The following is a 56,671-nucleotide window of genomic DNA, read 5'->3' as shown; positions in this document are numbered from 1 at the left end:
GGTGATGGCGTTCGTCGTCGGGCGGGCCACCAGCGAAGCCGCATGGCTGACCACGCTCGAACGCGGCGGGCAGAGCGAGGCGGAGTGGAAGGAGCGCCTGTGGCCGGCGGCCGAGCTAGCGGTGCGTGATCACCCGCGGCTCAGGAAGCTGTACGCGGCCCAACGAAGGCGGGCGCCGGGCGAGACGAACGAGGCCGACTTCGAGCGCGGCCTCGACTGCGTCCTCGACGGTTTGGAGACCAGGCTTTCCTGATGCGCGTGAAGGCCCCCTTCCCTCGGTTCAGCCGAGGGAAGGGGGCCTTCACGCGCTTTGGGGGTTTGTTCAGCCGAGCCAGGTGCGGTGTTCGGCGATCCGCGCGACCAGACGGTCCCGCTGTTCGGCGACGCGCTCCGGAGCGGTACCGCCCCGGGCGTTGCGCGAGCTCACGGAGCCTTCGACGGTCAGTACCTCGCGCACGGCCGGCGTCAGCGCCGGGTTGATCTTCTCGAACTCTTCGTCGGTCAGTTCGTCGAGCCCGACGCCGCGGGCCTCGGCGACGCGGACGCTCTCCCCCGCCGCTTCGTGCGCGACGCGGAACGGCACGCCCTGCCGGACCAGCCATTCGGCGATGTCCGTGGCGAGGGTGAAGCCGGCGGGCGCCAGTTCGGCGAGCCGGTCGGTGTGGAAGGTCAGCGTCTCGAGCATGCCCGCGATCGCCGGGAACAGCAGTTCCAGCTGCTCGACGGAGTCGAAGACCGGCTCCTTGTCCTCCTGCAGGTCGCGGTTGTACGCGAGCGGCTGCGCCTTGAGCGTCGCGAGCAGCCCGGTCAGGTTGCCGATGAGCCGTCCGGCCTTGCCGCGGGTCAGCTCGGCGACGTCGGGGTTCTTCTTCTGCGGCATGATCGAGCTGCCGGTCGCCCAGGCGTCGTCGAGGGTGACGTAGCCGAACTCGGCGGTGTTCCAGATGATCACCTCTTCGGCGATCCTGGACAGGTTGACCGCGAGCATCGCTACGTCGAAGGCGAACTCGGCGACGAAGTCCCGCGAGGCGGTGCCGTCGATCGAGTTCTCGACGCTGGTGTCGAAGCCCAGCTCCTCGGCGACGGCCTCCGGGTCGAGGCCGAGCGAGGATCCCGCCAGCGCGCCGGAGCCATAGGGCGACTCGGCGGTGCGAGCGTCCCAGTCACGCAGCCGGGTGACGTCGCGCAGCAGCGACTGGCCGTGCGCGAGCAGATGGTGCGCCAGCAGGACGGGCTGGGCGTGCTGCAGGTGGGTGCGGCCCGGGAGGATCGCGTCCGGGTGCCGCTTCGCCTGCGAGACGAGAGCGTCGACGACGCCGAGGGTGCCCGCGACCACGCGGCGGGCGGCGTCGCGCAGCCACATCCGGAACAGCGTCGCGACCTGGTCGTTGCGCGAACGGCCCGCCCGGAGCTTGCCGCCGAGTTCGGTGCCCGCCCGCTCCAGGAGACCGCGTTCGAGCGCGGTGTGGACGTCCTCGTCGGCGACGGTCGGAGTGAACGCGCCCGACGCGACGTCCTGCGCGAGGGTGTCCAGCGCGGCGAGCATGCCGGTCAGCTCGTCTTCGGTGAGCAGCCCCGCCTTCCGCAGCACCCGCGCGTGGGCCCGCGACCCGGCGATGTCGTACGGCGCCAGCCGCCAGTCGAAATGGGTCGACGCGCTCAGCGCCGCCATCGCCTCGGCCGGTCCGCTGGCGAACCGGCCGCCCCACAGCTGCACCGGCTGCTCATTCCCGCTCACAACACTCCTCGAATTCCTTGGTTCTCTTCAGGCGACTGACCGGTCGAAGGTAGCGCCTGTGGTGAAGTCGTACAGCGCGCGCTCGTCGCGCGCGGAGTTCACGACCGCGTTGCCGCGGTGCAGGACCAGCCGGACCTCACCGGACACCCGCCCGATGCTGACCTTTCGCAGTTCCTCGTGCGCGGTGACCAGCGCGAGCGCGCCGGGCCCCTCGTAGATCTCGCGTCCTGTGAGCCCGAAGGCGCCGACACGGCGGTTCAGCTGCTGGAAGGCCTCCAGCAGTGTCACGGTCTCCCCGTCGATGGCCACCGGTACACCTTCGTCGAAGGTGATGACCAGCTTCTCCTCGTCGTCCGGGAACGTGAACCCGTCAGGCGTCACCCTCGGTCTCCTCACCGCCGTCCACTGTGGACGACCGTCGGGCCAGCGCCATGAAACGCTCGGCCAGATCCTTGCCGGACAACGGTTCCCTCGCGATCACCGCGACCGTGTCGTCGCCGGCGATCGAGCCGACGACCTCCTCCAGCGCCGCCCTGTCGATGGCGCTGGCCAGGAACTGCGCCGCCCCCGGCGGGGTGCGCAGCACCGTCAGGTTTCCCGACGAGTCCGCCGAGACGAGCAGTTCGGCGAGCAGCCGCGAAAGCCGGGAGGTACCACCCTGCACTCCGCGTACCGGGCTGCCGTCCTCCGGAATGACATACACCGGTGCGCCGGAATCGGCACCTCGGAGCTTCACCGCGCCCAGTTCGTCGAGGTCGCGGGACAGCGTCGCCTGCGTGACGTCGATGCCTTCCGCGGCCAGGAGCTTCGCGAGCTCCGTCTGGCTGCGGATGGCCATCGAGGACACGAGTTCGGTGATCCGGGCCTGCCGGGTGACCCTGCTGCCGGTCATCGTCGCTTCTCGTCCATGAGCCACACCAGCAGCGCCTTCTGCGCGTGCAGCCGGTTCTCGGCCTCGTCCCAGACCGCACTGGCCGGCCCGTCGATGACCTCGTCGGTGATCTCCCAGCCGCGGTGCGCGGGCAGGCAGTGCAGGACGATCGCCTCGTCCGCGGCGCGGCGCATCAACGCGGAGTTGACCTGCAGCTCACGGAACGGGCCGACGCGGTCGAGACCGTCGTTCTCCTGGCCCATGGAGGTCCAGGTGTCGGTGACGACGACGTCCGCGCCTTCGACCGCGGCGTACGGATCGGTGAAGACCGTGGTGCTTCCGCCGGTCTCCGTCGAACGGTGCTTGGCGTCGAGCATGACCTGCTGATCCGGCTGGAAACCCTCCGGCGAGACGACGCGCACGTGCATCCCGGCCGTGGTCCCGCCCAGCAGCAGCGAATGCGCCATGTTGTTGGCGCCGTCGCCGAGGTACACCAGGGTGAGCCCGGCGAGCTTGCCCTTGCGCTCGCGGATGGTCATCAGGTCGGTGAGCACCTGGCACGGGTGGAACTCGTCGGTGAGCGCGTTGACCACCGGGATGCTCGCCGCCGAGGCCATCGCGTCGATGCGCTTCTGGGCGAAGGTCCGCCAGACGATCGCGTCGAGGTACCGCGAAAGCACGCGCGAGGTGTCTTCGATGGTCTCTTCGCGGCCGAGCTGCATCGAGCGGCCGTCGACGATGACCGGATTACCGCCGAGCTGGGCGATGCCCACCTCGAAGGAGAACCGGGTCCGGGTGGAGTTCTTCTCGAAGATCGCCGCGACGGACTTGCCCTCCAGCGCGCGGGAGCTCAGGGGCTCGGCCTTCAGCTGGTCGGCGAGGTCCAGGATCTCGGCCTGTTCGGCCGGGCTGAGATCGTCGTCACGGAGGAAGTTGCGGAGCATGCGTTTCGTCTCTGTCCTAGGTGGTGGTGGAATCGAGCGCCCCGGGAAGGGCTTCGAGGAATCCCGCGGCCTCGTCGGCGCTCAGGATCAGCGGCGGTGCCAGCCGGATGGTGTCCGGGGCGATGGGGTTGACCAGGTACCCCGCGTCCTGCGCGGCCTTGGCGACCTTCGCCGAGACCGGTTCGCGCAAGGCGATGCCGAGCAGCAGACCGGCACCGCGGACCCCGGACACCAGCGGGTGGCCGAGCTCCTCCACGCGGGAGGCGATGTCCTTGCCCAGTGCGGAAACGTGGTCGTTCAGGTTGTCCTTGGCGATGGTCTTGAGCACGGCGAGCCCGGCGGCGCAGCAGACCGGGTTACCGCCGAAGGTGGTGCCGTGCTGGCCCGGCTTCACCAGCTCCCCCGCCTCGCCGACGCCGATGACCGCGCCGATCGGCAGGCCGCCGCCGAGCCCCTTGGCCAGGGTGATGACGTCCGGGACGATGCCGGCGTGCTGGAAGGCGAACCACGCGCCGGTGCGGCCGATGCCGGTCTGCACCTCGTCGAGGACCAGCAGGGTCCCGGTCGCCTTGGTGATCTCCCGCGCGGCCTGGAGGTACCCGTCCGGCGCCGGGACGACGCCCGCCTCCCCGAGGATCGGCTCGAGGAACACCGCCGCCGTTTCGGTGTCCACCGCGGCGCGAAGCGCGTCGATGTCACCGTAGGGAACGTGCGTGACGCCGGGAACCAGCGGCTCGAACGCGTCCCGCTTCGACGGCTGCCCGGTCAGCGTCAGCGCGCCCATGGTGCGGCCGTGGAAGGCACCCTCGCACGCGACGACCTTGGTCCGCCCGGTGAGCCTGCTGATCTTCAGCGCGGCTTCGTTGGCCTCCGCGCCGGAGTTGACGAACAGCACCTTCGCGTTGCCGGACAGACCGGCGACGTCCAGGAGGGTTTCGGCCAGTTCGACGGCGACCGGGTTCACGTAGAGGTTCGAGGTGTGGCCGAGTTTCGCGATCTGCTCGGTGACGGCGGCGACCACGGCGGGGTGGGCATGGCCGAGCGCGTTGACCGCGATGCCGCCCAGCAGGTCGACGTACGGCTTGCCGTCGGCGTCCCAGACCTTCGCCCCCTCACCGCGGACCAGGGTCAGCGCCGGGGTGCCGTAGTTGTCCATGAGGGACGACTTCCAGTGCTCCTGTCCGTCTACATTGGACTTGTACGTGGTCACGGGAGCTCCGTTTCGGGGAAGACCATGGTACCGATGCCGCGGGAGGTGAAGACCTCCAGCAACACCGAATGGGCGATGCGGCCGTCGATCACGTGCGCGCGGCGGACGCCGCCGCGGATGGCGCGCACACAGGCCTCCATCTTCGGGATCATGCCGCTGGCGAGGCCGGGAAGCAGGGTTTCGAGGCGGTCCACCCGGATCCTGTCGACCAGCGAACCGCGGTCCGGCCAGTTGGCGTAAAGGCCTTCGACATCGGTGAGCACGACGAGCTTTTCCGCGCCGAGCGCCGCGGCCAGCGCGCCGGCGGCGGTGTCGGCGTTGATGTTGTGCACGACACCGTCGACGTCCGGGGCCACGGTGGACACCACCGGGATCCGGCCCGCGTTGACGATGTCGAGCACGGCGTCCGGGTTGACCTCGGAGACCTCACCGACGAGTCCTATGTCGACCGATACACCGTCCACAGTGGCCTGTTTGCGCTCGGCGGTGAACAGCCGGGCGTCCTCGCCGGAGATTCCGACCGCGTACGGGCCGTGCGCGTTGATCAGGCCGACCAGTTCGCGGCTGACCTGGCCGGTCAGCACCATGCGGACGATGTCCATGGTCTCGGGCGTGGTGACCCGCAAGCCGCCCTTGAACTCGCCTTCGACGCCGAGCCGGGTGAGCATCGCGGTGATCTGCGGGCCGCCGCCGTGCACCACGACCGGACGCAGCCCCACCGTGCGCAGGAAGACCATGTCCTCGGCGAAGGCCTGCTTGAGGCTCTCGTCGATCATGGCGTTGCCGCCGTACTTCACCACGACGGTGGCGCCGTGGAAGCGCTGCAGCCAGGGCAAGGCCTCGATGAGGATCGCGGCCTTCTCGGCGGCCGTCGCGAGCCGTTCGTCCGCGGGGACGGTGGATTCGGAAGGGCTCATGAGGAGTACGCGCTGTTCTCTTCGACGTACGCGTGCGAGAGGTCGGTCGTGTAGATCGTCGCCTCGCCTTCGCCGAGACCGAGGTCGACGACGATCCGGATGTCACGGCCCGAAAGATCCGCCTCGGAGCGATCCGCCGCGGTGGTGCCCTTGGCGAAGAGGGTGACGCCGTTGATCGCGATGGAGACCTTTTCCGGGTCGATCTCCGCCGGCACGCGGCCCAGCGCCATGGCGATGCGGCCCCAGTTCGGGTCGGAACCGAACAGGGCGGTCTTGACCAGGTTGTCCTCGGCGATCGTCCGGCCGACGGCGATGGCGTCGGCCTCGCTCGCCGCGCCGGCGACCGTGACGTCGACGTACTTGGTCGCGCCCTCGGAGTCCGCGCGCAGTTGCAGCACGAGGTCGAGGCTGACGGCGGTGAGGAGTTCGGTCAGTTCGGCCTCGGTCGGTTCGACACCGCTGGCGCCGGACGCGAGGACGAGGACCGTGTCGTTGGTGGAGGTCCCGCCGTCGACGTCGAGCCGGTCGAAGGTCACGCCGGTGGCGGCACGCAGAGCCTTGTCCAAGGCTTCCGGCGTGACGACCGCGTCGGTGGTGAGGACGGAGAGCATCGTCGCGAGGTTCGGCGCGAGCATGCCCGCACCCTTGGCGAACCCGCCGACGCTCCAGCCGCTTTCGTGCTTCGCGGCCGCCTGCTTCGGCTTGGTGTCGGTGGTCATGACCGCGGTGGCGGCGGCGAGGTCGGCTTCGTCACCGGCGCCGAGCCGCCCGAAGGCGGTGTCCACCCCGGAGAGCAGCGCGTCCATCGGCAGCCGCTCGCCGATCAGGCCGGTCGAACAGACCGCGACCTCGATCGCGCCGGCTTCGAAGAGTCCCGCGACCTTCTCGGCGGTCTGGTGGGTGTCCTGGAAACCGCCGGGGCCGGTGGCGGCGTTCGCGCCGCCGGAGTTGAGGACGACGGCCTTGAGCCGCTGCTGCTTGAGCACCTCCTGCGACCACAGGACGGGCGCGGCCTTGATCACGTTGCGCGTGAAGACGCCGGCCGCGACCTGCAGCGGCCCGTCGTTGACGACGAGCGCGAGGTCGAGCTTGCCCTCGGCCTTGATCCCGGCGGCGACGCCCGCGGCACGGAATCCCTTCGGCTGGGTGACGGTCACGGAGCGACTCCTACGGTCGGTAGTCCGGTGGTTTCGGGGAGGCCGAGGGCGATGTTCATCGACTGGACGGCGCCGCCCGCGGTGCCCTTGGTCAGGTTGTCGATGGCCGCGACCACGATCAGGCGCCGGGTGTCGGCGTCGACGGTGACCTGCAGCTGGACGTTGTTCGAGCCGACCACCGAAGCCGAAGACGGCCACCGGCCCTCGGGCAGCAGCTGGACGAACGGCTCGGTGGCGTACGCCTTTTCGTAGACCTCGCGGGCGCCTTCGGCATCCAGGTCGGTCTTGAGGGCGGCGCTCGCGGTGGTGAGGATCCCGCGCGGCATCGGGGCCAGCACCGGGGTGAACGAAACCTTGACCCGCTCGCCCGCGACCGCGGAGAGGTTCTGCGCGAACTCGGGAGTGTGCCGATGGGCACCACCGACGCCGTACGCGGTGGCCGAGCCCATCACCTCCGAACCGAGGAGGTTCGGCTTCAGGCTCTTGCCCGCGCCCGAGGTCCCGGTGACCGCGACGACGTTGATCTCCGGCTCGACCAGGCCGGCGGCGAGCGCCGGGGCGAGGGCGATCGAACCGCCGGTCGGGAAGCACCCGGGGACCGCGATGCGCTTGGTCCCGGCGAGACGTTCGCGTGCTCCGGGGAGCTCGGGGAGCCCGTACGGCCACTGCCCGGCGTGGTCACCGCCGTACCAGCGCTGCCAGTCGGCCGCGTCCGAAAGGCGGTGGTCCGCACCCAGGTCGACCACCAGGACGTCCGGACCCAGCTGCGCGGCGATGGCGCCGGAGTGACCGTGCGGCAGGGCGAGGAAGACGACGTCGTGTCCGGCCAGGGTCTCCGGGGTCGTCTCCAGCAGGACCCTGTCCGCCAGTGGGGCGAGGTGCGGTTGATGCTGGACGAGCGGCGTCCCCGCGGAGCTGGCCGCGGTGAGCGCGCCGATCTGGATTTCGGGATGGGTCAGCAGCAGGCGCAGGAGTTCGCCGCCCGCGTACCCGCTGGCTCCGGCCACCGCGATCTTCACCGTCATACGCATGATTATGCACTCCCATGCAAGTTCAATCAAACAAAGTCGTGTGGCTCACCCGATACGGGACTCCGTACGAGGCATCCTTGATCGCATGACGGACACGCCCGCCCGGCTGCTCAGCCTGCTGTCGCTCCTGCAGACCCCGCGCGAGTGGCCTGGCAGCGAGCTCGCCGAACGGCTGGAGGTCAGTCCGCGGACCATCCGGCGCGACATCGACCGGTTGCGTGAGCTCGGTTACCCCGTCGAGGCGTCGCGAGGCTCCGAGGGCGGCTACCGGCTGGGCGCCGGCACGGCGATGCCACCGCTGCTGCTCGACGACGAGGAGGCCGTCGCGATCGCGGTCGGCCTCCGCGGCGCCGCCGGGCAGGCGATCTCGGGTATCGAGGAGTCTTCGGTGCGGGCGCTGGCCAAACTCGAACAGGTGCTGCCTTCGCGGCTGCGTTATCGCGTCGGCGCGCTGGGCGCCGCGACCGTCCCTCTCCCCGGCACAGGCCCCGCGGTGGATCCGGAACACCTCACCGTCTTCGCGGGCGCGATCGCCAACACCGAGCGGACCCGGTTCACCTACCGCACCGGCGACGGCACCGAATCCCGGCGGCACGTCGAACCACACCGGCTCGTCTCCGCCGGACGCCGCTGGTACCTGCTCGGCTACGACCTCGACCGCGACGACTGGCGGATCTTCCGCGCGGACCGGATCTCGGAGCCGCGGGCGACCGGCGGCCGGGCCACTCCGAGACAGCCACCCGCGGAGGACGTGGCGGCCTATGTCACCGACAAGATGTACAGCCTCCTTCCCACCTACAGCGCACGCGTGACCCTGCACGCGCCGATCGGCCAGGTCGCCCCCGCGATCGGCGAGGGGTTCGGCGAACTGGAATCGCTGGACGACGAGACCTGCGTTTTCCACGCGGGCACGGACACCTTGGACTGGCTCGCGTTCCGGATCCTCGGACTCGGCTGCGAATTCACCGTGCACGAGCCGCCGGAACTGATCGAGCACCTCCGGAAGATGGCCGCGCGGGCGGAACGTGGAGCTGGGTCCACAGTGGACTGACGGCGGTCGCGAAGGACCGAAGGCCCCCGCGACCGCCGGTGTTCAGCCGAGTTCAGCCACCTCTCGTTGGCTCGGCGGGATGGGGAGGTACGCGCCCCGGCGCTCCGGGTCGCAGCCGACCCTGGGCAACCGGGCACGGATCCCGCCCGGTGTCCGCTCGAACCGCCGCGCGATCTCCTCGACGCTTTCCCCGGCGAGCCAACGGCTTTCCAGTTCCGCGTCCAGCTCGTCGGACCACGGCAGGCCCTGGTGCGCGGGACGGTCCGCCGATCTTCGGCGGCCGTTCCGGCCGGTGCCCCGTCCGGCGAACGCCAGCAGGGTGTCGGAAAGGACGGTCGCCAAGGCCGGTACGGCTTCGGCGTCGATATCGAGCCTGCCTTCGGCGACAGGCTCCTCCAGCGGTCCGGCTCCGCCGACCATGACGGTCACCCAGCGGTCTTCCCCGGCCGCGCCGCCACCCTCACGGGCGGCGACCTCGATGCGATAAACGGTGTCCTGCACCCGGATCTCGGTCCGGTGCTCTTCGACGATGGTCATGCCGGGGACGGTAACGGGCGGGCCCGACAATTCGCCGGTGCGGCGAGAGGATTCGGTGCGTGACCGGAACTTTCCTCGCTTTCGCGAGCGCGAGGGGGCCGGTCATGGCCCTATCGGCCACCCCCGTTGCCGCACCTAAGTGATCCTGACCGCGATCACCCGCGGGTTAGCTTTGCTCATCGGTTCGTCCACGATGGGGAGGAAAGATGACGACCAAAGCACGTCGGATGGCGCTTTTCGTGACAATGCTCGTGCTCGCGATCGGGACCGTCTTCGCCACGCCCGCCTCGGCGGGCACGACGGCGTCCACCACCGCGCTGGCCACCTGCACCGGAGCGGATTCCTGTTGGTTCACCTGGGGTCGCATCCAGGCCGGGGACTGCACGATGGACAACGCGAAATGGACCCTCAGACGCAACGGCAGCGCTTCGTTCGAAGCGACGATCGTCAGCAGCGACAGCAACGACGCTTGGCTGATGTGGGTGAACACCTTGGACAGCAACGGCATCGTCCTCGGGCCCATCCATCACGGCGGTGACACCAAGTTCGTCAAGGGCACCGTCAAGAACGTGTGGCACTGGTGGTTCGCCGAGGGATCGTTCGACGCCGGGTTCTTCGACCGCATCCACAGCATGCGGATGACGAGCCACTGCTGAGAAGCATCAGAGCGAAGAAATGCCCCGGTCCGGAAACCCGGACCGGGGCATCGCGACATCCCGAACAACTCAGAAAGGCAGCGCCTGAGCCAGCGCCTCCTTCTTCACTTCGGCGACCGAAGACGGCACGTCCGACTTCGCGGCCGCGGAAGCACCGGCCGGAACCGGCTGCGGGACCGCGGCGCACTGCACGTCCGAACCGTTGCCCGGCTTGCGCACGGGCAGCTTTCCGGTCAGCAGGTAGTCCGCGATCTTGTCGTCCACACAGGACACACCGGACAGCGAGCCCGAGTGCGTCGTGCCGCCCGGAGCGCTGATCAGGCTGGAGTTCGGGTAGCGCTTGCGGACCTCGAGGCTGCCGGGGTACGGCGTCGCGGCGTCGTTCTCCTCGTTGACCAGCAGGATGCCGGGGACCTTGCTCCCGTCGATCTCCACCGGCTTGCCCGGCTTCGCGGGCCAGTCGAGGCACGGGGCGTTGAACCAGGCGTTGCCCCAGGTCTCGAACGGCGCCCGGAAATGCGTGACCCAGTTGTCGAACTTCCAGCGGGGCCAGCTCTGCGGCCACGCCACGTCGGTGCACTGCACGGCCGCGTACACCGCGTAGCCGTTGTCCTGGCCCGGCGGGTTGGAGTCGTCGTACAGGCCCTTCAAGGTCTGCCAGTCACCCTTGTGCACCCAGCCCGAGAAGGCGTTCGCGATGTCTTCCCAGCCGAAGACGTAGTACCCGGCCTGCAGAAAGATGTCCGTCCACTCGGATCCGCCGATGACGCCGCCCGCGGGCTTGTCGTACAGCTTCTTCTGCTCGGCGTACCACAGCTTCTCGACCGCGGCGGCGGTGTCGCCGAGGTGGTAGACGGAGTCGTACTTGGCGAGCCAGCCGAAGTAGATCTTGATGTTCTTGTCGAAGGCGATGTCCTGGTTCAGGTTCGCCTTGTACCAGACGTCGCGGGGGTCGACGGTGCCGTCGAACACCATCCGCCGCACGTTCTGCGGGAACAGCGTGCTGTAGACCTGCCCGAGGTAGGTGCCGTAGGAGAAGCCGTAGTAGTTGATCTGCTTCTCGCCCAGCGCCTTGCGCAGGCTGTCGACGTCCTTCGCCACATCGATGGTCTTGATGTGCTCGAGGATCGCGCCGTTCTTGGCGCACGCCTTCGCGTAACCCTTCGCCTTCTCACGCCACGCCGTCTCGATGGCGCGCGTGGTCGGCACGTACTGCGGGCGGTTGTAGGAGGCGTAGTTCCCGTCGCAGGTCAGCGACGGCTTGCTCTCCCCCACGCCGCGCGGGTCGAAGCCGATCCAGTCGTACTCCTCACCCGCCTTCTTGGGGACGGCCCGGCCGAGCGTCGACAGCCCGAGGCCCGAACCGCCGGGGCCACCCGGGTTGACGATCATGACGCCCTGCGACTGGGCGGACTTGTGCTTCACCCGCGAGACGGCGATCGAGATCTTCTCCCCGCCCGGCTTCGCGTAGTCCAGTGGGACCTCGAGGAAACCGCATTCCGCGCCGGCCTTGACCAGGCTCGGGCGCGTACAGGCTCCCCAGGAGATGGGCTTCGGATCGAAGTCCGACGCCGAGGCGGCCGTGGCGGAGGGAGCGAGCGCCATGGTGCCGACGCCGATCCCCGCGACCGCCAGGGCGGCAACGAATTTCTTCACTGTGTTCCTTTTCGTCCGCGTTCGACCCGGTCGGGCCGAAGCTACCGAGAACCGGCTTCAATCTCGCTGACCGACACGTTGACCGCCATCCCTCTTTAGTCGGTATCCGATCCCCGATCCGGGCATATCAGTCTTGTCGGTCCCCTGTCGTACGCTCGCGGCGCCCACTGGGGAAAGGAGAGCGCATGGACGAGGTGAAAAGCCTGGTTTCGGCGGTTCGCAACGGTTTGGCCGCGCTGGCCGATCCGGGGAAAGCGCCGTCGATGCGGGCGTACATGAAGTCGGAAATGCCGTTCCTCGGTGTGGCGTCCCCGCCTCGGACGGCCTTGCTGAAGCGGGTCTACGCCGAAAATCCGCTACCCGATCGTGTGAGCTTTTCGACGGCAATTCTCACGTTGTGGCGGGAGGCCGAGTTCCGCGAAGAGCGCTATGCCGCGATCGCCCTTTCCGGGCATCGCGCGTACGCCCGTTGGCAGGACGGCGATCTGCTCGGCCTGTACGAGGAGATGATCGTGACGGGCGCGTGGTGGGACTATGTGGACGAAGTCGCCATCCGCCGGATCGGGCCGATCCTCCGCGCGGAACCCGAGACGGTGACCACGCTGATGCTGACCTGGGCCTACGACGAGGACAGGTGGCGTCGCCGTTCAGCGGTCATCTGCCAGATCGGCGCCAAGGGCGGAACGGACACCGATCTGCTCACTCGTGCCGTCGAGGCGAATATCGACGACAAGGACTTCTTCCTGCGCAAGGGAATCGGCTGGGCCCTGCGCGAGTACGCGAAGACCGAGCCGGACTGGGTGCACGCGTTCGTCACCGCGCATCCGGCACTGTCCACTCTGTCCAGAAAGGAGGCGCTCAAGCACCTGGGAGAGTGAGCACCGGCCTGGGAATGAGGGCGATGAGATCCTCGATCACTCCGCCGAGTTCGGGCACCAGCACTCGTAGCTCCTTGAGATCGCGAAGCAGCTCCAAGCGCGTCTCCTGTGGCGCACCCTTTTCGAGCAGGGCCTTGAGATCACGGGTCATTTCTTCCTCACGGCCGAGGACGAGGAGGTAGAAGAGCGGTTGGACCTGGGCGTCCCAGTCGAAGTCGCCGGAAGCAGACCGGGACGACGCCTTGTCGAGGCCTTCGTTCAGCGCCTGGCGGGCTTCCTCGGTCTTCCCGGTCTTCAGCCAGACGAGGGTGAGGAGGTTGTGCGCCCAGCCGAATTCCGGCGCGAGCGGGGCCAGGAGCGTCTCCGCCTCGTCGGTCTCGCCCGCGAACAGCAGGGCCTCCCCGAGGCTCTCGCGGTAGTCGGTGTCCTCCGGATCCGAGGCGACCAGTTCGCGCAGCTCCCGGATGGCCTCCTGATACTCGCCTGCCCGGCAGCGGATGTCCGCATGCAGCGCGCGGGCACTCTCTTCGTGCCCTGCTTCCAGCGCGCTTTCCGTGTCGGCCAACGCGCCTTCCAGATCACCGAAGAGGAAGCGATGGCGAGCGCGCCGGTAGGCGGCGTATCCGCTGCCCTGCCCCAGACGCACCCCTTCGTCCAGGGCGGCCCGGGCTTCGTCGTGACGGTCGAGACCTCTGAGGATGTCGCCCCGGGTGGTGTGGAAGAAGGCCATCTCCGGGCTCGCCGCCACCGCGACGTCGATGTCGGCGAGAGCCTCCGCGAAGTCGCGGGCGCGCTGATGGGTCATCGCGCGCCAGGTGTGCGCCCATTCGTTGCCGGGTTCGAGTTCGATCGCGCGGCTCAAGGACTCGATCGCTTCTTGATTCCTCCTCAGCCGGCTGAGCATCATCCCTCGCTGCAGGTGATTCTCGGCGTCTTCGGGAGCGAGTTCGACCGCACGCTCGTAATCGGCGAGCGCCGCCTCACGATCGTCCAGCTCGTCATGCGCCTGGCCGCGCATGTAGTACGCCCACTCGTAGTCCGGGTCGATCCGCAGCGCGGCGGTGAAACCGTCCACGGCGAGCCGGTACCGCTCAGCGCGGTGGTGGAAAGCGGCCCGGATCGCGTGGGCCCTGGCGCTGCCGGGATCCGCCGCGACGATCGCGTCGAAGGCCGCCGACGCGGCATCCCCGTCTTCGGTCCGCTCCAGGAACAACGCCAGCTCGGTCAGGTAGTAGACGTCCTTGGGGCGAAGGGCGGCGGCCGCGCGGTGACCGGCGAGTGCTTCTTCGTCGTCTCCCAGCTCGGCGAACAGCGTGGCCCGGTAGTGGACGGCCCAGGCGTAGTCGGGGTCGAGCCGGATCGCGATGTCGATCTCGTCGATCGCCTTCCGGACGTCGCCGCGTTTGAAGTGCACCTCGCTCCGGATGGAGTACGCCCACGTGTGGTCGGGCTGCAGTCGGACGGCCTCGTCGAGGTCCGCCATCGCGCCGTCCAGATCGCCGAGCTCGGCACGGGCGGAACCGCGCCCACGCCACGAATAGGCGTAACCGGGGTCGAGCTCGATCGCCCGGTTCAGATCCGACAACGCCCGTTCCCAGTCACCCTCGTTGCGGAACAGGTTGCCCCGATCGCTCCACGGGTAGGGGTCGGCGGGGTTCAGATCGACGGCCCGGTCGAAGTCCCGTGTCGCCGCGGCGATGTCGTCTTGTCCCTCGTAAGCCCAGGCGCGCCGCCGGATCACCGTCGAAAGCCGGGCGGCGTCGAGTTCGCCCGCGCCGGCGAGCAGGTCGAGCACCGGGATCTCCCGCGGGCCGTCGCCGTCGCCGATCGCGGCGGTCAGCCGTTGGCCCCAGCCCAGCACCGAGGGCGCGTCCGCGTCGAAACCGGCTTGCTCCATCATGCGCGCCCAGGCGCGTGCGGGGGCGGTACCGCTGGTGATCATCTCGGCCGCGCCGAGCAGCGCGTCCGGCAGCGCGTCGGCCGGGGCGCCGCAGAGCCGGTGATAGGTCTGTTCGAGCTTCCTCTTCTGCCAGCGCTCGTCGCTCCAGGCGTCGCGATGGCTGCTCAGGCCGAGTTCGGCGCATCGGCCTTCGTAGTACTCGGCGAGCCGGAGGTGGCGTTCGGCGAACTCGGCGGACGAACGCCCGCGTTCCAGCCGCACCATCGGGCCGCGGACCACCGGGTGGTAGCGCACCGGAAGCTCGCGGCGCCCGACGAACGGCAGCTCCCGCAGCCAGCGGAAGGTCTCCCCCGCGGTCTCCTTCCCGGTCAGCACGCCGATGACGTCCTCGTCGAGGAAGCGGGGCAGCGACGCCGTGGCGGCGACGTCCTTCCTGGCCTTTTCGGGGACCCAGTGCAGGAACCGCTTGACCGCGTCATCGCTGGGATCGCCGACGGCGTCCGCGCCGACGGGATTCCGGCTGGCCAGCATGGCGACCAGGACGGGCAGGCCGTCGGTCAGCCGCAGCACGATCTCGATGACCTGTTCGTCGGTGATCCCGTGTTCGGCGAGCAGGCGCCGTGCCTCCGGCTCGGTGAACGGCCGGAGTTCGATCTCGCGCACCAGCGGCGCGTGCCGGTTCCAGTTCGCCTCGTCCAGCGGGAACTGACCCGCGACGGTGAGCACCAGGTTCTGCGGCAGATCGCCGTACAGTCCGGCGAGCAGGTCGAGCAGCCAGGTCTCCAGGACCGGCGCGGTCCGCTCGAAGGTGTCGAAGAACAGCGCGATCTGCCGGTTCTCCGGAATGCGCCACAGATCTTCGACGAACGGTTTGGTGAGCTCCTCCGCCGGTTCGAGGAGCAGCTGGACATCGGCCTTCCGCTTGAACTTCGCCGCGAGGTAGACCTGGAGCTGCTCCAGCTGTTTCGCCGTCGCGTCCGCGTCGATCGCGTCAGCGGCGATGCTTCCGCCGGGCAGCGTCTTCGCGACGCCGAGACTCGCCTTGACCACGGTCTTCGTCACGAGGGCGCGGCCCGCGGCAGGAGCCTGCGGATCGCTGTGAAGCCGTTCCCTCGCCTTGAGATAGGACTCGTAGCGCTTCTCGAAACGGCGCATCTCGTACCCGCCGCGAGCGAGGTCCTTCGCCAGTTTGACCAACGTCGCGGGCAAATCCTGCTGCCGGTCGTCGGCGAACCCGACGGCGGCGCGGGCTTCCTCGGCGATACCGCGAAGCTGGTCGAGGAGGAATGACTTGCCGACCCCCGCGAGGCCGTGCACCGAGTACAGGTACCGGCGGCGCCGGTCGTCTCCGGACAACCCCAGATTGTCCCGGAAGTCCTCGCGTTCCCCGACCCTGCCGACGAAACCGTCGCTCAGCCTGGCGCGGGCGATGTCTTGGATGCTGGACCGGCCGTCTGGACGTGACACAAGTCCTCACTTTGCCACACCTGAAGCGCGTGAAGGCCCCCTTTCCTCGGCTCAGCCGAGGGAAGGGGGCCTTCACGGGACTACCGGGTCAGGCCCGCAGGCTCGCGCCGAAGCGTTCACCGGCGACCGCGACGGCGGCGTCGCGGGCCTTGGTGGCCTCGTCGACGGTCAGCGTGCGGTCCGCGGCACGGAACCGCAGCTTGTACGCCACCGAACGCTTGCCCTCGCCCACCTGCTCGCCCTGGTAGGAGTCGAACAGCGTGATGTCCTCGAGCAGTTCGCCCGCGCCTTCGCGCAGCGCCTCGGCCAGATCCGCCGACGGCACCTCCGCCTCGGCGACGAGGGCGACGTCGAGCAGCACCGGCGGGTACGCCGAGATCCGCGGTGCCGGACGGTCGTCCGGGATCGGGATCGCGTCCAGGTCGAGTTCCATCGCGACGGTGCGCGGGGGCAGCCCGAGCGCCTCGACGACCTTCGGGTGCAGCTCACCGGCGTAACCGACGGGCCACTGCCCCACCCGCAGCTGCGCGCAGCGGCCGGGGTGCCACGGCGGCTGATCCGCCGCGGCCGTGGTCAGCTCGACACCGGCGGCCTGCGCCACCAGCCGGGCGGCCTGGACCGCGTCGGCCCAGTTCGCCTGCTCGCCCTCGCCCCACCAGCCCGCTCGGGCACGCTGACCCGCCAGCACGACGGCGACGTGCAGCGGCTGTGGCGGCACGGCCGCCTCCAGTACCGCGAGCTCCTCGTCGGTCGGCCGCCGGTCGACCCCGAGCGAAGGCATCGGGATCGGGTTCGGCCCGGGCAGCACGACCTGCCCGATGTGGAACAGCGAGACATCCTTGAAACCGCGGGAAATGTTGCGCTGCAAGGTCTCCAGCAGCCCCGGCAGCAAGGTGCTCGCCATCCGGTCCTTGTCCGCCTCCAGCGGGTTGCGGACCTTGACGGTGCTGCGGCGGACGTCGTCCTCGGGCAGCCCGAACGAATCCCAGACCGAGTCCGAGATGAACGGGAAGGGCAGCACCTCGACGTAGCCGTTCTCCGCCAGCGCGCGAGCGACCGAGCGACGGCGACGCTGCGTGTCGGTGAGCCCACGGCCGGCCGGGGCGTCGGGCAGCACCGACGGGATGCTGTCGTAGCCCTCCAGCCGGAGCACCTCCTCGACCAGGTCGGCGGGCTGCACGAGGTCGCCACGCCAGCTCGGCGGGACCGCGGTCACCAGTGCGGTGCCGTCCTCCGACGTGCCCACGTTGACCTTGCACCCGATCTGCGAAAGCCGTTTGACCGTGACACCGCGCTCGTAGCGCACCCCGGCCACCTGGTCGGGCAGGCTGATCGGCATGGTCACCGGCGGGTTCGGCTCGACGCCGCCCTCGTCGGTGCGGCCGGGCAGGATCGAGCCCTCGCCGTACTGACGCAGCAGCCGCGCCGCGAACTCGACGGCCACCGCGCACAGCTGCGGGTCGGTGTAGCGCTCGAACCGCTTGGCCGCCTCGGAGAACAGCTTGTGACGGCGGGCCGTCCGGCTGATCGACGACGGATCCCAGTGCGCCGCTTCGAGCAGCACGTCGGTGCTCTCCGGCGTGATCTCGGTCGACGCGCCGCCCATCGTGCCCGCCAGCGAGATGACCCCGCTGTCGTCGGCGATCACCACGTCGTCCGCGTCGAGCGTGCGCTCGACATCGTCCAAAGTGGTCAGTTTCTCGCCCGGCTTCGCCTTGCGCACCACCAGATCGCCCTTGACCGAACCGGTCGCGAACGCGTGCAGCGGGTGCCCGAGTTCGAGCATGACGTAGTTGGTCACGTCGACGGCCAGGGAGATCGACCGGATGCCCGCCAGCATCAGGCGGCGGCGCATCCACCACGGCGTCGGCGCGGTCGCGTCGAGGTTCTTGACGCGACGCAGGACGAATCGCTTGCAGCCCTCGGTGTCTTCGAGGTGGACCGGCCAGACGTCGCTCTCGGCCTCGGGGACCTCGATGGACGCCGGGTCGCCGAACGGGACGTCGAGCGCGTTGGACAGCTCACGGGCCAGGCCGCGGACCGACAGCGTGTAGCCGCGGTCCGGGGTCGGCGTGACCTCGAGGACGGTGTCGTCGAGGCCGAGCAGCTTGCTCGCGTCTTCGCCGGGGCTGGCCGTGCTCGGCGGCAGCACCAGGATGCCGGAGTGGTCGTCGCCGATGCCGAGTTCGCTCGCGGAGCAGATCATGCCGTCGCTGAGGCGGCCGTAGGTCTTGCGCGAACCGATCTCGAAACCACCGGGCAGCACGGTGCCGGGCAGCGCGACGACGACCAGGTCGCCCTCGGCGAAGTTCGTGGCACCGCAGATGATCCCGCGGGTCTTGATCCCCGTGGGGCCTTCGTCCTCGAAGGGACCCTCGTCGTCGTCCTCGTCGTCGTCGAGGTTCTCGTCCGGCTTGTCGGCGTCCTCGTCCTCCGACTCGCCGACGTCGACCCGGCAGAACCGGACCGGCTTCTTGAACTCGGTGAGCTCCTCGATCTCGGCGACGCGGCCGACCACGAGCGGGCCGGTGACCGGTTCGAGCTTCCGGACGTCGTCGACCTCGATGCCGATCCGCACGAAGGCGTCGGCCAGATCCTGGGCCGTGACCTCCTCGTCGACGTCGAGGTGTTCGATCAGCCAGCTGGCTGGGACCTTCACTCAGGCCTCCGTTCCGAAGGGCAGGGTGAACCTGATGTCGCCCTCCACCATGTCGCGCATGTCCGGAATTCCGTTGCGGAACTGCAGGGTGCGCTCGATACCCATGCCGAAGGCGAAGCCCGAGTAGACCTCGGGATCGACGCCGCAGGCACGCAAGACGTTGGGGTTGACCATGCCGCAGCCGCCCCATTCGACCCAGCCGGGGCCGCCCTTCTTCTCCTCGAACCAGACGTCGACCTCGGCCGACGGCTCGGTGAACGGGAAGAAGTGCGGACGCAGGCGCGTCTTCGAGGTCCCGCCGAACATCGCGCGGGCGAAGGCGTCGAGGGTGCCCTTGAGGTGCGCCATCGTCAGGCCCTTGTCCACCGCGAGGCCTTCGACCTGCGAGAACACCGGCGTGTGCGTGGAGTCGAGCTCGTCGGTCCGGTAGGTGCGGCCGGGGCAGACGACGTACACGGGCAGGTCGCGGTGCAGCAGCGTGCGGGCCTGCACCGGCGAGGTGTGCGTCCGCAGCACCAGGCCCGAGTCCTCCTCGCCGAGGTAGAACGTGTCCTGCAGCTGGCGCGCGGGGTGGTCCTTGCCGAAGTTCAGCGCGTCGAAGTTGAACCACTCGGCTTCGAGCTCCGGGCCGTCGGCGACCTCGTAGCCCATCGCGACGAACGCGTCGGCGATCCGCTCCGACAGGGTCGCGATCGGGTGCCGGGCGCCGCGGGGCACGCGGTCCCACGGCAGCGTGACGTCGACGGCCTCCTCGCGGAGCACCCTCTCGTCACGTTCCGCCTGCAGCACCGCGCGACGGGCGTCGAACGCGGACTGGATGCCCTGGCGCGCTTCGTTGACCCGCTTGCCTGCCTCGGCCTTCTCCTGCTTGGGCAGGGCGCCGATCTCGCGGCGGGCGAGCAGCAGCGGAGACTGGTCCCCGAGGTGGGCGGGTTTGACCGCGGCCAGCGCGTCGAGATCCGCCGCGGCCGCGAAATCCGTCTCGGCCTGTTTGACGGCGGCCGTCAACGTTTCCGGCGCGAGCGCCCCCGCCTGGGGGTCCTGCTTGTCGTTGGCTTCGGACATAACTCCTCGGCGTCCGCTGGGACTGGTCCGGTGCACGCGAGCGCACACATGGGTTTAGCAGCTGCTGAATTCTATGGGACAGCGAACGGCGGCCCCCGATCACCCTCGGGCTGGGCACACCGTCACTCGGGAGTGCGAAAAACGCGCTCTACGCCGTAAACAAGGTGCTGGAACGAACAGTGCGTTCCATGAGAGCTCCCTTGGTTTCGTGGTGCGACGGCGTGATGCCCGCGACTCTACGTGGCCGCGGCCCGCGAAGCCATCGCATTTGTGTAGACACAGACGGCCGCGGCCGTCGCGAGGTTCAGGCTCTCCGCCTTGCCGTACATCGGGATCTTGACCGCGAGGTCGACCGTTTCCAGGACCTCTCGCGGCAGGCCGTGTGCCTCGTTGCCGAACACCCACGCCGTGGGCTCGTCGAAGGCCACCTGATCGAGTTCGGTGTCGGCGTAACCGTGTGCGCCGAGGGTGCGGAGTCCGGCGGCGGAGCAGGCCTTCAAGGCCGCGTCGACGTCCCGGATCCGGGTGATGGCGGGGTGGAACAGGCTGCCGGCGGCCGCGCGCACGCATTTGCCGTTGTGCGGGTCGACGCTGTCCCCGGCGAGGACGACCGCGTCGGCGCCGGCGGCGTCCGCGACCCGGATCACGGTCCCCGCGTTGCCGGGGTCGGCGACGTCGACGAGGACGACCACGAGCTTCGCGCCCGCCTTCAGGACGGTCTCCTGTGGACGGTCGACGAGCGCGCAGACCGCGACGATGCCTTGCGGTGTCACGGTCTCGGACAATCCGTCGGCGGCGCGATCGGTGATCGGCGAGACGGGGACGCCGGCCTCGCGCGCGACGGCGAGCAGCCGCTCGTGCTGCGCGGCGGCGCGTTCGGTCACGAACAGTTCGTACACCTTGCCGCCGTTTTCGAGCGCGGCCTCGACGGCGTTCGCGCCCTCGGCGAGGAACCGGCCGGTCTTCTCACGCTCGGCCCGGCGGGTGAGCTTGCGCGCAGCAACAACCCGGGGCGTCCGTTCGGTGAACGGAGCCGCCCCGGGTTGCGGAAGAGCGCTGTAGCCGGTCAGGCCGACTTCTTCTCTTCGGTGTTCACGTTCGCCTTGGCCAGCTCGGCCAGCGCGGTGAACGCGGCGGCGTCGTTGACGGCGAGATCCGCGAGGATCTTGCGGTCGACCTCGACACCCGCGGCCTTGAGGCCCTGGATGAACCGGTTGTAGGTCACGCCGTTGGCGCGGGCCGCGGCGTTGATACGGGTGATCCACAGCTGGCGGAAGTCACCCTTGCGGGCACGACGGTCCCGGTAGGCGTAGTTCAGCGAGTGAAGCGTCTGCTCCTTCGCCTTGCGGTACAGCCGCGAACGCTGGCCGCGGTAACCGCTGGCGAGCTCGAGAGTCGCGCGACGCTTCTTCTGGGCGTTGACCGCCCTCTTGACGCGTGCCACTGGTCCATCCTGTCGATCTGGGGGCGCGGCGAGCGCGCCCGGGGTTTACAAGTGCAAGGGTGTCAGCGGCCGAGAAGGCGCTTGACGCGGCCGACGTCGTTCTTGGCGATCTCGGTCGTGCCTTCGAGGCGACGGGTGAGCCTGTTGGACTTCTTCTCCATCAGGTGGCGACGGCCGGCCTTCTGGCGGCGCAGCTTGCCCGAGCCCGTGACGCGGACACGCTTGGACGTCCCGCTGTGCGTCTTCATCTTCGGCATTACGTTGTCCTCTTTCGTGCGGCGGCACACCGGTTTCCCCGGTGTGCCGCTGACATGTGCTGGTCGGCGCTACGCGTCGGCGGGCGGCTCGGACGACTCGTCCTTGGCTGCCTTCGCGGCCTTCTGCGGCTTCACGTTCTTGTGCGGAGCCAACACCATGATCATGTTGCGACCGTCCTGCTTCGGCGACGACTCGACGAACCCGAGCTCGGTCACCTCGTCGGCGAGCTTCTGCAGCAGCCGGAAACCGAGTTCCGGCCGGGACTGCTCGCGACCGCGGAACATGATCGTGACCTTGACCTTGTTGCCTGCCGCCAGGAAGCGCGACACGTGACCCTTCTTGGTCTCGTAGTCGTGCTGATCGATCTTCGGCCGCAGCTTCTGCTCTTTGATGACGGTGAGCTGCTGGTTGCGGCGGGACTCGCGGGCCTTCTGCGCGCTCTCGTACTTGAACTTGCCGAAGTCCATGAGCTTGCATACGGGCGGGCGTGCCTGCGGAGCGACCTCGACGAGATCGAGATCGTTCTCCTGTGCCAGCCGCAGCGCATCTTCGATCCGGACGATGCCGACCTGTTCACCGGCAGGTCCGACGAGGCGGACCTCCGGAACCCGGATTCGGTCGTTGATGCGTGTCTCGGAGCTGATGGGGCCTCCTTGGTCCGAGGTAAATTCTTCTACCGTTTCGACCTGGTGCCCACATGCCGAAGGCCCCGGTACCGTGAGGTACGCGAGGCCCACTCATTCCGATCGCGTTCAGTCTCCAGAACCGAACGCACCGCCTCCGACGCCCGAAATCGTCTTCGGCGAGACCGGACCCGGACACCTGATGTTGCGGCGGTGACACGGGTGGGAGCGGGGCTCCACTTGCCGCCCCCGATCGCTCGGAGGCTGGTCGCTCGTGGAAGGGTACCAGACGTGTCAGATGAACCCGTTCAGCAACCCCCGTATTCCCCGGACGTCCGCGACCTGGAGGACATCCCGAGCGTCGAGGTGATCAGCAGGGCGGCCGTCATGCTGCTCTCCGCCGGCGCCGAACGTCTCGGCCTCGCGGACGAGGACCCGGCCAGCTCACCGCACCGCGACCTCGACGAAGCCCGTCGCCTGATCACCGCCCTCGCCGGGCTGGTCACCGCTTCGGCAGAGTACCTCGGCCTGCACGCCGGCCCGTTGCGCGACGGCCTGCAGTCGCTGCAGAAGGCGTTCCGCGAGGCTTCGGCCGTGCCGGACGCGCCTGGGCAGGGCCCGGGCGAGAAGTACACGGGACCGGTCTACTAAGCCCCTCCCGATCCCCTCCGGCGCGCCATGAACGGTCCTTTCCTTGCGAATTTCGCAAGGAAAGGACCGTTCCTTGCATCAGCCTCTTTCCCGGACACGCGCCGAGCGACTAACATTTCAGATGTGAGTGGGTTAGCGAAGGTACCGAGGTCCCTCCTCAGGGACGAGGCTTACGAGAGCATCCGGCGGGTGATCATCGACGGGACGCTGCCGCCGGGCACGAACCTGCGCGACGCCGACCTCGCCGAGCAGCTGGGGCTTTCCCGCGCGCCGGTGCGCCAGGCCCTGCTGCGGCTGATCGAGGACGGCCTCGTCGAGTCGAAGCCCCAGAGCTACACACGGGTGGCGGGGTTCGTCCCCGACGACGTCCGTGACGCTCTGCAGCTCGTGCGCGCGCTGCACGAGTTCGCCGTCCGGGCGGGCGCGCCGCGGATGGGACCGGCGGAGGTCGCCGCGATGCGGGCGGCCAACACCCGGTTCGCCGACGCGATCGCCACCGGGGACATCGCGGCCGCGATCGCCGCCGACGACGAACTCCACGACGTCCCGGTGGCCGCCGCCCGCAACCGGGCGATCGCCGCGACGCTGGCCCGCTACACCCCGCTGTTGCGACGTCTCGAATACGCGCGCTTCGGCTCCCTGCCCGCCCACCGGTCGATCCAGCGCCACGCGGAGCTGGCCGACGCCATCGAAGCAGGCGACGTCGACGTGGCCTGCGCGATCACCGCCACCATCTGGACCGAGCTCGAAGACCTTCTGGAGACGCCATGACCCTCGCCGACTTCCCCCGCTATCCGCTGCTGCTCGGCCCCTCCCCCGTTCACCCGCTCGAACGGCTCACCGCTCATCTCGGCGGCGCGCAGGTCTGGGCGAAACGCGAGGACGTCAACTCCGGGATCGCTTTCGGCGGCAACAAGACGCGGAAGCTCGAATACCTGGTCGCCGACGCTCTGGCCCAGGGCGCGGACACGCTGATCTCGATCGGCGGCGTGCAGTCGAACCACACCCGCCAGGTCGCCGCGGCCGCCGCGCGCGCCGGGCTCAAAGCCGTGCTGGTGCAGGAGAGCTGGGTCGACTGGACCGATCCGATGTACGACAAGGTCGGCAACATCCAGCTCTCGCGCATCCTCGGGGCGGACATCCGGATGGTCGAGGCCGGGTTCGGCGTCGGGTTCAAGGAGAGCTGGGAGAACGCGGTCAAGGAGATCGAGGCCGACGGCGGGAAGCCGTACGCGATCCCGGCGGGCGGTTCGGACCACCGGCTCGGCGGGCTCGGCTTCGCGAACTGGATCGTCGAGCTCGAAGCGCAGGAGGCCGAACTCGGCGTCTTCTTCGACACGGTGGTCGTCTGCTCGGTCACCGGCAGCACGCAGGCGGGGATGGTCGCCGGGGCCGCGCTTTCCGGGAAGCCGCGGCGGATCCTCGGCATCGACGGCTCGGCGAAACCGGCGGAGACTCGCGACCAGATCACCCGTATCGCGCGGGCGACCGCGGAGCTGATCGGCGCGGGCGAGATCCGCGAAGTCGAACTGGACGAGCGCTATCACGCCGGGATCTACGGCATCCCGGACGAGTCCACTTTGGACGCGATCCGGACGCTGGCGCGGCTGGAAGGAGTGCTCACCGATCCGGTGTACGAGGGCAAGTCCATGGCCGGGCTGATCGACCTCGTTTCGCGCGGCGAGATCTCGCGGGACTCGAACGTGCTCTTCGCGCACCTGGGCGGGCAGCCGGCCCTCAACGGGTACACGAGCGTCCTCTGACCAATGCGAGGAAAGGTCCTTTCCTTGCGAATTTTGCAAGGAAAGGACCTTTCATGGCACGCGCGAGGGTCAGTCCGTGACGGCCAGGACGTCGATCTCCACCAGCAGGCCGGCGGGCAGGCCGACGTAAACGGTGGTGCGGGCCGGGTGCGGCGCCTCGCCGATCAGCTTGTTGTAGACCTCGTTGAACGCGCCGAAGTGGTCGACGTCGGTCAGGTAGACACGCACCATCAGCGCGTCGGCCAGGCTCGAACCGGCGGCCTCGAGCACCGCTTCGATGTTCTTGAAGGTCTGCTCGGTCTGCTCGCCGACGGTCTCGCCGACGATGGCGCCGGTGGCCGGGTCGAAGGCGACCTGGCCGGCCACCTGCAGGATGTTGCCCTTGCGGACCGCCTGCGAGAACGCGGCCACCGGCTTCGGCGCGTTCTCCGTGCTGATCGCGGTCTTGCTCATTCCAACTTCCCCTTTCGGTTCCCCGTCCATCCACTGTGGACGGAAGCTTCTTCGGTGGCGGCGACCAGCTCCGGCACGAGCGCCATCAGGCCGTCGTAGTCGAGCAGCACCTTCGGCACCGACACCGACGCCGCCGCGAGCACCACGCCGCCCGGACCGCGGACGGGCGCGGCGACGCAGTGGATGAAGTCCTCGTGCTCGGCGTTGTCCACCGCGTAGCCACGGTCCGCGACGAGCGCGAGCTCCTTCTCGTAGGCCTCGGGCGTGGTGATCGTGTTCGGCGTGCGGACGAAGAAGTCGATCCTCGACACCACGTCCGCCTGCTTCTCCGGCGTCATCGCCGCGACGAGTACCTTGCCGACGGCGGTGCAGTGCAGCGGCGCGCGTTTCCCGATGCGGGAGTACATCCGCACCGAATGCCTGCCCTCGAACTTGTCGATGTAGACGACCTCTCCGTCCTCATAGGACGCGAGGTGCACGGTGTGGCCGGTACGCGCGTTGAGCCCGGCGAGCGCCGATTGCGCGGTGCGGCGGACGTCGCGATCCTCCAGCGCCTGCTGCGCGAGGTCGAAGAGCGCGCTGCCCAGCCGGTAGTACCGCTGGCCTTCGCGGCGCACGAAGTGATGTGCCTCCAGGGTGCGCAGCAGCCGCAGCACGGTCGACTTGTGCACGCCGATCTCCTCGGCGAGCTGGTCGAGTGTCTTCGGCTCGCGGGCGAGGCCGCCCAGCAGCGTGAGCGCCCTGTCCAGGCTCTGGCTCATCCGCCCACCACTCCCTTGTCCGTCAGCTTGGCCGCCGCCCATGCTGCCTCATCCGCGCCGAGGAGCGCTTCGACGACGGACCCGGGCAGCGGCGTGCCCACGTCGTCGTGGGTCAGCAGGGTGGCCGCGGCCTGCAAATGGCCACGTCGCAGCCGGGTCGCGGGGTCGTCGCCGCGCAGGGTGGCGGCGAGGAATCCGGCCGCGAAGGCGTCACCGGCGCCGACCGGTTCCACGACGTCGACCTGGAGCGCGGGTGAGAACAGCGGTGGCCCGTCGCCCTCGACCAACGTCACCCCGCGTGCCCCGTGCTTCACGACCAGCGTCTTCGGCCCCGGCACCGCGGCACGCAGCCGTGCCGGGTCACCGGTCCCCCACACCCGCTCGGCCTCGTCCTCGCCCGCCAGCACGATGTCGGCGCGGGCGGCCAGCCCGGCCAGCACCGACGGGTCACGCTCGGTCCACAACGCGGGCCGGAAGTTCACGTCGAACGACACCATCGCGTCCCCACGCGGTCGTTCCATCAGCGCCCGCACCAGGTCGAGGCAGCCGTCCGACAGCGCGGGCGTGATCCCGGACAGGTGGATCACGCGGACACCGTCGAGATCGAGTTTCCCCAGGAGCCCGGCGTCCATTCCGGACGCGGCCGAGCCTTTCCGGTAGTAGCGAACGGGACTGCCGTCCGCGCCGCTCTCCTTGACGTACAGCCCGGTCGGCCGCGTCGGGTCGACCACGACCGCGCTCACGTCCACCCCGGCCTCACCGATCTCGCGCACCAGCGCGCGGCCGAACGGATCGTCGCCGACGGCGCTCACCCACGCGCTGGTGAACCCCAGCGCCGGGAGATGACAGGCGACGTTCGATTCGGCGCCTCCGATGCTTCGCACCCACTTACGTACCTCGTCGGGCGGCCCGGGTTCGGCCGGCACGAACAAGGCCATCGACTCCCCGATGCACAACACGTCGGGCGCGCTTGTCACCTTCACGTCTCCTAGTCGTCATGCCGTTGACCTCCAGCGGACCGGATGCTACACCTATCCCACGCAATATGCGCAACGTCCGTTGCAACATACGCAACCGAGGTGAATCTCATGTTCCAAGCCGGCACCATCGATTCCGCCGCGGTCGCGGCCGTCCGGGAGGAGCGCGTCGACTGGCGCTTCCGCTCGGTCGCGCCCTCGCTGTCCGGTCTCACGATCGGCGAGGCCGCCGCCCGCGGCGCGAAGCTGTTCGAAGACGGCTTCCTCGGCCCGTTCGTCGTCCTCGACGAAGAAGCCGTCGAGCACAACCTCCGCACGATGGCGGCCTGGTGCGCCGAACGCGGGGTCGCGCTGGCCCCGCACGGCAAGACGACGATGGCGCCGCAGCTGTTCGAGCGGCAGCTGCAGCACGGCTCGTGGGGTATCACCTGCGCGAACGCCGGCCACCTGCGGATATACCGCGCGTTCGGCGTTTCCCGCATCCTGCTGGCGAACCAGCTGCTCGACCCCTCCGGCCTGAAGTGGCTGGCCGCCGAACTGGACGCCGACGACGACTTCGAGTTCGTCTGCTGGGTCGACTCGGTCCGCGGTGTCGAGCTCATGACCGAAGCCCTGCGCGGGGCCCGCCGCAAGGTCGACGTCCTCGTCGAACTCGGCGCGGAGGGCGGCCGCACCGGTGTCCGCGACACCGAGACCGCGCTCGCCGTCGCCGAGGCCGCGCACGCGAGCCCGGCTCTCCGGCTGCGCGGATCCGGCGGCTACGAAGGCGCGCTTTCCCACCACACGGACGAAAAGTCGCTCCAGCTGATCAGCTCCTATGTGGACGGTCTGCGCGAACTCGTCTTCGCCTTCCACGCCAAGGGCCTGCTCGACGACGCCGGTCAGATCATCGTCACCGGCGGCGGCAGCGCGTACTTCGACCGCGTCGCCGACGAGCTCACGAAGGATTGGGGCGGCCTGGACGTCCTGCCGATCCTGCGCAGCGGCGCCTACGTGACCCACGACGACGGCTTCTACCGGGTGATCTCGCCGCTGGGCGAACACCCGCGTATCGGCGGCGTCGCGTCGTTCCGTTCCGCGTTGCGCGCCTGGGCACAGGTGACGTCGAAGCCGACGGACGAACTCGCGCTGCTCACCATCGGCAAACGGGACGCCTCGTTCGACGAGGGCATGCCCGAACCGCGCCTCATCCGCAAGGGCGACGGGCCACCGTCCGCGCTCGAAGGTCACTCCATCCAGAAGATGAACGACCAGCACGCCTTTCTCACCCTGCCCGCGTCGTCACCGGTCGAGGTCGGGGACTGGATCGCCCTCGGTCTGTCCCATCCCTGCACCGTCTTCGACAAGTGGCCCCTGATCCCGGTCGTCGGCCCCGACGGCGAGACCGTGCTCGATTTCGTCCGCACCCACTTCTGATCCGTCCTCCACCGCCGCAGAGGAAGAATCACCATGGACATCGTCGTCCGCTCGGCACTGGTCGCCGACGGCACCGGAGATCCGCTCACCAGGCACGACGTGGGCATCACCGACGGCCGTATCGCCAGTGTCGCCGAACCCGGCTCGCTCGCGGGCCGCCGCACCATCGACGCCGAAGGACTCGTGCTCGCGCCCGGGTTCATCGACATGCATTCGCATTCCGACCTCCAGTTGCTCGCCAATCCGGATCACCTCGCGAAGCTCTCCCAGGGCGTCACGACCGAGGTCCTCGGACAGGACGGGCTCTCCTACGCGCCGGTGAACGACGACGTCCTCGCCGCGCTGCGCCAGCAGCTCGCCGGCTGGAACGACGATCCGGCCGGGTTCGACTGGAACTGGCGTTCCGTCGGCGAGTACCTCGACCGGCTCGACGCCGGGGTCGCGGTCAACGCGGCCTACCTGGTGCCGCAGGGCACCGTCCGCATGCTCACCGTCGGCTGGGAAGACCGGCCCGCCACCGAGGCCGAGATGAACGCGATGAAGGAACTCATCGCGACCGGGCTGGCCGAGGGCGCGATGGGCATGTCGTCCGGGCTCACCTACACGCCGGGCATGTACGCGACCACCGAAGAGCTGGTCGAGCTGTGCCGGGTCGTCGGGGAGAACGGCGGCTTCTACAGCCCGCACCACCGCAGCTACGGCAAGGGCGCGCTGGAGGCGTTCGGCGAGATGGTCGACGTCTCCCGCCGTTCGGGCTGCCCGCTTCACCTTGCGCACGCCACCATGAACTTCTCGGTGAACAAGGGCAAGGCGTCGAACCTGCTGGAGCTGCTCGACGAGGCGCTCGACGACGGCTGCGACATCACGCTGGACACCTATCCCTACCTTCCCGGCGCCACCTACCTTTCGGCGCTGCTGCCGAGCTGGGCGACCGAAGGCGGGCTTGACGCCACGCTGGCGCGATTGTCCGATGTGGACACCCGCGAGCGTATCCGCGCCGAGATCGAGGAGACCGGTTCCGACGGCGCACACGGGGTGCCGATCGACTGGGAGGCCATCGAGATCAACGGTGTCCGCCGCGACGAGAACTCCCACCTCGTCGGGCATTCCGTCGCCGCCTCGGCGCAGCGAGCCGGGAAACCGGCCGCGGAGCTGTACTTCGACGTCCTGCTCTCGGAAAAGCTCGGGACGTCCTGCCTGATGCACGTCGGGCACGAGGAGAACGTCCAGGCGATCATGCGGCATCGCACGCACACCGGCGGCAGCGACGGGCTGCTCGTCGGCGCGCGGCCGCATCCCCGCGCCTGGGGCACGTTCCCGCGTTACCTCGCGCGTTACGTCCGCGAACTCGGCGTCCTCGAACTCGCCGAATGCGTCGCCCACCTCACCGGCCGCGCGGCACAGCGCCTGCGCCTGACCGATCGGGGGCTCGTCCGCGCCGGATACGCGGCGGACCTCGTGCTGTTCGACCCGGAAACCGTCGCCGACACCGCCACGTTCGACGAGCCGCGGCAGCAGGCCGCCGGAATCCCCTATGTCTTCGTCAACGGTGTCGCCGCCATCGACGATGGTCAACCGACCGGCGCCCTCGCCGGCCATTCACTGCGGAACCCCGGGAGTGCCCGATGATCGACTGGCTCCAACATTCGACGGGAGGTCTCCTGACCCTCGCCGCCGTCTCGATCGCGGTGTTGTTGTTCCTCATCATCAAGGTCAAGCTCGAGCCCTTCATCGCGCTGATCGTGGTCGGCCTGCTGACCGCGCTGGCCGCGGGCCTGCCGGTCGTCCAGATCGTCGGCTCCGCGCAGAAGGCCTCGGATTCCCTGCTGGAGAAGGGTTTCGGCGGGATCCTCGGCCATATCGCCGCGATCATCGGGCTCGGCACGATCCTCGGGTCCATTTTGGAGCGTTCGGGCGGGGCGAAGGTGCTCACCAGTGCGCTGCTGCGTGCCATCGGTGAGAAGCGGGCGCCATTGGCGATGGGTCTCGCGGGTTTCGTCTTCGGCATCCCGGTCTTCTTCGACATCGGCATCTTCGTGCTGGCGCCGCTGGTGTACGTCGCCGCCAAACAGGGCGGTCGTTCGCTCGTGCTGTACGCGTTGCCGTTGCTCGCCGGGCTTTCCATCACCCACGCGTTCCTCCCGCCGCACCCCGGTCCGGTGGCCGCTGCCGGTCTGCTGCACGTGGAACTCGGCTGGATCATCCTGATGGGCCTGGTCTGCGGTATCCCCGCGTTCCTCGTCGGCGGTGTGCTGTATTCGACCTGGATCGGCAAGCGGATCGACGTGCCCGTTCCCGCGGAATTCCTGGTCGCGGAGGAAGAAGGCGAAAAGGAGACGAACCCGCCGTCGCTCGGACTGGTACTGGGGATCATCGCGGTCCCGCTGGTGCTGATCCTCGCCGGCACCTTCGGCAGCATCTGGCTTCCCAAGGCCTCCCCCGCCGCCGGAGTCGCCGCGTTCATCGGTACCCCGGCGGTCGCGCTGACGGTCTCGGTGCTGCTCGCGTCCTGGCTGCTGGGGCTGCGCCGCGGTTTGACGGGCAAGGATTTGAGCGAGCTTTCGGCGAAGTCGCTGCGCCCGGTCGCGATGATCCTGCTGGTGGTCGGCGCGGGCGCGTTCTTCGGCGCCGTGCTGTCCGCCACCGGGATCGGCAAGGCCGTCGCGGGTTCGCTGGACAACGCCGGTCTCCCGGTCATCCTGGCGGCGTACGTGATCAGTTGCGGAATGCGTATCGCACAGGGTTCGGCGACGGTCGCGATCGTGACCACGAGCGGTATCGTCGCGCCGACGGTGGCGACGCTGGGCTACTCGCAAATGCAGCTCGCGCTGCTGGTCGTCGCGATCTCGGCGGGTTCGATCATCGCCTCCCACGTGAACGACGGCGGTTTCTGGATCATCTCGCGGTACTTCAACATGACCGTGCCGCAGACCCTGAAAACCTGGACCGTATTGGAAACCGTCCTTTCCGTTTCCGGTTTCGGCGTGGCAGCATTGCTCATGGCAGTGGTTTAAACCACCCGACAGCTGGGAGAGATCACGATGACCGGACTCGATCGACGCACGTTCCTCGGCGCCGTCGGAGCGGCTGGACTCACCACCGTTCTCGGTTCCCACCTCGCGAACGCCTCCGAACAAACCTGCGGACCGAAGGGAACCGGGGCCATCTACGTCAGCAGCTACACCAGTTCCGGGCACGGGCTCGATGTCGCTCACCGGGACGCGGCCACGAACGCCGTGGTCGTCGACCGGACGATTCCGGGAGTCAGCAACGCTTCCTGGTTCGACATCAGCGCCGACCGCAAGACGCTCTACGTGACCAATGAGGACGAGAACGGCCAGATCTCCGCGTTCAGCCTGGCCGATCCGACCAAACCCAAGCTGCTCAACAAGAAATCGGCAAAGGGACAGCACCCGACCCATCTGTGCGTCCACTCGAGCCAGAAGTACGTGCTGGCCGCGAACTACAGCAGCGGCAGTGTCGTCGTCCTCCCGATCCTCGCGGGCGGGAAGCTCGGCGACGTCGTCGATCTGGCGCAGCACAAGGGCGCCGAGCGGGACGCGCACGCGCATCAGGTGGTCAACGACCCCACCGGCAAGTGGGTGCTCGCGGTCGACCTCGGCGCGGATTCGGTCTACGTCTACAAACTCGACGTCTCCACCGGGAAACTGACGCTGAACCAGCAGCTGAAGCTCCCGTCCGGCGCCGGGCCGCGGCATCTGACGTTCCATCCCAACGGCAAGTACGCGTACATCCTCGGCGAGCTGCGAGCCCAGGTCACCGTCGCGGCGTGGGACCCGGCCACCGGGAAACTCACCGCCGGACAGGTCGTCCCGGCCGTTCCGCCGATCACGCCCGGCTCGCAGTATCCGGCCGAGATCACCACGTCCAAGGACGGCCGGTTCGTCTACGCGTCGGTGCGCGGCTCGGACACGATCGCGTCGTTCGGCGTCGGCGACGACGGGAAGTCCTTGAAACTGCTGCGCAACACGGCCGTCGGGGGCATCTACCCCCGCCACCTCACGCTCGACCCGACAGAGCGCTGGTTCTACGTCTCGTGCGACAAGTCCGGCACGCTCAGCTGGCTGCCGCGCGATCCCGACACCGGGCTTCCGGGGGCCGTGGCCGGGAAACTGGCGCTCCCCCAAGTCAATTCCGTCTTTTTCGCATAAGGAGAAAACCCATGAGAACTCGCGTCCTCATCGCGGGCCTCGCGGCGGTCGGCCTCGTCGCGGCCTGCGCGCCGGCCCAGAACACCCCGGCCGCGGGCGGCGGTGACGAGAAGACCGGCACCGTGCGGGTCTGGCTGTTCGACGAAGCCAACCGCGCGCCCAAGGAGGCCGCCGTCAAGGAGGCGATCGCCGAGTTCAAGGCGGCGCACTCGGGCGTCGAGGTCGACGTCCAGTGGATTCCGGTGGAAGGCCGTGCCGACAAGTTCTCCGGCGCCTTCAACGATCCGGCCAGCGCGCCGGACGTCGCCGAGTTCGGCAACACGGACGTCTCCAGCTACGCCGCCACGGGCGCGCTGGCCGACCTGACCGGCGATCTGTCGTCGTGGAAGGAAGGCGCCGACATCCTGCCCGCGGTACTGGAGACCGCGAAGTCCGGCGGCAAGACCTACGGGCTCCCGTGGTTCACCGGCATCCGCGCGTTGTACTACCGGACGGACATCTTCGCCGAACTCGGTCTCAAGCCGCCGACCACGCTGGCGGAGCTGACCGAGACCGCGAAGACGATCCGCGCCAAGAAGCCGGAGCTGTACGGCATCTCCGTCGGCGGCAAGTACACCTACGCGATGCTGCCGTTCCTGTGGGCGCACGGCGGCGAGATCGCCGAGCAGGACGGCGGCAAGTGGAAGTCCACTGTGGACTCGGAGCAGGCCAAGGCCGGCGTGACCGCGTACGCGAACCTGCTCAAGGCGGACATCTGCCCGCCCGAACAGTGCGCCAACCTCACCGGCACGCAGAGCATCACGGCGTTCGCCGGTGGCAAGGCCGGGATGTCGATCGGCGGTGACTTCAACCGCAAGGCCGTCGAGGCCGGTCAGGTGAAGGGCAAGTACGCGATCATCCCGCTCCCGGGTACCGAGGCGGGCAAGATCGCCCCGGCGTTCGCGGGCGGCAACCTGCTCGGCGTGTTCAACGCGTCCAAGCGCAAGAGCCTCGCGGTCGAGTTCACCGAACTGCTCGGTGGCGCGAAGTACCAGGAGAAGATGTACGTCGCGATGGGCAACCTGCCCACACTCGGCAGTGTCCAGCAGAAGCTCGCCGCGAGCGACCCGTCGGTCAAGCCGTTCGTCGACACGCTCACCGCGGGCACGAAGTTCGTCCCCGCCACCGCGGCGTGGTCGAAGATCGACGCGCAGAACGTGCTGCCCACCGCGATCCAGCAGATCGCGACCGGCGGCAAGGACCCGGCCACCGCGCTGACCGCCGCGGCCGCCGAGATGAACAAGGCGTTCGGCTAAGTGGTCACGCAAGAAATCCCCCGCACCACGGCTCCGGCCGTCCCGGCACGGCGGTCGCCCCGCCGTCGCCGGGACGGGCGGGCCGCCCTGCTCTACCTCGCGCCCGGTGGCATACTGCTGCTCGCGATGCTGGTGTATCCGATCTACCAGCTCGTCCTGATCTCGTTCTACGACTACGGCCAGCCGCAGGCGGTCGGCAACGCGCCGCTGGTGTTCCTCGGTTTCGGCAACTACGTCGAACTGCTGGAGAACCTCCAGTTCTGGGAGGTGCTGGCCAAGACCCTCGGGTTCACCGCGGTCTGCGTCGTCGGCAGTCTCGCCCTCGGGACCGGGCTCGCCGTGCTGGCGACCCGGGTCCGCGCCTGGGCGCGTGTTCCGCTGTTCCTGGCGGCGCTGGCCGCGTGGGCGACGCCGGCCATGGCGGGCTCGTACGTCTGGCTGTTCCTGTTCGACGCGGACTTCGGCCTGGTGAACGAGGTGCTGTCGGGCCTCGGGTTCACCGGGATGGCGAACCATTCCTGGACCTTCGACACGTACAGCACGTTCGGGCTGGTGGCCGCCGAGGTCATCTGGTGCTCGTTCCCGTTCGTCATGGTGACGATGTACGCGGGGCTCAAGGGCGTGCCGGAAGAGGTCATCGAGGCCGCGTACCTCGACGGCGCGTCGACCTGGCGCACCACGTGGTCGATCACGCTGCCGATGGTGCGGCCGCTGCTGACCATCGCCACGATCCAGTCGATCATCTGGGACTTCAAGATCTTCACCCAGATCTACGTGATGACCAACGGCGGCGGTGTGGCCGGGCGCAACCTCGTGCTCAACGTCTTCGCCTATCAACAGGCCTTCGCCGGACAGGAATACGGTCTCGGCGCGGCGCTCGGAGTCGTGATGACCTTGCTGCTGCTGTCCATCACCGGGTTGTACGTCCGGTCGCAACGCCGGAGCGCGGGATGGGTGTGACGACGGCTCCGAAGACCCGCCGGGTCAAACGCCCTGGCAGGCTGATCGCGGAGATCATCTGCGTGGTGATCGCCGGGATGGTCGCGTTCCCCGTGTACTGGATGGTGCTCTCGGCGTTCAAGCCCACCGGGCAGATCCAGGCGGAGAACCCCCGCCCCTGGACGCTCACGCCGACCCTGGAGCATTTCGAACGGGTGCTCAGCGGTGAGGGTTTCGCGCTGTTCTTCCTGAACAGCGTGATCGTGGCCGTCGTGGTGGTGGCGTTGTCGCTGCTGCTCTCGTTCCTCTCGGCGGTCGCGCTGACGCGGTTCAACTTCAAGGGCCGGACCGTGCTGCTGGTGATGGTGCTGGTGGCGCAGATGGTGCCGGTCGAGGCGCTGACCATTCCGCTGTTCTTCCTGATGCGGTCGGTCGGCGACGTCGCGCCGGCGTTCGGCACCAACCATCTCGGCTCGCTGATCCTGGTGCACCTGGCGTTCAGCCTGCCGTTCGCGATCTGGATGCTGCGCGGTTTCGTCGCCGCGGTGCCGCAGGAGCTGGAAGAGGCTTCGAAGATCGACGGGGCGAGCCGCATGCGGTTCACCTGGCAGATCCTCTTCCCGCTGGTGGCGCCCGGGCTGGTGGCGATCAGCGTGCTGGCGTTCATCCACGCGTGGAACGACTTCCTGTTCGCGAAGACGTTCATCATCTCCAATACCGAGAACCAGACGCTCCCGCTGGCGATCCTGGTGTTCTTCAAACCGGAGGACACCGACTGGGGCGCGGTGATGGCGGGCTCGACCCTGATGACCATCCCGGTGCTGGTGTTCTTCATCCTCGTGCAACGACGACTCGTGTCCGTCATGGGCGGCGCGGTGAAGGGTTGACATGCCTGGCTTCGAAACTCTGCTCCCCCGTCCCGTCTCGGTGGAACCCCTGCCGGGAACCTGTTCCGTACCGTCCGAAGTGGACGTTCGTCGCGATGTCACGCTGCCTGCCGAGGGTTACCGGCTGGAGATCGACCCGTCCGGAGTGACCCTGCACGCGGCCGACGCGGCGGGCGAGTTCTACGGCCGCCAGACCCTGCGGCAGCTCGTCGGGCCGGACGCGTTCCGGGCGGCATTCATCCACAGTGGACAAGCGACGATCCCGTGCGGCGTGGTGACCGACCATCCACGCTTCGGCTGGCGCGGCTGTTTACTGGACGTGGCAAGGCATTTCCGCACCAAGGCCGAGGTGCTGCGGTTCATCGACCTGATCGCCGCGCACAAGCTCAACGTGCTCAACCTGCACCTGACCGACGACCAGGGCTGGCGGATCGAGATCCCCGAGTTCCCCAGGCTGACCGAGGTCGGCGGCTGGCGGAAGTCGTCGATGGTCGGACGGCACGACGGGCCGGAGCGCGACGGACGGCCGCACGGCGGGTTCTACTCGGCCGACGATCTCCGCGAGATCGTCGCGTACGCCGCCGCGCGTTCGGTGACGGTCGTCCCGGAGGTCGACATCCCTGGCCACGCCAGGGCCGCCATCGCCGCCTATCCCGAACTCGGGCCGGAGACCGACGAACCGTGGGAGGTCTGGACGAGCTGGGGTATCAGCACGTCCTTGCTGAACACCGATAAGTCCACAGTGGACTTCTTCAAACGCGTCTTCGACCACGTGCTGGACATCTTCCCGTCCGAGGTCATCGCGCTCGGCGGCGACGAGGTGCCCGGTGCGACCGAGGAGCACGGCCGATTCGTCCGGGAGATCGCGCGGCACCTCGTCGAACGAGGACGTCGTCCGCTCGGCTGGGACGAGGTGCTCGAAGCGGGCGATCTGCCGCCGATGGTCATCGGCTCGTGGCAGAGCGAGGCGGCCGGTGCCCGTGCGGCGGCCGCCGGGCACGACGTCGTCATGTGCCCGGAGGACCACGTGTACCTCGACCACCGGCAGTCCGACCACCCCGACGAACCGATCCCCGTCGGCTACCTGAGCACGCTGGAGAGTTTCTACGGTTACGAGCCGGTGCCCGCCGATTACCCCGAGGGGAAGGCGATTCTCGGCGCGCAGGCGCAGGTGTGGTCCGAGCACCTCGACACCGTGCGGCGCGTGGACTACGTCGCCTTCCCGCGCCTGTGCGCTTTCGCCGAGGTGGCGTGGAGCGACCCGGACGGACGGGATTACGCGGAGTTCCTGCCGCGGCTGCGGGACCACCACCTGCCGCGGCTGGACGCATTGGGCGTCGAATACCGGCCGCTCGACGGACCGCACCCGTGGCAGACCCGGCCCGGAGTCCCCGGGCGGCCTCGCTAGAAGTCAGGCCATGATGGGGTGATGAGTGATCAGTGGGTCGAGGCCTCCCAGCTTCCTGAAGAACTCGTCGCCCTCATCGACACCCTCCGCCCCGGCGAGGAGGTGACCATCACCAGGAACGGCGAGACGATCGGGACGATTTCCGGCGTTTCCCGTCAGGAATCCTTCTCGTCCGCGGAGTCCGAGGACATCACGGTCGTGGCCACCGCCATGAAGCTGTCGGCGTCGGCGCGCGACGCGTTGTCCGAGCGGCTCGGCCCCGGGTACCTCGTCCTCGACCTGCACTCGGCTCCCCCGACCGTCGACGTCCTGCTGGTACCTCCCGGCAGCCCGCAACTGATCGGCAACTTCCGCGCGCTGTACCCGAAGGCGCGGATCGTGATCACGGAGATCGAAGACGCCGAACTCGGCGTCAAGTACGAAGGCCCGGTCCGGCGTCTTCTCGACGCCGGTGCCGAGGCCTATCTCCCGTCGAGCACCATCCCGCGGCTGGCGGAGCAGCTGGACCGGACCATGACGCGGCTGAACCAGCTCACTGACGGCACATCGGCTTCCCTGGCCATCGAAGCGCCGCGGGACCGTGCGCTCGAATGATGCCGCGAGTGTCATTCGAGTCGTGAGGGGCGATCAGGTCCGTGAAGGCCTCCTTAAGGGACTCGTCTTGCTTACCCACTGGTGTGGGCCGAGCCTGAGGGGTTCAGGGCGCTGAACATCCTGACTCCTCCACACAGGGATTCGTTGATGAAGGATTTGGGACAGTGAACGTCCCAAATCCTTCATCGACAACGCTCGACCCGGCCTGGAACGGAGCGAATCCCGCTCACGCACAGGTCAGACGTAGATCAACACATACCGGTCCTCCTTGAGGGACTCTGGGTCCCTCAAGGGAGCCTTCGCGGACTCGCGGCTCGCCACGTTCGCCCCAGCAGTCACAGCGGTCACACGGGCTGCGCGTGAAGGACCCCTTCCCTCGGCTCAGCCGAGGAAACTCGACCTTCACACCAAGCCCAGTACATGAAGGCCCCCATCCTTGCGCCTAGGTACAGGAAGGGGGCCTTCATGTACCTCGGCTGCCACTCACGACCACGGCGGGGACGGTGGCCAATCGACCTCCACGAACCGCGGCCGGTAGATCCGCACGTCCGCGATGTTGTCCCCGTGGTCGAGCGAGTTCACGTTGTACGACACCGTGAGCTTCCCGGGACGGCTCAGCTGCGGATGCGCCGTCGCGTCGTAGACGATCCGCCGGTCGCTCGCTTCGGGTGCCCGATACAGAACCACCGGAGCGCTGAACGGGCCTGTCGGCGAACCAGCGGTGTAGGCGAGCATCACCGGGCTGAACCCGGGGCTGGTGTCCATGGTGATCAGCACGTATTCGCCGCCGACGCGGGTCACCGAGAACGCCGTCCCGACGCCGGGCAGCATCCTGGCGGAGTGCTCCTCGTGGGGCGACCAGCCGACGCCGGTCCAGAACTGCCAAGGGCCGCGAAGGCCACCGACAGGCACCCTGGCGAGCCGGAGGTGGCCTTGTTCGGCGCCGTAGACATAGGTGTATCCGCCGTCTTCGAGCAGCTCCGATCCCCACGCGACCTTGTCGCTCACCGGGATCACCAGCAGCTCGGACGGCGTCAGCGCGGGCAGCCGGAAGGTGGCCAGCGAAGTCCCGGTGTTCCGGAAGTCGAGGCCACCGGACCCCGTCGTCTTGTACCGGTTGTAAAGCACCTGCAGGACGTCGCCCTGCACCACACCGTCGCCGACCCAGTAGTGCTCGTCCGAACCCGCGAGACCGATCAGCGCCTCCGGATCGTCGGCGGTGCCGCCGTGCAGCGTCTCCCCCAGCGAGCCGTCGGGCCGCTGGACGACCAGGGTGTTGCGCGCGATCGGGCTGTCCCGCGGGCGGCTGTGGTCGGGGTTCACCGCGCCGAGGAACGTGTCCGAGAACAGCCACGCCGTGCGTCCGTCCGGCAGTGGGACCGATACCGTGCGATCCCCGCCGGTCCAGTGGCCACCTTGATCGCCGTACGCGTTCCAGAGCTCGTTCAGCCCGGCGACGGGAACCACCGGTGGTGGCGGCGCGGACGCGATCCCGCTGCTCGCCACCATGGCACTGAACAGCAGCGCGGCCGGTACGAGAATCCGCGACGCCCGACGCATCCGATCATGGTAAAGCCGCCGAGGTCTTTGTACGACCCTTGTGCGGCAGGTGGTTACGGTCCGCCGCATGTCCTGGAAACTGCTTTCCGTGGCCGTGCTCGCCGCCGTCGCGTGCACCGGGTTCACGACGGCCGAAGCCGCTTCGAAGACTTACTACGTCGACCAGGTCTCCGGCAGTGACACCGCGAGCGGCACTTCTCAGCAGACCCCGTGGAAATCCCTGGCCAAGGTTTCGGCGACCACGTTCGCGGCGGGCGACATCGTCCTGCTGCGTCGCGGCGGGAACTGGGCCGGCGGTCTCATGGTCAAGGGGTCGGGAGTCACGGTCGGCGCGTACGGCACTGGAGCGCGGCCGATCGTCAAGGGCAATGCCGAAGCGTGCGTCGACCTTCCGGGCAACGACAACGTGGTGAAGGACCTGCAGATCGGCGTCGCGGCCGACGCGGGGCGCTGTTCGTGGGCCGGGGTGAAGGTGTCCGGCGACCGCAACAAGGTGCTGTCGAACCTGATCACCGGTGCCGGCGCAGGCGTGTACATCGCGCCTTCGGCGGACGGCACCGAGGTCACGCAGAACGACCTCGTCGACAACAACCACATGACCGTGGTGACGCCGGGCGGCAACGACGACTCCGGCGCGTTCGCCGTGCTGGTCCAGGGCAACGACTCCGACATCGGCTGGAACCGGATCAGCGGGTCGATCGCGAAGGCCGACGACTTCGGCGGCCTCGACGGCGCCGCGGTCGAGATCTTCTACGGCTCCCGGAACGTCATCCACCACAACATCTCCGAAGACAACGAGACCTTCACCGAGCTCGGAACGGACGCACAGGACCCGGACGGCGTCTCGACCGGCAACGTCTTCGAGTACAACGCGATCTTCGGCGCCAAGACACGCGGCGGGATCATCACGCGCGGCGCGGAGGACGGCAACGGGCCGGTGCTCGGCACGGTGTTCCGCAACAACTCGCTCCGGCTCCCGAACGCCGAGGCGGAGGGTTTCGTCTGCTACGGCGGCTGCACGAACCAGATGCTGACGATGACGCAGAACGTCGTCCAGGCGGCGTACAAGGTCGGCTACGCGGACGCGACCTTCACCGCGACCGACCACAACGTGTACTTCGGCGGGCTCCGGCAGTTCACGCCGGGCGCGACGGACAAGGTCGCGGATCCGAAGTTCACCTCGGCCACGAACCTGATCCTGCAGGCGGGCAGCCCGGCGATCGACCTCGGCACCACGAAGTACGACGACCGCGACGTCGACGGCAATACCGTGTACTCCGGCGCGGCGGTGGACGCGGGCGCCTACGAGTTCTCGTGAGTGGTAAGGACGGTTAGAACCGTCCTTACCACTCACGAGGGACCAGAAGCGTCAGTTGTAGATGCGCTGGATGGCGCCCGCCGCGACGAGCCCGTTGGCCCACAGCGAGTTCACCCGCGAGATCTCCTGGGCGTTCGGCGTCGCGTTGGTGCAGGACGGGCCGGGGCCGCCGCCGGACATCAGTTCGGAGCACGGGCCCTGGTAGTTGTCCGGCAGGCCGAGCGCGTGGCCGGTCTCGTGCGCGGCGATCCGCGTCTGGTTGTACTGCTGCGCCTGCGTGTAGTCGATGAAGATGGTGCCGCGGCCGTGGCCGTCGGTCTCGGCGTACGAACCCGAGGGGTCGTTGCCCTCGGTGTAGCGCAGGGTGGCGCCCGAGGAGCTCTCCTGCAGCTTCACGTTCGACACCGAGTTGTTCCAGTTCGCCACGCCGGCCTGGATGGCGGCCCGGAAGCTGGGCGCCCCCGAGGCGTCGTAGTAGACCGTGGTCGCCGCCGCGGCCTTCTGAGCAGGCTGGACCGCCGCCGTGGCCTGGCCCGCGGTGACCGGGACGGCCAGCAGCGCCAAGCTCACGGACGCCGAGACGAAGAACTTCCTTGCCATGGACCCACTCCTTGTGAGGACAACGGAATGGTTCGTGAATTTAGGAGCCCCGGCCACGACTCGGCACCGACTTTCGTCGCGTCAGCCAGCTGGTGATTTACCAACACTTTCGACCTATTGACATGCGCATGTCCGCATACGACCATGCCGTGCTCAAGGCCGTAGCACCAGCTTTCCCGAGGTCGCCCGCGCCTCCAGTTCCGCGAGCGCCTTCGGCCCGTCCGCGAGGTCGTACGCCGTCGGCGTCCCCGGCACGCAGACGCCGGCCGCGATCAGGGCGCGCAGTTCGTCCATCAGCTCCGCGAAGATCGCGGGCGCGTGCTCGATCAGGACGCCGAGATGCAGTCCGATCACGTGGATCTGCTGCCGGAAGTTCAAGTCCCGGTTGGTGATCGCATCCTCTCCCCCGGCGACGCCGTAGACCACGACCCGCCCGGTGACCCGCTTGGCTGCGGCGAGACTGACGGCGAAGGCCGCCCCGCCGACCGATTCGAGCACCAGGTCGGCCGTCCCCGGATCGGCCCCGTAGCCGAGGACGCGATCGGCGCCAAGGCTCCGCACCACGTCGTGTTTGCCCGGCGACGCGGTGCCGATGACGGTCGCCCCGTAGTGCTTGGCCAGCCGGACCGCGGCCTGGCCGACCCCGCCCGCCGCCGCCTGCACCAGCACGGTCTCACCAGAGGCCAGCCGCCCCAGCGGCTTGAGCGCGGCGAGCGCCGTGACCCAGTTCAGGATCAGCCCGATCGCCTGCTCGTCCGACCAGCCCGACGGCACCGGGACCGCGCCGGCCGCGCGCATGACCATGTACTCGGCGAACGCCCCTCCGCCGGTCCCGACGACGTGGTCGCCGACCGCGGGCGCGGTCACCCCTTCGCCGACAGCCACGACCTCGCCTGCCGCCTCGAACCCGGCGATGTACGGGGCTTCCGGACCGTCCTCGTACGTCCCCCGCGTCTGCATGACGTCGGCGAAATTGACGCCCGCCGCGGCGACCTTCAGGAGGATTTCGCCTGGTCCCGGCGCCGGAACGGGGGCATCGGCGACGAGATGGAGATCTTCAGGACCGTTCGCGGAGTCCTGTCGCAGCGCGCGCATCGAAGTCATGCCCGCACGCTAAAACCCTCACGTTTGTGTCAGGGTCAAGTCGCGCAGGTACGCGTCGAGGGCGTCGCGATTGCGGGTCATGAGCGCGATCCGGCGATCGAGCACTTCCCGCTGCCGCGCGACCTCGCCGATCATGTACTCGCACGGTTCCTTCGGCCGGACCTCCTCCGGTCCGTCGAGATACGGCAGGACCTCACGGATCAGCCGCACCGGCAGTCCGGCGTCGAGCATCCCGCGGATCTGCAGGACCGCCTCGACCGAGCCTTCGCAGAAGTCGCGATAGCCGTTGCCTTCGCGGCCCGGGCTGATCAAGCCCTCTTCCTCGTAATAGCGCAGCGCGCGGACGCTGACCCCGGCCTTCCGCGCGAGTTCGCCGATCTTCACGATCCCAAGGTAGCCCGCGGGCCGCCGTATAGGTCGTTATATGGTTTTCGGCTTGTACCAGACCTCGGGGCGGCCGACCTGGCCGTAGCGGGGCTCACGCTGGGCGAGGCCGTTGTCGGCGAGGTACTCGAGGTAGCGGCGCGCGGTGACGCGGGAGGCGCCGATGGCGGTAGCGGCCGCTCCGGCGGAGAGGCCGTCGGCGGCCGAGGCGAGGACTTCGGTGATCGCCTCCAGGGTCTGCCCGCTCATCCCCTTCGGCAGCGCCTGCCGCTCGGTGGTGCGCAGGGTGCCGAGCGCGCGGTCGATCTCGGCCTGTCCGGTGACTTCGCCCGAAGCGCCGTGGAACTCCGCGTAGCGCTCCAGTTTTTCCCGCAGCGACGCGAAAGTGAACGGTTTCAGCAGGTACTGCACCACGCCGACCGACACGGCGGCCTTCACCAGCGCCAGATCCCGCGCCGAGGTCACGGCGATGACGTCGATCGGGAGACCGGCCGCGCGCAGCGACCGGCAGACGGCGAGGCCGTGCGTGTCCGGGAGGTAGAAGTCCAGCAGTACCAGGTCGACCGGTTCGCGTTCACAGAACCGCAAGGCGTCGCCGCCGGAGTGCACGACCCCGGCCACGGTGAAGCCGGGCATCCGCTCGACGTACACCCGATGCGCGTCGGCGGCCACCGGTTCGTCCTCGACGACCAGCACCTTGATCATCGCGCGGGCTCCTTCGGCGGCAGGCGAACGGTGAACACCGCGCCCTCGTCGCGGCCGACGTCGATCGTCCCACCGTGCCGCCGCACCGCCTGACCCACCAGTGCCAAGCCGAGTCCGTGCCCGTCCTCGGGTTTGGTGGACCACCCGCGCCGGAACACCTCTTCGACGTCCTCGACGCCCGGCCCGGTGTCGGCGACCCGCAGCAGCAACCCGTCGGCATCCGCGCGGACGGTCACCTCGACCCCTGGCCGTCCGCCCTGGCCGGCGTTGCCCGCCGCCGCGTCGATGCCGTTGTCGATCAGATTCCCGAGGATGGTCACCAGATCCCGAGGCGGGACGCCGGTGTCCGAGTCCTCCATGACGGTGTCGGGCGTGATCGTGAACTCGACGCCGCGTTCGCTCGCCTCCGCCGCCTTGCCCAGCAGCAGCGCCGCGAGCACGGGTTCGGCGACCGCGCCGACGACGCGGTCGGTGAGTTCCTGTGCCAGCGCGAGTTCTTCGGTCGCGAACTCGACGGCCTGTTCGGGGCGGCCGATCTCGACCAGGGAAACGACGGTGTGGAGCCGGTTCGCCGCTTCGTGCGCCTGCGACCGCAGCGCCTCGGCCAATCCGCGCACCGTGGTCAGTTCCCCGGTCAGCGCCTGGAGTTCCGTGTGATCGCGCAGGATCACCACGGTGCCCATCGCCTTCCCGCGCGAGCGCACCGGCGACGTGCTGACCACGAGCACTCTGGCCTCGGTGAGGTGCAGTTCGTCGGTGCGCTCCTCCCCCGAGGTGAACGCTTCGACGAGGTCTTCGGGAATGTCCAATGCGGACAGTTCACGGCCGACGGCGTCCTCGGCGACACCCAGCAGCGCCCGTGCCCCGTCGTTGCAGAGCACCACTCGCCCGTCCCCGCCGACGAGCAGCAGCCCCTCGCGCACGGAATGCAGCACGGCTTCGTGGTATTCGAACAGGTTGCTCAGTTCCTCCGGCGCGATCCCCCTGGTCTGCCGCCGGAGCCGGGCGCTGACGAGATAACTGCCGATCCCGCCGACCACCAGCACCGCCATCGCGACCCCGATCAAGGGCCACAGGCGTTCTCGCAGTTCCGCGTCGATCGCTTCGACCGTGATGCCGACCGACACCAGCGCGACGACCTGCCCGGCGGCGCCGCGCACCGGGACCACGACGCGTTCGGACGGGCCGAGCGAACCGGCGTAGGTCTCGAGGACCTTGCCGCCACGTTGCGCCTCGCCGATGTTGCCGATGAACGGCTGCCCGATCAGCGCCGGATTCGGGTGCGTGTAGCGGATGCCGTTCTTGTCCATGATGGTCACGAAGTCCACGTCCGTGTCCGCGCGGACACTCTGCGCGAACGGCTGCAGGGTCCGGGTCGGCTCCGATGTGGACAGTGCGGCGAGAACACCAGGGGCGTCCGCCACCGCTTCGGCGACCGCGGTCACCTTGTCCCGCGCCCGGTCCTCGGTGGCCCTGACCGAATCGAGGTACGCGAAGGTCACCCCGGCCGCGACGAGCACGAAAAGGACCACGAGCTGCAGAATCAGCAGCTGACGGGCGAGACTGCCGCGCCTGGTCCGGATCCGCGTCGTCGAGGGCACCCGCCCATACCAGCACACCGGCGCCGGGCCGTGCGGCGCGCCCGGCCGGAATTCCCCGGAAACCACTCGTGCGAACTCAATGAACACAACCGTGACCCAGCTCACCAGCCCGGGTGATAGTGACCGGCAATCCCACGGACACCCCCCTGAGCTGGAGGCAAAGGTGCCTACAACGCCGGAAGCGGCGCCACGACGCCGCGACAAGATGCACTACCTGTACCTGGCCGTGATCGCGGCGGTCGTCCTCGGCGTCATCGTCGGGTTCGCGGCGCCAGGTCTGGCCAAGGAGCTCAAGCCGCTCGGCACGGGCTTCGTCAACCTGATCAAGATGATGATCTCCCCCATCATCTTCTGCACCATCGTGCTCGGCATCGGATCGGTGGCGAAGGCCGCGAAGGTCGGCAAGGTCGGGTTGCTGTCGCTCGGCTACTTCCTGATGATGTCGACGTTCGCGCTCGCGATCGGCCTCGTCGTGGGCAACCTCCTGCACCCGGGTGAGGGCCTGCACCTCGACCCCGCGGCGGCGGCGAAGGCGCACAAGCAGGCCGAAGGCGGCGAAGGCACCGTCGACTTCCTGATGGGCATCATCCCCACCAGCTTCGGTTCCGCCTTCACCGAAGGCCAGGTGCTGCAGACGCTCCTGGTCGCGCTCCTCGCCGGCTTCGCCGTGCAGAAGCTGGGCACCAAGGGCGAGCCGATCCGCCGCGGCATCGAGCACATCCAGCGGCTCGTGTTCCGTATCCTCGCCATGATCATGTGGGCCGCCCCGGTCGGCGCGTTCGGCGCGATCGCCGCGGTGGTCGGCGAAACCGGCTGGGGCGCGCTGCGCAGCCTCGCCGTCATCATGATCGGCTTCTACCTGACCTGCCTGGTGTTCGTGTTCGGCGTGCTCGGCACGGTCCTGTGGCTCGGCGCGCGGATCAACATCTTCACGCTGTTGCGTTATCTCGGCAGGGAGTTCCTGCTGATCCTGTCGACGTCGTCGTCCGAGTCGGCTCTGCCCCGGCTGATCGCGAAGATGGAGCACCTCGGGGTGTCCAAACCGGTCGTCGGCATCACCGTGCCCACCGGCTACTCGTTCAACCTCGACGGCACGGCCATCTACCTGACGATGGCGACGCTGTTCATCGCCAGCGCGCAGGACCAGCCGCTGGGTGTCGGCGAGCAGATCTCCTTGCTGCTGTTCATGATCATCGCGTCGAAGGGCGCGGCGGGCGTGAGCGGCGCCGGGATCGCCACCCTCGCGGGCGGTCTCCAGTCGCACCGGCCGGAACTGGTCGACGGCGTCGGCTTCATCCTCGGCATCGACCGGTTCATGTCCGAGGCCCGCGCGCTGACCAACTTCGCGGGCAACGCCGTCGCGACCGTCCTGGTCGGAACGTGGACCAAGGAGTTCGACCGGGATCAGGCCAACCGGGTCTTCAGCGGACAGGCCCCGTTCGACGAAGCCACCCTGATCGACGACCATTCCGACACGCCGAAGGATCCGGACGGCGACAGGGAGAAGGCCGTGGCGCACGCGTAGCGCCCGGCGACAGACCGGAACCGCGGTGCGAGGGGCCCCCGTCCTCGCACCGCGGTTCCTCTTTTCTGGGAAGCTGAACGGCATGCCGGACGCCATCGACCGCTACGTGCTCTCGCGGTACTCGAAGCTGCTGCACGGCAATTTCGACGGGATGATGACCGACCCCGAACGCGAGCGGTTCCTGCGCGACCTCGTGGAGGACGCGCGGACCATCACCGACGACGAACTCGGCGAACTGCTCGCGGCGGACTGGCGGCCGCGGATCACCGCGGCCTGGCTGATCGGCGTCGACCGCCGCACCGCGTGGCGCGGCCGTATCCGGGAGCTGTTCCTGGAAAGCGGGCTGGTCTTCGCCGGGCAGGGCTACTGTTTCGCGCTCGCCCGGTTCGGCACGATCGCCGACGCCGAGATCCTCGTGTCCTATTTGGACCATTACCTCGCGCGGCCGGACCTGCGCTACGACCAGGAATGGGCGCTCGCGGCCCTGCACCACATCGACACCGACCTCACCACCGCGTACACGTCACGCTATCTGCGGCCGGGCGGGCTCTGGGAAAGCTGGTCCGCGAAGAACAGCACGGACCTGCCGTTCCACAAGATGTACTTCGCCATGCTGTGCTCGCACGTCCAGCGTGCCGTGCACGCGGCGGACGTCAGGCGCTGACCTTCTCGTCGTAGACGACACGGGACTCGGCGATCGAGTCACGATGGCGCTCGGCCCAGCTCAGCAGGCCGCTCAGCGACGCGTACAGCTCCTTCGCCATCGCCGTGGCCTCGTACTCCACCTTCGGCGGCACCGTCGGGTACACGGTGCGCACGAGCAGGCCGTCGCGTTCGAGATTCCGCAACGTCAAGGTGAGCATCCGCCTGCTGATCCCCTCCACCGAGCGCTCCAGCTCGGTGAACCGCACGGGACCGCGCGTGGCCTCCAGCAGGATGCCGATCGCCCACTTGCCGCTGATCCGGTTGATCACCTCGAGCACGGTGCACACCTCGAGTTTTTCGGGATCGACGACCCTGGCCTGCGCGGTCACATCGCTGTTCCCCTGGGACATGAAAGTGCCTCCTTCCGGCGAGGAACAGAGTCACACAAGATGGGCGCTGTTACAAGTGATGCACCAAGGCATCACCTGGGAAAAAGGGGTTATCTGTGTCTCAGCGCGCCCTCGCACTGGCCGTGCTTTGCGCCGTCTCGCTGATGGTCGTCCTCGACGGTTCGATCGTCGCCGTCGCGTTGCCCGCGATCCAGAACGACCTCGGCTTCACGCCCTCGACGCTGGCCTGGGTGGTCAACGCCTACCTGATCGCCTTCGCCGGGCTGCTCCTGTTGTCCGGCAGATTGGGCGACCTGATCGGCCGGAAACGGGTGTTCCTCGCCGGGCTCGGCCTGTTCACGCTCGCCTCGCTGCTCTGCGGAATCGCGCAGGACCAGGCGCAGCTCATCGGATTCCGCTTCCTGCAGGGCGCCGGTGGCGCGCTGGCATCAGCCGTCGTGCTCGGCATGATCACCACGCTCTACCCGGAACCGCGGGCACGGGCGAAGGCCATCGGCGTCTACAGCTTCACCCAGGCCGCCGGATCGTCGATCGGGCTCATCGCGGGCGGAACGCTCACCCAGCTGCTCGATTGGCACTGGACGTTCTTCGTCAACCTGCCGATCGGCGCGATCGCGCTGGCGCTCGCCGTCCGGCTGCTCGCGGACGATCGAGGCCCTGGCCTGCGCGACGGCACGGACGTCACCGGCGCCGGGCTGGTCACCGGCGGCCTGATGCTGCTGATCTACACGATCGTCAAGGCCGAGGAGTACACCTGGGCCGACGTCCGCACGCTCGGCCTGCTCGCGGTGTCGCTGCTCCTGCTCGCCGGGTTCGTGCTCCGGCAGGCGAAGGCACGCCGGCCGCTGCTGCCGCTGCGGATCTTCCGCCTTCGCGCGGTGTCCGGGGCGAACACGGTGATGGTCCTGATGGTGGCCGGGTTGTTCGGCTTCCAGTTCATCACCGCGCTCTACCTGCAGCGCGTGCTCCGGCTCGACGCGTTGAGCACCGGGTTCGCGTTCCTGCCCGCCCCGCTTTCGATCGCGGTGATGTCGCTGGTCTTCGCCGAGCGGCTGAACCACCGCTTCGGGGCACGGACGGTCCTCGTCGGCGGGCTCTCGCTGGTCGCGCTGGCGCTCGGTTTCCTCGCCACCGTCCAGGCCGACGGCGACTACGCGACGGACGTCCTGCCCGCGCTCGTGCTGATGGGCATCGGGTTCGGCGCGGCGATGCCGGCGCTGATGGGGCAGGCGATGTCCGACGTCTCGCCTGCCGACGCCGGAGTCGCCTCGGGGCTGATCAACACCACGCAACAGATCGGCGCGGCGATCGGGACGGCCGTGCTCGCGACCACCGCCGCTTCGCGCACTGGATCACTGCTGGCCGAAGGAGCCGCGATGCCTGAAGCACTCGCTAGCGGGTATCGAGCGGCGTACGCGTTGAGCGCCGGACTGCTCGCTCTCGCCGTCTTCGCCGCGACAGTGCTCCTTCGCGCCCGAAAGGTTCAGGAGGCGATCGTCGCGTAAGCCCACTCGGAGACCTCGCCGCCGAGACGCACCTCGGCGGCGCCTCCGGGTCTCCAGACCCCGCTGCCGCCGAACGCGGCCATGCCGCCGGTCTTGCCGGAGTACTGGGAAAGCACCACCCACATCCCGTATCCGGCGGCGACGCCGACCTGATCGAGCAACCGGTCTTCCTGCCCCTCGCTGAAGAGCGCGCTGAGGACGTAGACGTCGGCGCCCGCCTCGGCGAGTTCCCGCGCGTGGTCCGGGTTGGCGGCGTCGAGACAGATCGCCAGACCGAGGCGCCTACCGCCGACCTCGACGATCACCTGCCGCGTGCCCGGTTCGAAGAGCTCTTCCTCGCTGTTGTGCAGGTTCCGTTTCGCATAGGTGGCAACGGTTTCCCCGCCGTCGCCGAGGACGAGCGAACCGATGTACCGGTGCCCGTCCTCCACCAGCGGCAGTCCGATGACGGCGTGGACGGCGCTCGCCCGGCAAGCCTCCCGAAGCGGTTCGAGACGTGTGTCGTCCGGAGTCAGCCAGAGTCCCGGGTCGGCGGCGAGCGCCTCGAATTCCAAACCGGTCAGGGAGAGTTCCGGGAACACGCAGAGATCGGCGTCCGCGATCCGGAGGAGCCTGGCGTGTTCGGTGATGTTCGCGGCGAGGTCGGCGGGGGCGGTGAACGGCTGCACGGTGGCGACACGCATGGCGGGAGCTTAGCGCCCCAGATATCCCTGCAATCCCAGTTGCCCCCGTCGCATCATGAGGGCGTGGTTGATCCGGAAGACCGGCCTGGCGACACGATCGAGCTTGCGCAGCAACGGTTTCCGCGCCTCGACCTCCTGCGTGATCTCCAGTCTCGTGCCGCTTCCCACCGCGACCAGCGCACCGGCCAGCGTCCCTTCGAGGTCACCGCTGAGCAGCACTCGCAGCCGCCCCTCGCGCTCGTCCTGGCGGTCTCGGTGCATCCGCACGGTCAGCGCGTACGGCAGCCTGGAGCGGCAGACGAGTTCGGCGGTGTCCTCGTCGACCCGGCTGACCGAACGCACGTCGCGCCACCACAGCGGGTACGCGGCCAAGTCGACGACCGCGTCGAAGACCGCCTTGGGCGAGGCGGGCAGCACCCACGTGTCGCGGAAGCGGTACCAACCGCCTCCGCGACCCGTGAGCGAACCCGTCATACCTGCGCCGACACCAGGTTCCGGCCGTCCATCGTCACGACGTCGACCGAGGCCACGTCGCCGGGGGCGACCAGCGCGGAACCGTCGACACCGGTGCCCTCACGCTGTCCCTTCTCCGAAACGAGCCAGCTGCCGGCGTTGACCCGCTCTCCGCTCTTCGTCACGACGATGAGCGCGCACTTCTCGCCTTCGCGGACACCTGTCGCCTTGGCGTGCAGCCGCACCCAGCCCGCGGCCGGGACCACCCGGACCGCCAACTGCACACCCGTGTCCCGGTTGGTCGCCGCGAGGTCACGAGTGCCGGGCACCGGCGCGGTCGCCGTCGGCACCGGCAAAGCCACCGTCGACGGTTCGGGCGACGTCTGCCGTCCGACGAGCACACCCGCGCCGAGCGCCACCACGACCAGCACGGCCGCACCGGCCACGGCGAGGAGCCGCCGCGGTTTGCGCTCCTGGGTGCCCTCTTCTTCGCGCACCTGACGCAGCGTGCGCTGCAGGAGCAGATCTCCGCCGTCGGGCGGTCCTTCGAGGAACGCCTCCGGGGGTACCTCGTCGAGGTGGTGGCGCAGCTCCGACAGCTCGCGCACCTCACGACGGCACGTCGGGCAGCTCGCCAGATGCGTCTCGAACGTGGCCGCTTCCGCCTGAGTCAGACCGCCGAGGACGTAGGCGGCGAGCTGGCCCTGGTCGTGTCCCACCGCACTCATCGCGCTACCTCCTTCCCGGGTCCGGACATCACGGCTCTGAGCGCCCGTAACGCGTAATAAGATCTCGACTTAACGGTACCCGGGGCGACGCCCAGGGATTTCGCCGCTTCGGCCACCGTCCGGCCCCGGTAATAGATCTCCACCAGTACCTCACGATGTTCCGTGGACAGGCCGTCCATGGCCCCGAGCACGGCCATGGAGTCCACGACGCCTTGCGCGTGGTCCCGCTCCACCGCCGGGGTGGGCACGCCTTCCGCCGGCTCCGCCACTTCCGGTGGCCGGGCCGCCCTGGCCCGCGCGCGGTCGGTGATGATGTTCCGGGCGACCGTGAGCAGCCAGCCCCGCACCGATCCCTTCGCGTCGTTCTCCAGGTCTTCGGCATGTTTCCAAGCCCGGACCAAGGTCTCCTGCACGACGTCCTCCGCGGCCGCGCGGTCCCCGGTCAGCCTTGTCGCGTACGCCAGCAGGCTTCGCCCGTGTTCGGCGTACAAGTGCCTGACCAAGTCCTCGCCTTTGGCCTTTTTGGGCCGCCAGCCTCCGATCGCCACTCGCGTCCTCCCGACGGTCTTCTGGGTCGGCGAGGACAGTACTGCAACCCGCAGGGGCAGAGTGGATCGTTCGGCGCCCGCCGCGATCGAACTGTGCATCGGCACCGGCCTCTCCTCGGTTCTCCATGGCCGCCTCCTCTTGCCTCCCACACGGATGACCGGGGGATGCGGTTCAACCGGGCTCTTGTCGATCACCGGACGCGCTCGTATGCTGACGCCTCCGGATTCCGCCGCCGCCTGATTCCCGGGAGGGTCTCGGCGTGCCAAGGAAACTCGCGGCCGTTCTGCTGACGGTCGCTTTCGTGTCCGGATGTGGCGAGGAACCCGGTTTCACCGCGACGCTGACGGATCCGGTGAACGTCGACCTGAGCTGGCCCGACGACGATCCGGGCGCCGCGGGCAGGATCGTCGAATACACGACCGATCCGCACGGCGAGTACACGATCCTGCAGTTCGTGCCGCCGCGGCAGACGACCTTCCGGCATCCGGACCTGATGCCGGAAACGCGGTTCTACTACCGGATCCGGCCGTTCTACGGTGCCGTTTCGGACGCCGTGACGGTTTCCGGACCCGCGACCCCCGCCGTTTCCGGACCCGCCGTGCCGCTGCGGGCGGGCGATCGATCGGCCGCCCCGGCGTCGTTCAAGGCCGAGCCAGCGCCGGAGGAGATGGTGCGGTTCAGCTGGGCCGATCGCTCCAGCGACGAGGACGGTTTCCTGGTGGAGATCAAGAAGCCCGGCGCGGACGGGTTCGTGCCGATCGAGGTGTCCGATCCAGGGACGACGTCGGCCGGGCTCGCCACCATGCCGGGCGAGGAAGGCGCCTCGTACCGGCTGCGCGCCTTCTACTACGGGCCCGCCTCTCCCGTGCTGGACCTCGTGAGCGGTAAGGGGTAGTTCCCCCTCCGGATGCTATGAAAGGTCCTTTCCTTGCAAAATTTGCAAGGAAAGGACCTTTCATAGCACGGGGTGACTCAAGCGAGAACGGTCTTCAGGAACTGACCGGTGTAGCTCTCCTCAACCGAGGCGACGTGCTCCGGAGTGCCCTCCGCGATCACGGTGCCACCGCCGGAACCACCCTCCGGACCCATGTCGATGATCCAGTCCGAGGTCTTGATGACGTCGAGGTTGTGCTCGATGACGATCACCGTGTTGCCCTTGTCCACCAGCCCGTTGATCACGCCGATCAGCTTGCTGATGTCCTCGAAGTGCAGACCGGTCGTCGGCTCGTCGAGGATGTAGACCGTCTTGCCGGTGGACCGCTTCTGCAGCTCGCTGGCGAGCTTGACGCGCTGCGCCTCACCGCCGGACAGGGTCGGCGCGGGCTGCCCGAGCCGGACGTAGCCGAGGCCGACGTCGACGAGGGTGGCCAGGTGCCGGTGGATCGCCTTGATCGGCTCGAAGAACTCGGCCGCCTCCTCGATCGGCATGTTCAGCACGTCGGAGACGGTCTTGCCCTTGTAGTGCACCTCGAGGGTCTCGCGGTTGTACCGGTCGCCCTTGCAGACCTCGCACGGGACGTAGACGTCCGGCAGGAAGTTCATCTCGATCTTGATCGTGCCGTCACCGGCGCAGGCCTCGCACCGGCCGCCCTTGACGTTGAACGAGAACCGGCCCTGCTGGTAGCCGCGCACCTTCGCCTCGGTGGTCGCGGCGAACAGCTTGCGCACGTGGTCCCAGACGCCGGTGTAGGTCGCCGGGTTGGACCGCGGGGTGCGGCCGATCGGCGACTGGTCGACGCGGACCAGCTTGTCCACGTTGGCCAGCCCGTTCACGCGGGTGTGCCGGCCGGGGACCTGACGCGCGCCGTTGAGCTTGTTCGCCAGGACGGTCGCGAGGATGTCGTTGACCAGCGTGGACTTCCCGGAACCCGAGACACCGGTGACCGACACGAGGCAGCCGAGCGGGAACGACACGTCGAGCCCGCGCAGGTTGTGCTCGCGCGCGCCGACGACGGTCAGCTGACGCTTCTTGTCGATCGGGCGCCGGATGGCCGGGACCTCGATCTTGGTGCGGCCCGAAAGGTACGCGCCGGTGATCGATTCCTTGTTCCGCAGGATCTTCTTGTACGGTCCACTGTGGACGATGTGGCCACCGTGCTCGCCGGCGCCCGGGCCGATGTCGACCACCCAGTCGCTCGAGCGGATGGTGTCCTCGTCGTGCTCGACGACGATCAGCGTGTTGCCCAGGTCGCGCAGGCGGACCAGCGTCTCGATCAAGCGGTGGTTGTCTCGCTGGTGCAGCCCGATCGACGGCTCGTCCAGCACGTACAGCACGCCGACCAGACCGGAACCGATCTGCGTGGCGAGCCGGATGCGCTGCGCCTCGCCGCCGGACAGCGTCCCGGAGGCGCGGTCGAGCGAGAGGTAGTTGAGGCCGACGTCGAGGAGGAAGCGCAGCCGCGCCTGGATCTCCTTGAGCACCGCGCCGGCGATGACCTGCTCGCGCTTGCCGAGCTCCAGCTCGTCCAGGAACTGCGACGCCTCGGCGATCGAGAGGGCGCAGACCTCGGCGATCGACCGGTCGCCCTGGGTCTTGTGCTCCAGGGTGACGGCGAGGATCTCCGGCTTGAGCCGCGTGCCCTGGCAGGCCGGGCACGGCACCTCGCGCATGTAGCCCTCGTACCGCTCGCGCATGTACTCGGACTCGGTCTGCTCCTGGCGCCGCTCGAGGAACGGGATGACACCCTCGAAGCTCGCGTAGTACGAACGCTGACGGCCGTAGCGGTTCTTGTAGCGAACGTGGACCTGCTCGTCGACGCCGTGCAGGACGGCCTTCTGCACCTTCGCCGGCAGCTTGCGCCACGGCGTGTCCATCCGGAAGCCGATGGTCTCGGACAGCGATTCGAGCAGGCGGATGAAGTAGTCCGCGCTCTGGCCGCCCGCCCACGGCGCGATGGCGCCCTCGCCGAGGGACATCTCGTCGTCCGGGACCACGAGCTCCGGGTCGACCTCCTTGCGGACGCCGATACCGGTGCAGTCGGGGCAGGCGCCGTACGGGGCGTTGAACGAGAACGACCGCGGCTCGAGGTCTTCGATCGCCAGCGGGTGGCCGTTGGGGCAGGCCAGGTTCTCGGAGAAACCGCGCACGCGATGCGGATCGTTCTCCGGCAGGTCGACGAACTCCAGCTCGATCAGGCCGTCGGCCAGCCGGAGCGCCGTCTCGACCGAGTCGGTGAGGCGCTGCCGCGAGCTCGTCTTCACCGAAAGCCTGTCGATGATGACGGCGATCTGGTGCTTTTCCTGCTTCTTCAGCTTCGGCGGGTCGGTGAGCGGGTGGATCGTCCCGTCCACCACGACCCGCGCGTAGCCCTGCTGCTGCAGGTTCTCGAAGAGGTCGAGGTACTCCCCCTTGCGCCCGCGCACGACCGGCGCGAGCACCTGGAAGCGGGTGCCCTCCTCCATCGCGAGCACCTGGTCGACGATCTGCTGCGGGGTCTGCTTGCTGATCGCCTCGCCGCACTGCGGGCAGTGCGCCTTGCCGGCGCGGGCGTAGAGCAGGCGCAGGTAGTCGTAGACCTCGGTGATGGTGCCGACGGTCGAACGCGGGTTGCGCGAGGTGGACTTCTGGTCGATCGACACCGCGGGCGAAAGGCCCTCGATGAAGTCGACGTCCGGCTTGTCCATCTGGCCGAGGAACTGGCGCGCGTACGCCGACAGCGACTCGACGTAGCGGCGCTGGCCTTCGGCGAAGATGGTGTCGAAGGCGAGGCTCGACTTCCCGGACCCGGACAGACCGGTGAACACGATCAGGCTGTCGCGGGGCAGGTCGAGATCCACACCGCGGAGGTTGTGCTCGCGGGCGCCGCGAACAACGAGGCGATCAGCCACGCCAGGGTCCCTTCAGGTTTCATTCTCAGCTGCGGTCGCCGGCCCGGTCGATAGCTGCACGGGCGGCCGCTTCCATGCTACGAGGCACCACCGACAGAAACTGGTTCCGAGTCCTTGACCTGCGGTTTTCCAGGCTTATCGCGTCGATCCCGGCGAGCGGTGAGCCACCGGTGGACCGGCCGTTCCACGCCAGCGGTGATCGCCCAGCCCCCGAGGACGGCGGCGGCCAGCACGATGGGGAGCCGCAGCCAGCCGGGGACGCCGACGTTCAGCAGGGCACGGGCCAGGATGTAACCGAGTTCCTGGTGCACCAGATAAAGACCATACGAGATGCCCGCGAGCCAGGTGACAGCCGGGGCGATCCTGGCGAGACCGGGGAACCGCCAGTCCGGTCCGCGCGCGGCCAGGCACACCAGCAGCAGCATGATCGCGAACCCGATGGCCGAGGGCCAGCGCTCCGGATCGTTCGGCAGGGCCTGGTGGAACGGGAAGACCTGCAGGTCCTGGGCGGCGCAGGCGGCGAGCACGAACAGCGCGAGATGCCAGTGCGCCAGCCGTCGTTTCGCCCAGAGCCAGATCGCGATGCCGATGGCGAAGACGTGCACGCGGTGCAGGCCGAGGCCGTAGTAGGAGGTCTCGACGAGCTTCGGAGTGGAAACCGGGTCGAACACGACGAACCGGAGGAAGAGCGGCACCAGGATCAGCGCCCAGAGCAGCGCGACCGTGAGCCGGTGCGTACGCCACCGGCGTGGCCACAGCAGGGCCGCGGCGGTGAACGCGATGAGCTGCACCGGCAGCGTCCAGTAGGCACCGTCGAGGTAGTAGAAGAGCTCGTAACGCCAGCCCCATTCCTGGACCATGCCCAGGTTGCCGAGCAGGTCGGCGCCGGTGGGGATGTACCAGGGCGACGGGTCGGTCGGCGGGCCCTGCGGGACACCGAACAGGAACCCGGACAGGCCCGGCGGGAACGGCAGGCCGCTGAACCGGATCGTCGCGTACCGGGCGACGACGTAGGTGACGGTGACCGCCACCAGGTACGCGGGCACCAGCCGCGCGACCCGGCTCCACAGCCACCGCCCCGGGCGTCCCTTGCGCAGGCTCGCGCACACGAAGAAGGCGGAGATCACCAGAAGGATGGCCGCACCGAACTGTGCCGTTACCCGAAAGGGGTACCCCACCAGTTCCGGATGCAGAAGCGCCCCCTGATGGGTGACGTGTCCGAGCATGACCGCGAAGACGGCGACAACGCGAAGGACGTCCCAGCTGATCTTGCGCGGGGCGCGCGGCGAGGCGTCGGGCACGAGCGTCCTGTGGTTCGGATGGCGGGGCGACGCGAGCCTACGTCGTGCACCTGTGCGCCGCCTGTGCGGGTGGAACCGATTGCAGGCGAACGACTACCGTGTGCGGTGTGAACATCGTCGAGACCTACACCGGGCACGTCGACCCCGGCGGCGACGCCGCCCGTCGCACCCTGGACGCGCTCACCATCACGAAGCTGTCGGTCGGCCCGATGGACAACAACGCGTACCTGCTGGTCTGCCGCACCGAGAACGAGGCGCTGCTGATCGACGCCGCGAACGACCCGGAACGGATCTCCGACCTCATCGGCCACGGCCCCGACCGGCCCGCGCTGAGGACCGTCGTGACCACCCACCAGCACCAGGACCACTGGCAGGCCCTCGGCGCCGTCGCCGG

Annotated in this window: 55 protein-coding genes (2 of these 55 only partly in view); 22 read left to right on the top strand and 33 right to left on the bottom strand. The window is 68.8% G+C overall.

Annotated elements, in window-relative coordinates:
• Positions 1-253, top strand: the 3' end of a protein-coding gene (locus AMK34_RS42130) for a TetR/AcrR family transcriptional regulator C-terminal domain-containing protein (RefSeq protein ID WP_073849277.1). The gene continues 443 nt to the left of window position 1, outside the view; 253 of the gene's 696 nt are visible here — the last part of the coding sequence; its start codon lies beyond the left edge, outside the window; the stop codon is at positions 251-253.
• A 69-nt stretch (positions 254-322) separates the two neighbouring features.
• Here AMK34_RS42130 and argH read toward each other — a convergent pair whose 3' ends face one another.
• From argH to argC, 8 genes are read right to left on the bottom strand one after another with little or no spacing between them, the layout of a single operon-like run.
• Entirely contained in the window at positions 323-1,738 is a 1,416-nt protein-coding gene (gene argH, locus AMK34_RS42125) for an argininosuccinate lyase (protein ID WP_073849276.1), read from the bottom strand.
• Between the two features lie 27 nt (positions 1,739-1,765).
• A complete protein-coding gene (locus tag AMK34_RS42120) occupies positions 1,766-2,119 on the bottom strand; it encodes an argininosuccinate synthase domain-containing protein (protein ID WP_038511514.1) in 354 nt (117 codons plus the stop codon).
• Positions 2,109-2,630, bottom strand: a complete 522-nt coding sequence (locus AMK34_RS42115; protein ID WP_016335384.1) for an arginine repressor — start codon at positions 2,628-2,630, stop codon at positions 2,109-2,111. Before AMK34_RS42115 ends, AMK34_RS42120 begins: the two co-directional genes overlap by 11 nt.
• Entirely contained in the window at positions 2,627-3,553 is a 927-nt protein-coding gene (gene argF, locus AMK34_RS42110; RefSeq protein ID WP_038511511.1) for an ornithine carbamoyltransferase, read from the bottom strand. Before argF ends, AMK34_RS42115 begins: the two co-directional genes overlap by 4 nt.
• 16 nt (positions 3,554-3,569) lie before the next feature.
• Positions 3,570-4,763: an acetylornithine transaminase gene (locus tag AMK34_RS42105; RefSeq protein WP_038511509.1), complete on the bottom strand. Its 1,194-nt coding sequence runs from the start codon at positions 4,761-4,763 to the stop codon at positions 3,570-3,572.
• On the bottom strand, positions 4,760-5,680 hold the full coding sequence (gene argB / locus AMK34_RS42100; RefSeq protein ID WP_073849275.1) for an acetylglutamate kinase: 921 nt from the start codon (positions 5,678-5,680) through the stop codon (positions 4,760-4,762). The genes AMK34_RS42105 and argB overlap by 4 nt, the downstream gene beginning before the upstream one ends.
• The gene (argJ, locus tag AMK34_RS42095; protein ID WP_073849274.1) at positions 5,677-6,837 is read right to left on the bottom strand and encodes a bifunctional glutamate N-acetyltransferase/amino-acid acetyltransferase ArgJ; all 1,161 of its coding nucleotides are present in this window, start codon (positions 6,835-6,837) and stop codon (positions 5,677-5,679) included. Before argJ ends, argB begins: the two co-directional genes overlap by 4 nt.
• Positions 6,834-7,862, bottom strand: a complete 1,029-nt coding sequence (argC, locus tag AMK34_RS42090; RefSeq protein WP_038511502.1) for an N-acetyl-gamma-glutamyl-phosphate reductase — start codon at positions 7,860-7,862, stop codon at positions 6,834-6,836. The genes argJ and argC overlap by 4 nt, the downstream gene beginning before the upstream one ends.
• Positions 7,863-7,953: 91 nt before the next feature.
• Between argC and AMK34_RS42085 the strand changes: the two genes are divergently transcribed.
• Entirely contained in the window at positions 7,954-8,919 is a 966-nt protein-coding gene (locus AMK34_RS42085; RefSeq protein ID WP_073849273.1) for a helix-turn-helix transcriptional regulator, read from the top strand.
• Between the two features lie 42 nt (positions 8,920-8,961).
• Here the strand turns inward: AMK34_RS42085 and AMK34_RS42080 are convergent, their stop codons facing one another.
• Positions 8,962-9,456, bottom strand: a complete 495-nt coding sequence (locus tag AMK34_RS42080; protein ID WP_038511496.1) for a hypothetical protein — start codon at positions 9,454-9,456, stop codon at positions 8,962-8,964.
• Positions 9,457-9,662: 206 nt separating this feature from the next.
• Between AMK34_RS42080 and AMK34_RS42075 the strand changes: the two genes are divergently transcribed.
• Positions 9,663-10,112 (top strand): DUF6294 family protein, encoded by a 450-nt coding sequence (locus AMK34_RS42075; RefSeq protein ID WP_143202779.1) that lies wholly within the window; start codon positions 9,663-9,665, stop codon positions 10,110-10,112.
• 69 nt (positions 10,113-10,181) lie between these two features.
• Here AMK34_RS42075 and AMK34_RS42070 read toward each other — a convergent pair whose 3' ends face one another.
• The gene (locus AMK34_RS42070) at positions 10,182-11,768 is read right to left on the bottom strand and encodes an alpha/beta hydrolase (RefSeq protein ID WP_073849272.1); all 1,587 of its coding nucleotides are present in this window, start codon (positions 11,766-11,768) and stop codon (positions 10,182-10,184) included.
• A gap of 185 nt (positions 11,769-11,953) precedes the next feature.
• Between AMK34_RS42070 and AMK34_RS42065 the strand changes: the two genes are divergently transcribed.
• Entirely contained in the window at positions 11,954-12,646 is a 693-nt protein-coding gene (locus AMK34_RS42065; protein ID WP_073849271.1) for a DNA alkylation repair protein, read from the top strand.
• Here the strand turns inward: AMK34_RS42065 and AMK34_RS42060 are convergent.
• From AMK34_RS42060 to infC, 7 genes are all read right to left on the bottom strand, one after another.
• Positions 12,627-16,013 (bottom strand): tetratricopeptide repeat protein, encoded by a 3,387-nt coding sequence (locus AMK34_RS42060; RefSeq protein WP_073849270.1) that lies wholly within the window; start codon positions 16,011-16,013, stop codon positions 12,627-12,629. The two genes, AMK34_RS42065 and AMK34_RS42060, sit on opposite strands and share 20 nt — an antisense overlap.
• Before the next feature lie 88 nt (positions 16,014-16,101).
• Positions 16,102-18,672, bottom strand: coding sequence for a phenylalanine--tRNA ligase subunit beta (gene pheT, locus AMK34_RS42055; RefSeq protein WP_038511483.1), 2,571 nt, complete (start codon positions 18,670-18,672; stop codon positions 16,102-16,104).
• Positions 18,673-19,737, bottom strand: a complete 1,065-nt coding sequence (pheS, locus tag AMK34_RS42050; protein WP_073849269.1) for a phenylalanine--tRNA ligase subunit alpha — start codon at positions 19,735-19,737, stop codon at positions 18,673-18,675.
• A 236-nt stretch (positions 19,738-19,973) separates the two neighbouring features.
• Complete coding sequence (locus tag AMK34_RS42045; protein ID WP_073849288.1) at positions 19,974-20,807, bottom strand: TrmH family RNA methyltransferase; 834 nt, start codon at positions 20,805-20,807, stop codon at positions 19,974-19,976.
• A complete protein-coding gene (gene rplT / locus AMK34_RS42040) occupies positions 20,804-21,181 on the bottom strand; it encodes a 50S ribosomal protein L20 (protein ID WP_005163284.1) in 378 nt (125 codons plus the stop codon). The genes AMK34_RS42045 and rplT overlap by 4 nt, the downstream gene beginning before the upstream one ends.
• Before the next feature lie 62 nt (positions 21,182-21,243).
• Positions 21,244-21,438 carry a 50S ribosomal protein L35 gene (gene rpmI / locus AMK34_RS42035; protein WP_007028043.1) on the bottom strand — a complete coding sequence of 65 codons (195 nt, stop codon included), beginning with the start codon at positions 21,436-21,438 and terminating at the stop codon, positions 21,244-21,246.
• A 69-nt stretch (positions 21,439-21,507) separates the two neighbouring features.
• A complete protein-coding gene (gene infC / locus AMK34_RS42030; RefSeq protein ID WP_051071860.1) occupies positions 21,508-22,083 on the bottom strand; it encodes a translation initiation factor IF-3 in 576 nt (191 codons plus the stop codon).
• A gap of 270 nt (positions 22,084-22,353) precedes the next feature.
• On the opposite strand from infC, the gene AMK34_RS42025 reads away from it, so the two are divergent.
• The 3 genes from AMK34_RS42025 (at position 22,354) to AMK34_RS42015 (ending at position 24,476) form a co-directional block, all read left to right on the top strand.
• A complete protein-coding gene (locus tag AMK34_RS42025) occupies positions 22,354-22,713 on the top strand; it encodes a DUF1844 domain-containing protein (protein ID WP_005163289.1) in 360 nt (119 codons plus the stop codon).
• 123 nt (positions 22,714-22,836) lie between these two features.
• A complete protein-coding gene (locus AMK34_RS42020) occupies positions 22,837-23,484 on the top strand; it encodes a GntR family transcriptional regulator (RefSeq protein ID WP_073849268.1) in 648 nt (215 codons plus the stop codon).
• Entirely contained in the window at positions 23,481-24,476 is a 996-nt protein-coding gene (locus tag AMK34_RS42015) for a 1-aminocyclopropane-1-carboxylate deaminase (RefSeq protein ID WP_038511472.1), read from the top strand. The genes AMK34_RS42020 and AMK34_RS42015 overlap by 4 nt, the downstream gene beginning before the upstream one ends.
• 69 nt (positions 24,477-24,545) lie before the next feature.
• Here AMK34_RS42015 and AMK34_RS42010 read toward each other — a convergent pair whose 3' ends face one another.
• Genes AMK34_RS42010 through AMK34_RS42000 form a run of 3 tightly spaced genes read right to left on the bottom strand, consistent with a single transcriptional unit; the run spans position 24,546 to position 26,628 of the window.
• The gene (locus AMK34_RS42010) at positions 24,546-24,929 is read right to left on the bottom strand and encodes a RidA family protein (RefSeq protein ID WP_007028047.1); all 384 of its coding nucleotides are present in this window, start codon (positions 24,927-24,929) and stop codon (positions 24,546-24,548) included.
• Positions 24,926-25,690: an IclR family transcriptional regulator gene (locus AMK34_RS42005; RefSeq protein WP_037345627.1), complete on the bottom strand. Its 765-nt coding sequence runs from the start codon at positions 25,688-25,690 to the stop codon at positions 24,926-24,928. Before AMK34_RS42005 ends, AMK34_RS42010 begins: the two co-directional genes overlap by 4 nt.
• Positions 25,687-26,628: a sugar kinase gene (locus AMK34_RS42000; RefSeq protein ID WP_241832982.1), complete on the bottom strand. Its 942-nt coding sequence runs from the start codon at positions 26,626-26,628 to the stop codon at positions 25,687-25,689. Before AMK34_RS42000 ends, AMK34_RS42005 begins: the two co-directional genes overlap by 4 nt.
• Positions 26,629-26,778: 150 nt before the next feature.
• Between AMK34_RS42000 and AMK34_RS41995 the strand changes: the two genes are divergently transcribed.
• Genes AMK34_RS41995 through AMK34_RS41955 form a run of 9 tightly spaced genes read left to right on the top strand, consistent with a single transcriptional unit; the run spans position 26,779 to position 37,378 of the window.
• Entirely contained in the window at positions 26,779-28,083 is a 1,305-nt protein-coding gene (locus AMK34_RS41995; protein WP_073849267.1) for an amino acid deaminase, read from the top strand.
• Between the two features lie 33 nt (positions 28,084-28,116).
• Complete coding sequence (locus tag AMK34_RS41990) at positions 28,117-29,712, top strand: N-acyl-D-amino-acid deacylase family protein (protein ID WP_038511467.1); 1,596 nt, start codon at positions 28,117-28,119, stop codon at positions 29,710-29,712.
• Positions 29,709-31,097, top strand: a complete 1,389-nt coding sequence (locus tag AMK34_RS41985; RefSeq protein WP_038511464.1) for a GntP family permease — start codon at positions 29,709-29,711, stop codon at positions 31,095-31,097. Before AMK34_RS41990 ends, AMK34_RS41985 begins: the two co-directional genes overlap by 4 nt.
• A gap of 27 nt (positions 31,098-31,124) precedes the next feature.
• The gene (locus tag AMK34_RS41980; RefSeq protein WP_073849266.1) at positions 31,125-32,255 is read left to right on the top strand and encodes a lactonase family protein; all 1,131 of its coding nucleotides are present in this window, start codon (positions 31,125-31,127) and stop codon (positions 32,253-32,255) included.
• Between the two features lie 11 nt (positions 32,256-32,266).
• Positions 32,267-33,550, top strand: a complete 1,284-nt coding sequence (locus AMK34_RS41975) for an extracellular solute-binding protein (protein ID WP_038511458.1) — start codon at positions 32,267-32,269, stop codon at positions 33,548-33,550.
• Positions 33,551-34,510: a carbohydrate ABC transporter permease gene (locus tag AMK34_RS41970; RefSeq protein WP_073849265.1), complete on the top strand. Its 960-nt coding sequence runs from the start codon at positions 33,551-33,553 to the stop codon at positions 34,508-34,510.
• Positions 34,501-35,376 carry a carbohydrate ABC transporter permease gene (locus AMK34_RS41965; RefSeq protein WP_038511456.1) on the top strand — a complete coding sequence of 292 codons (876 nt, stop codon included), beginning with the start codon at positions 34,501-34,503 and terminating at the stop codon, positions 35,374-35,376. Before AMK34_RS41970 ends, AMK34_RS41965 begins: the two co-directional genes overlap by 10 nt.
• A 1-nt stretch (position 35,377) precedes the next feature.
• Positions 35,378-36,784 (top strand): beta-N-acetylhexosaminidase, encoded by a 1,407-nt coding sequence (locus AMK34_RS41960; protein WP_143202777.1) that lies wholly within the window; start codon positions 35,378-35,380, stop codon positions 36,782-36,784.
• Positions 36,785-36,805: 21 nt separating this feature from the next.
• Positions 36,806-37,378 (top strand): hypothetical protein, encoded by a 573-nt coding sequence (locus tag AMK34_RS41955; RefSeq protein ID WP_073849264.1) that lies wholly within the window; start codon positions 36,806-36,808, stop codon positions 37,376-37,378.
• Positions 37,379-37,861: 483 nt separating this feature from the next.
• Here the strand turns inward: AMK34_RS41955 and AMK34_RS41950 are convergent, their stop codons facing one another.
• Entirely contained in the window at positions 37,862-38,938 is a 1,077-nt protein-coding gene (locus tag AMK34_RS41950; protein WP_073849263.1) for a DUF5005 domain-containing protein, read from the bottom strand.
• 67 nt (positions 38,939-39,005) lie between these two features.
• On the opposite strand from AMK34_RS41950, the gene AMK34_RS41945 reads away from it, so the two are divergent.
• Positions 39,006-40,256 carry a choice-of-anchor Q domain-containing protein gene (locus AMK34_RS41945; protein ID WP_073849262.1) on the top strand — a complete coding sequence of 417 codons (1,251 nt, stop codon included), beginning with the start codon at positions 39,006-39,008 and terminating at the stop codon, positions 40,254-40,256.
• 51 nt (positions 40,257-40,307) lie between these two features.
• Here AMK34_RS41945 and AMK34_RS41940 read toward each other — a convergent pair whose 3' ends face one another.
• The 5 genes from AMK34_RS41940 to AMK34_RS41920 form a co-directional block, all read right to left on the bottom strand.
• The gene (locus AMK34_RS41940; protein WP_016335415.1) at positions 40,308-40,856 is read right to left on the bottom strand and encodes a snapalysin family zinc-dependent metalloprotease; all 549 of its coding nucleotides are present in this window, start codon (positions 40,854-40,856) and stop codon (positions 40,308-40,310) included.
• Positions 40,857-41,009: 153 nt separating this feature from the next.
• Positions 41,010-41,960 (bottom strand): alcohol dehydrogenase catalytic domain-containing protein, encoded by a 951-nt coding sequence (locus tag AMK34_RS41935; RefSeq protein ID WP_073849261.1) that lies wholly within the window; start codon positions 41,958-41,960, stop codon positions 41,010-41,012.
• 18 nt (positions 41,961-41,978) lie between these two features.
• Positions 41,979-42,344: a MerR family transcriptional regulator gene (locus AMK34_RS41930; RefSeq protein ID WP_038511439.1), complete on the bottom strand. Its 366-nt coding sequence runs from the start codon at positions 42,342-42,344 to the stop codon at positions 41,979-41,981.
• A gap of 36 nt (positions 42,345-42,380) precedes the next feature.
• Entirely contained in the window at positions 42,381-43,049 is a 669-nt protein-coding gene (locus AMK34_RS41925; protein ID WP_073849260.1) for a response regulator, read from the bottom strand.
• On the bottom strand, positions 43,046-44,650 hold the full coding sequence (locus AMK34_RS41920; RefSeq protein ID WP_073849285.1) for an ATP-binding protein: 1,605 nt from the start codon (positions 44,648-44,650) through the stop codon (positions 43,046-43,048). Before AMK34_RS41920 ends, AMK34_RS41925 begins: the two co-directional genes overlap by 4 nt.
• A gap of 205 nt (positions 44,651-44,855) precedes the next feature.
• Between AMK34_RS41920 and AMK34_RS41915 the strand changes: the two genes are divergently transcribed.
• Both AMK34_RS41915 and AMK34_RS41910 read left to right on the top strand, forming a co-directional pair.
• Positions 44,856-46,175, top strand: a complete 1,320-nt coding sequence (locus AMK34_RS41915) for a cation:dicarboxylate symporter family transporter (protein ID WP_037345587.1) — start codon at positions 44,856-44,858, stop codon at positions 46,173-46,175.
• An 82-nt stretch (positions 46,176-46,257) separates the two neighbouring features.
• Positions 46,258-46,839, top strand: a complete 582-nt coding sequence (locus tag AMK34_RS41910) for a DUF6000 family protein (protein WP_038511436.1) — start codon at positions 46,258-46,260, stop codon at positions 46,837-46,839.
• On the opposite strand, the gene AMK34_RS41905 is transcribed toward AMK34_RS41910, so the two are convergent.
• The gene (locus AMK34_RS41905; protein WP_038511434.1) at positions 46,829-47,230 is read right to left on the bottom strand and encodes a winged helix-turn-helix transcriptional regulator; all 402 of its coding nucleotides are present in this window, start codon (positions 47,228-47,230) and stop codon (positions 46,829-46,831) included. The two genes, AMK34_RS41910 and AMK34_RS41905, sit on opposite strands and share 11 nt — an antisense overlap.
• Positions 47,231-47,325: 95 nt before the next feature.
• Between AMK34_RS41905 and AMK34_RS41900 the strand changes: the two genes are divergently transcribed.
• The gene (locus AMK34_RS41900; RefSeq protein WP_073849259.1) at positions 47,326-48,735 is read left to right on the top strand and encodes an MFS transporter; all 1,410 of its coding nucleotides are present in this window, start codon (positions 47,326-47,328) and stop codon (positions 48,733-48,735) included.
• Here the strand turns inward: AMK34_RS41900 and AMK34_RS41895 are convergent.
• The 4 genes from AMK34_RS41895 to AMK34_RS41880 are packed head-to-tail and all read right to left on the bottom strand — an operon-like array spanning position 48,714 to position 51,147.
• Complete coding sequence (locus AMK34_RS41895) at positions 48,714-49,418, bottom strand: carbon-nitrogen hydrolase family protein (protein WP_241832979.1); 705 nt, start codon at positions 49,416-49,418, stop codon at positions 48,714-48,716. The two genes, AMK34_RS41900 and AMK34_RS41895, sit on opposite strands and share 22 nt — an antisense overlap.
• 9 nt (positions 49,419-49,427) lie before the next feature.
• Positions 49,428-49,892 (bottom strand): SRPBCC family protein, encoded by a 465-nt coding sequence (locus AMK34_RS41890; RefSeq protein WP_073849258.1) that lies wholly within the window; start codon positions 49,890-49,892, stop codon positions 49,428-49,430.
• Complete coding sequence (locus AMK34_RS41885; protein ID WP_073849257.1) at positions 49,889-50,599, bottom strand: anti-sigma factor family protein; 711 nt, start codon at positions 50,597-50,599, stop codon at positions 49,889-49,891. Before AMK34_RS41885 ends, AMK34_RS41890 begins: the two co-directional genes overlap by 4 nt.
• Positions 50,596-51,147 carry a sigma-70 family RNA polymerase sigma factor gene (locus AMK34_RS41880; protein WP_161791131.1) on the bottom strand — a complete coding sequence of 184 codons (552 nt, stop codon included), beginning with the start codon at positions 51,145-51,147 and terminating at the stop codon, positions 50,596-50,598. The genes AMK34_RS41885 and AMK34_RS41880 overlap by 4 nt, the downstream gene beginning before the upstream one ends.
• A 260-nt stretch (positions 51,148-51,407) precedes the next feature.
• Here AMK34_RS41880 and AMK34_RS41875 point away from each other — a divergent pair, with 260 nt between their 5' ends.
• On the top strand, positions 51,408-52,043 hold the full coding sequence (locus tag AMK34_RS41875) for a fibronectin type III domain-containing protein (protein ID WP_073849256.1): 636 nt from the start codon (positions 51,408-51,410) through the stop codon (positions 52,041-52,043).
• Positions 52,044-52,120: 77 nt separating this feature from the next.
• Here AMK34_RS41875 and uvrA read toward each other — a convergent pair whose 3' ends face one another.
• Both uvrA and AMK34_RS41865 read right to left on the bottom strand, forming a co-directional pair.
• Entirely contained in the window at positions 52,121-54,976 is a 2,856-nt protein-coding gene (gene uvrA / locus AMK34_RS41870; protein WP_063273341.1) for an excinuclease ABC subunit UvrA, read from the bottom strand.
• Positions 54,977-55,053: 77 nt separating this feature from the next.
• Positions 55,054-56,277 carry an acyltransferase family protein gene (locus AMK34_RS41865; protein ID WP_073849255.1) on the bottom strand — a complete coding sequence of 408 codons (1,224 nt, stop codon included), beginning with the start codon at positions 56,275-56,277 and terminating at the stop codon, positions 55,054-55,056.
• A 107-nt stretch (positions 56,278-56,384) separates the two neighbouring features.
• Between AMK34_RS41865 and AMK34_RS41860 the strand changes: the two genes are divergently transcribed.
• A protein-coding gene (locus tag AMK34_RS41860) for an MBL fold metallo-hydrolase (protein ID WP_038511414.1) crosses the window boundary here: on the top strand, positions 56,385-56,671 show its 5' end (the start). The gene runs 391 nt beyond the window's last position; only the first 287 of its 678 coding nucleotides appear in the window; it begins with the start codon at positions 56,385-56,387; the stop codon falls past the right edge of the window.

The organism is Amycolatopsis sp. CB00013 (assembly GCF_001905755.1).
Lineage (GTDB): Bacteria > Actinomycetota > Actinomycetes > Mycobacteriales > Pseudonocardiaceae > Amycolatopsis > Amycolatopsis japonica.
The sequence above is the reverse complement of the archived record's forward strand: the minus strand, read 5'-3'. Positions and strand labels throughout refer to the sequence as shown.

Bases quoted from the DNA above. Each gene is read 5' to 3' on its own strand.
- AMK34_RS42115 (WP_016335384.1), bottom strand. From the start codon at position 2,630: ATGACCGGCAGCAGGGTCACCCGGCAGGCCCGGATCACCGAACTCGTG.
- argF (WP_038511511.1), bottom strand. From the start codon at position 3,553: ATGCTCCGCAACTTCCTCCGTGACGACGATCTCAGCCCGGCCGAACAG.
- argB (WP_073849275.1), bottom strand. From the start codon at position 5,680: ATGAGCCCTTCCGAATCCACCGTCCCCGCGGACGAACGGCTCGCGACG.
- argC (WP_038511502.1), bottom strand. From the start codon at position 7,862: ATGACGGTGAAGATCGCGGTGGCCGGAGCCAGCGGGTACGCGGGCGGC.
- AMK34_RS42085 (WP_073849273.1), top strand. From the start codon at position 7,954: ATGACGGACACGCCCGCCCGGCTGCTCAGCCTGCTGTCGCTCCTGCAG.
- AMK34_RS42080 (WP_038511496.1), bottom strand. From the start codon at position 9,456: ATGACCATCGTCGAAGAGCACCGGACCGAGATCCGGGTGCAGGACACC.
- AMK34_RS42075 (WP_143202779.1), top strand. From the start codon at position 9,663: ATGACGACCAAAGCACGTCGGATGGCGCTTTTCGTGACAATGCTCGTG.
- AMK34_RS42065 (WP_073849271.1), top strand. From the start codon at position 11,954: ATGGACGAGGTGAAAAGCCTGGTTTCGGCGGTTCGCAACGGTTTGGCC.
- pheS (WP_073849269.1), bottom strand. From the start codon at position 19,737: ATGTCCGAAGCCAACGACAAGCAGGACCCCCAGGCGGGGGCGCTCGCG.
- rpmI (WP_007028043.1), bottom strand. From the start codon at position 21,438: ATGCCGAAGATGAAGACGCACAGCGGGACGTCCAAGCGTGTCCGCGTC.
- AMK34_RS42015 (WP_038511472.1), top strand. From the start codon at position 23,481: ATGACCCTCGCCGACTTCCCCCGCTATCCGCTGCTGCTCGGCCCCTCC.
- AMK34_RS42010 (WP_007028047.1), bottom strand. From the start codon at position 24,929: ATGAGCAAGACCGCGATCAGCACGGAGAACGCGCCGAAGCCGGTGGCC.
- AMK34_RS42005 (WP_037345627.1), bottom strand. From the start codon at position 25,690: ATGAGCCAGAGCCTGGACAGGGCGCTCACGCTGCTGGGCGGCCTCGCC.
- AMK34_RS42000 (WP_241832982.1), bottom strand. From the start codon at position 26,628: ATGGCCTTGTTCGTGCCGGCCGAACCCGGGCCGCCCGACGAGGTACGT.
- AMK34_RS41995 (WP_073849267.1), top strand. From the start codon at position 26,779: ATGTTCCAAGCCGGCACCATCGATTCCGCCGCGGTCGCGGCCGTCCGG.
- AMK34_RS41990 (WP_038511467.1), top strand. From the start codon at position 28,117: ATGGACATCGTCGTCCGCTCGGCACTGGTCGCCGACGGCACCGGAGAT.
- AMK34_RS41985 (WP_038511464.1), top strand. From the start codon at position 29,709: ATGATCGACTGGCTCCAACATTCGACGGGAGGTCTCCTGACCCTCGCC.
- AMK34_RS41980 (WP_073849266.1), top strand. From the start codon at position 31,125: ATGACCGGACTCGATCGACGCACGTTCCTCGGCGCCGTCGGAGCGGCT.
- AMK34_RS41975 (WP_038511458.1), top strand. From the start codon at position 32,267: ATGAGAACTCGCGTCCTCATCGCGGGCCTCGCGGCGGTCGGCCTCGTC.
- AMK34_RS41965 (WP_038511456.1), top strand. From the start codon at position 34,501: ATGGGTGTGACGACGGCTCCGAAGACCCGCCGGGTCAAACGCCCTGGC.
- AMK34_RS41960 (WP_143202777.1), top strand. From the start codon at position 35,378: ATGCCTGGCTTCGAAACTCTGCTCCCCCGTCCCGTCTCGGTGGAACCC.
- AMK34_RS41955 (WP_073849264.1), top strand. From the start codon at position 36,806: ATGAGTGATCAGTGGGTCGAGGCCTCCCAGCTTCCTGAAGAACTCGTC.
- AMK34_RS41950 (WP_073849263.1), bottom strand. From the start codon at position 38,938: ATGCGTCGGGCGTCGCGGATTCTCGTACCGGCCGCGCTGCTGTTCAGT.
- AMK34_RS41945 (WP_073849262.1), top strand. From the start codon at position 39,006: ATGTCCTGGAAACTGCTTTCCGTGGCCGTGCTCGCCGCCGTCGCGTGC.
- AMK34_RS41940 (WP_016335415.1), bottom strand. From the start codon at position 40,856: ATGGCAAGGAAGTTCTTCGTCTCGGCGTCCGTGAGCTTGGCGCTGCTG.
- AMK34_RS41935 (WP_073849261.1), bottom strand. From the start codon at position 41,960: ATGACTTCGATGCGCGCGCTGCGACAGGACTCCGCGAACGGTCCTGAA.
- AMK34_RS41925 (WP_073849260.1), bottom strand. From the start codon at position 43,049: ATGATCAAGGTGCTGGTCGTCGAGGACGAACCGGTGGCCGCCGACGCG.
- AMK34_RS41915 (WP_037345587.1), top strand. From the start codon at position 44,856: ATGCACTACCTGTACCTGGCCGTGATCGCGGCGGTCGTCCTCGGCGTC.
- AMK34_RS41910 (WP_038511436.1), top strand. From the start codon at position 46,258: ATGCCGGACGCCATCGACCGCTACGTGCTCTCGCGGTACTCGAAGCTG.
- AMK34_RS41905 (WP_038511434.1), bottom strand. From the start codon at position 47,230: ATGTCCCAGGGGAACAGCGATGTGACCGCGCAGGCCAGGGTCGTCGAT.
- AMK34_RS41895 (WP_241832979.1), bottom strand. From the start codon at position 49,418: ATGCGTGTCGCCACCGTGCAGCCGTTCACCGCCCCCGCCGACCTCGCC.
- AMK34_RS41890 (WP_073849258.1), bottom strand. From the start codon at position 49,892: ATGACGGGTTCGCTCACGGGTCGCGGAGGCGGTTGGTACCGCTTCCGC.
- AMK34_RS41885 (WP_073849257.1), bottom strand. From the start codon at position 50,599: ATGAGTGCGGTGGGACACGACCAGGGCCAGCTCGCCGCCTACGTCCTC.